The following is a 57671-nucleotide window of genomic DNA, read 5'->3' as shown; positions in this document are numbered from 1 at the left end:
ATTATGTGAAATATTTTGAAATGGCGCGATGTGCGTTTTTGGCGGAAATTCAGCATGATTACAATGTGATGCGTGAAACAGGTTTCGCCTATCCGATTGTGAAATTGGACGTGAAATACATCAAACCAGCCACATTTGGACAAAAAATCCGTGTGGAAATGGCAGTCGTGGAATTTGAAAGCTGCCTGAAAGTGAATTACACCATTACCGATGTGAAAACAGGCACAAAATTAACCAAAGCCAGCACCACGCAAGTCGCCGTCCGCATTGACAATGGCAAAATGCAATTTCAAACGCCTGATGTTTTTCAGGCAGCCATTCGCCAATTTGCAGGATTTAACGCGATTTAATTCATCAGTCAATTATAGTTGATGCAATTATTTTTTAAGACAAGGCGACAACGCCCGCCGTGTACGAATAGTACATAAGGGTGTTAGCAACGCAGTATTAAAAGATAAGTGCATTAATGCAGCGCAATTTTGCGTTCAATGGAAAGAATAATTATATGTTTTATAAAACAATTTTAACTTCTGCATTGGCAATCGCAGCCGCGCCCACTTGGGCTTTGACCGCCGCCGAATTGACCGCGCAACTGCAACAACCCAACACCGTGCAAGGGCAATTTGTGCAACAGCGTTACATGAAATTGCTGCCGAAACCCATGCAAACATCAGGGCAATTTGCGCTGAAAAAACAAGTAGGTCTGTTTTGGCAAGTGCAAAAACCGCTAGATTTGCAACTGCGCGTCCGTTCGCAAGGCATTTCGCAATGGGACAAAAACGCGAAAACGTGGCGCAACAGCAGCCAAAGCGGACAAGCAGCGCAAGTAAAATTGTTTATGGCGGTACTCGGCGGCGACACGACTGAATTGAGCAAACAATTTGATTTGCGCGTTTCAGGCAGCCTGAATAATTGGACGCTGACGCTGCAACCCAAAACCGCTATTATGAAACAAGTTTTTGAAAACATTAGCATTCAAGGCGATAAATTGGTGCGCCAAGTGGAATTGCGCGAAAAGCAGGGCGACAGAACCGTGATGAAATTTATAGATGCTAAAATCAATCAACCCTTATCCAACGAAGCAGAAAGCGCATTGAAATAATGAATTGGCCCAATTCTTTACTCCAAGATACCGCATCGGCAAAACCGCCCATTTGGCATGAATCTATCGCCACGTTGGCAGCGCAGTTCAAAGCGCAGCAAATTCAATCGGTTGCGCTGTGGTTTGAACAAGGTTCGGTGTGGGAATGGGCTTTGCTGGCGGCGTGGCAAGCTGGGGCAGATGTGCTGCTGTTACCCAATCAAAACAATGCAGCAATCGCGTGGGCAAAACAGGCTGACGTATTGCTGTCCGATGTCGTTATGCCACATCAACAAAATTGGTTGCTTGCCGATAAATTGGCGCAAAAGCAGCCTGCACCTTTGATTCAAGCTATCAAAAAGTGCAGGCTGCTTGGCCATGAAAAACTGTTCTTGCAGACTTCGGGTTCAACAGGCGAGCCAAAAATCATCGCCAAAACCGCCGCGCAAATGTGTGCCGAAGCCGATGCCATTGCCGACACGTTTCCTGCATCTTGGCGCGGTGCGCAGGTGCTGACCAGCGTATCGCCCCAACATATGTATGGCTTAACTTTTCGCGTGTTTGCGGCGTTGCGACTAAATTGGCAAGTGCAAGACGACACCTGCATCTATCCCGAAGACTTCATCGCCCAAACCAAGCAACCGTGTTTGTGGCTAACCAGCCCTGCGGTTTTGACTCATTTTCACGATAAGCGCGATTGGCAAACATGGGCGAGCCGTGTGCAAGGCATTATTAGCGCAGGCGGTTTGTTGCCCGATGCGACGATGCAACTGTTCCAACAGCAGGCGCAACTTGCCATTACCAATGTGTATGGCAGCACCGAAACAGGCGTGATTGCCCACCAAAACCACACCTCGCATCATCAACTTTTCCTCAATGTGCAAGCGCGGTTAAACAGTGAACAGCAGTTGTGCATTCAATCGCCATGGACAAACGGCGAACAAACGCTTGCCGACACCGCCACCATTTCGGGCGATACGCTGCTGCTGCACGGTCGTAGTGACCGCATCATTAAGCTGGGCGACAAACGCATCGCGCTGCACCAAATTGAACACGCTTTATTGGCACACGATGCGGTTGCCGATGTGCATTGCGCGGTGCATAAAGGGCGCGTGGCAGCGTGGATTTCACTGTCGGCACAAGGCGTGGCGTGGTTGCGCCAAAACGGACGCGCTGCGTTGCTGGATATTTGGCGGACTTTTTTAATTGGCAAAATAGAAAAAGTTGCCCTGCCTCGTTTTTGGCGATTAACCGCGCAGCCTTTGCCCCGCAATGCCCAAGCCAAAATCCGCGCTGCCGATATGCAACAAGTGTTAGACCACCCGATTGTGCGCCCAGATTGGCAACTGGTGGCACAAACCGAATCCGAATGGCAATTTGCGGGCTGCATTCCTGTGGATTTACGCTATTTTCAAGGGCATTTTGCTACTTTTCCGCTGGTGGCTGGCGTGGTGCAACTGCAATGGGCAATGGAATTGGCAAGCCAGTTTGATTGGGGACGTGCGCCCGTTATCCAAATGGAAAACATCAAATATCAACAATTTATTCGCCCGAATGATGTCGTGAACCTGACTTTGCGCTGGGATAGCGATAAACACAAAATTCATTTCGCGCTATCGGTTGAGGGTAAAACGTGCGCATCAGGTCGTGCCGTGGTGCAGGCTGCTTTGTGATGTGGGATTTTTGTTTATGATGACTTTTTTTTCGCGTGTGTATGCTGTTTGTTGCGTGTTGATGGCGATTTGGTTGGGCGTACAATTTGCGCAACACACGCCGATTCAAACCCAATTAACCGCTCTGCTGCCGCAAGAACAAGTTAGCACGATTTTTCACGCGGCAGACCAATTTCAAGAGCAGCAATTAAATCAACAAATTATTTTGCTGGTGGGTGCAAACGATAGCGAAAAAGCATTTCAAGCCGCCAACGAAGTCGCCCAAACATGGCAAAACAGTGGCTATTTCGCAGGCATAGACGGCAAAATTGAACCCGATTTAACCCAACTGCAACAATCGGTGCGGCAACTGGGTGCGGCGATTTTACCTGCACCGCAAATCCAGCAGCTTTATGACAATCCGCAACAATATTTTGCCGAACGTGCCGAAGCGGCTGCCAATCCATTTGCAGGCAGCCTGCTTTCTTTGGAGCAAGACTGGCTGGGATTTTCGCGCTTTATATTAGAAAAACAAGGCAATAGCCAGCTTCGTTGGCACAGCGAACACGCCATGCTCTATACCGAAGCAGAAGGCAAAACATGGGTGTGGCTACGCGCTCGTTTGCCGCAAACCGCGCCCAATGTGGGTTTGTTGGACTTGTGGCGCAGTAGCAAAACGCAGGCACAAGCGCAGTCTTACACGCTGTTGGCAACAGGTGGCGCATTGTTCGCTGCCGATGCCAAGCAAAACGCCGAACGCGAAAGCAGCATCATGTCGGCAATCGGGCTTACGCTGACTTTTGCCTTGCTGCTGGCGGTGTTTCGCTCGTGGCGCGTGTTGTGGTTGGCGTTGCCGTTGGGCGTGGGCGTGTTGAGTGGCTTAACCGCTTCGTTGCTGGTGTTTGGCGAAATTCACGCGCTTACGTTGGTGGTTGGCACAAGTTTGGTAGGCGTGTTGGTAGATTTTCCGTTGCATTGGCTGGCTTCGTCTTTGTTTGCCAAGCAGCCTGCACTTGCATGGCACGGTGCGCTCACAATGCGCCGTTTGCTGCCCAGTTTTTGGATTAGCTTGCTGATTACGGTATTGGGCTATTTATTACTCTGGTTCACGCCTCTGCCTGTGTTGCGCCAAACTGCGATTTTCTCTGCTGCTGCCTTGCTTGGTGCGTTTGCCGCTACGGTTTTGTTTTTGCCGATTTTATTACGCGCTTATCAAGCCAAAACCACTTTGTTTTCGCATGGCATGACCGCGTTGGCAGGGGCAATTCAGTCGCATCGTTGGCAATACATTTTGGCGGCGATTTGGCTGACGTGTGCGGCAGGCGTAACCCAAACCCAATGGCAAGACGACATTCGTCAATGGGCAAGTATGCGCCCCGATTTGCTTGCCTATGCCCAACAAATCGCCCAAATCAGCGGCATGGGCGCAGGACAAACGGTGTTGATTACCGCCACTTCGCCCGATGATTTATTGCAACAAAGTCAGCAAGTAGAACACGCATTGCAGCAAGCCCATATTGCCCAAGTGCAATCGCTTAACCAATGGATTTTGCCTGTTGCAGAACAAAAACGGCTCAAACAACGGCTCGCCGAGCTTGCCAAGCAGCCTGCACTATTTGCGCCATTGGTGGACTTGGGCATACCTGCCGAAATAGTGCAGGCTGCTTTGAATCAAGCCGCGCAAACCCCAGTTCAACCGCTTGTCAGCAGTTTAAACGCACCACAAGCCGAAGCCTTTCGTTCGCTGTATTTGGGCGAAATAGATGGCAAATGGGTGGGCTTGGCACGATTATCCAGTGTACGCGGCAATGTGCAGGCTGCTTTGCCGCCCAGTGCAACTTTGTTAGACAAACGCATTCACTTAAACGAACAATTTACCGCCACACGCAATCAAGCTGCATGGCTCAAAATTGGCTCGTTTGTGTTGGCTTGGGGCGTGTTGTGTTGGCTATTTGGCGCACGACGCGGCAGCTTGATTTTAGCTGTTCCCTTGCTTGCTGTAGCTGGAACAGTGGGCATATTGGGTTGGCTGAACATGGCGATTGGTCTATTCCCAATGTTTGGTTTATTGCTGGCTTCGGCGATTGGCGTAGATTATGCCGTGTATGTACTCAACGCGCCCGAATCGTTATCTGCCCGATTGGCAGGCATCACACTTGCCGCCTTGACCACCGAAATTTCGTTCGCGCTATTGGCATGGAGCAGCACCCCAGCCGTTGCCGCATTTGGGATAAGTGTATCGGTGGGTGTGTTGCTGAATTGGTTGGGTGGTGTATGTTTGCTGCGCGTGTATAGTGGATTCCATTCAAATTAGGACAAGGCGACAACGACCGCCGTGTGCAAGTAGCACATAAGTGCGTTGGCAACGCGGTACTAGTTTGAATGGAATTGACTATAAAACAATAAAATTCGTAGGGTTGATACACATAGACGACCGCCAGCCAAAATCGTATGATAATTTGAAATAGGCAAACCACTTGCATAAAAAGGACATCTCATGAAAACAGAACAAACCGACATCGCCATTATTGGCGCAGGCCCATCGGGCGCAGTTGCCGCCGCTTTGCTACACAAACAAGGCTTGCGTGTGCGCGTGGTAGAAAAACAGCACTTTCCACGTTTTGTGATTGGCGAAAGCCTATTGCCACATTGCATGGAATTTATTGAAGAAGCAGGATTTTTACCCGCCGTGCAAGCCGAATCATCGTTCCAATTCAAAAACGGCGCAGCATTCACATGGGGCAATCGCTACACCGAAATTGACTTCACCGACAAATTCACCGCAGGACATGGCACAACCTTCCAAGTGCGCCGTGCCGTGTTTGACCAAATCTTAATCAACGAAGCCACCAAACAAGGCGTGGACGTGCGATTTGGCGAAACCGTAACCGCATTCAATCCCGACACGTCCGAATTGACTATTGAAACCGAAAAAGGCGAAACCTATGTTTTACAAAGCCAATTTGTATTGGACGCAAGCGGCTATGGACGCGTATTGCCGCGTTTGTTGGACTTGGAAACGCCATCGCACTTACCCATGCGCGAAGCCCATTTCACCCACATTGACGACAACATTTCCGCGCCCGATTTTGACCGCAACAAAATTTTGATTTCCACTCACCCGACTCATCGCGATGTGTGGCTGTGGCTGATTCCATTTGGCGACAATCGCTGCTCCATTGGCGTAGTGGGCTTGCCAGAACGCTTTGCTGGCTTGGGCGATTCCGAGCAAATTTTGAAAACTTTTGCGCTACAAGTCCCCATGTTGGCACGCATTTTGGCAAACGCAAATTGGGACAACGAATTTCCATTCCGTCAAATCAAAGGCTATTCAGCAAACGTTAAAGTCTTGTATAGCAAGCATTTCGCGCTATTGGGCAACGCTGCCGAATTTCTTGACCCCGTGTTCTCATCGGGCGTAACCATTGCCATGCACTCGGCAAAATTAGCCGCTGATTTGTTGATTAAACAACACCAAGGACAAAGCGTAGATTGGCAAAGCGAATTTGCCGAACCGCTGATGATTGGCGTGAACGCTTTCCGCACCTATGTAAATGGCTGGTACGATTACAGCTTCCAAGACGTGATTTATGCCGACAACCGCTCACCCGACATCACACGCATGATTAGCGCGATTTTGGCTGGCTATGCTTGGGATACCAACAATCCGTATGTAGAAAAATCTGACCGCCGTTTGAATGCACTGGCACAAACCGTTGGCGCGGCGCAATATCGTTAATTGAGAATTGAGTACAAAAAGCAGCCTGCACATTCTTTGCACAAAAAGTGCAGGCTGCTTTTATTGTTTTTATGCAAAAATTCATTCTATTACGCGGACACGAAGGTTCGGGCAAATCCACGTTCGCGCAACAAAAAATCGCCGAATTTCAGCGCGATTTTCCCAATGCCCACATTGTTCACATAGACAACGATTTAGTCTTAACCGATACCAACGGACACTATCATTTTGATTTTGAACGATTTGCCCAAGCACATCGCGACAATATGGCGCGCCAACAAGCTGCTTTGGAACAAGGACAGCGCGAACCCAATCGCCCCATGTTGATTATCAACGCCAATCCCAATCAAAAAAGCAAAACGTGTCAAACGCAAATCCAAGCAGCCTGCACCGCTGGTTTTGTGGTAGAAGTTTATCGTTTGCATAATTTTTTTGATAATATTCATGGCGTTAGTCAAGATGACGTGTTGCGCGGTTATGCTCGGCTGGACAACAATCCTGTACAAGGCGAAATTCATGTGCCTGCAATCCGCCCGATGTCGCCCGAACAAGGTGCAAGATTGGCGAATTTGCGATAAAGTGCAGGCTGCTTTTTGTTGAAAGGAAAACCATGTTAGCCAAACGAATCATTCCCTGTTTAGACGTTGACAACGGTCGCGTGGTCAAAGGCGTGAACTTCTTGGGTTTGCGCGATGCAGGTAATCCTGTTGATGTCGCCAAACGCTACAACGACGAAGGCGCAGACGAAATCACGTTTTTGGACATCACCGCCAGCAGCGACAACCGCGACACGATTTTGCACGTGATTGAAGAAGTCGCCAGCCAAGTGTTTATTCCGCTCACGGTGGGCGGTGGCGTACGCAGCGTGGCGGACATTCGCCGTTTGTTGAATGCAGGCGCGGACAAAGTCAGCATCAACATCGCTGCCGTTACCAACCCTGATTTGGTCAGCGAAGCCAGCGCGTTTTTTGGTTCGCAAGCGATTGTGGTGGCGATTGATGCCAAAGCCATTAACGCCGACAACACGCTCTGGGACGTGTTCACCCACGGCGGTCGCAAAGACACAGGTTTGGACGCGGTGGCGTAGGCGCGCGAAATGCAACAACGTGGCGCAGGCGAAATTTTGCTGACCAGCATGGACAGAGACGGCACAAAAATTGGCTTTAACCTGCCTTTAACTCGGGCGATTTCCGATGCGGTGGATATTCCCGTTATCGCATCGGGTGGCGTGGGCAATGTGCAGCATTTGGTGGACGGCGTATTGCAGGGCAAAGCCGATGCGGTGCTGGCGGCGAGCATTTTCCATTTTGGCGAAGTCAGCATTCGTGAAGCGAAATTGGCGATGCAAGTGGCTGGGATTGAAGTGCGTTTGTGATATAAAAAGCAGCTCGAACTTTGAATCAACCAAAAGTGCAGGCTGCTTTTTTTTGCCTAAATCACAAAAAATGCTTGGTTAAAATCAGTAAAGATAATACAATACCCATTCCTTTTTTTATCACAAAATAACAATAATGGAGTGTTTATGACAACCGCCAAAGGACAATTATTGCAAGACCCTTTCTTGAACGCTTTACGCAAGGAACACGTCCCTGTTTCTATCTACTTGGTAAACGGCATTAAATTGCAAGGACAAGTGGAATCGTTTGACCAATACGTTGTGTTGCTGCGTAATACATCGGTAACGCAAATGGTGTACAAACACGCGATTTCTACCATTGTGCCAGCACGAGCGGTTAGCCTGCAACAAGACGGCAAACCTGTTATGACACGCACTTTGCAACAAGTGGAAACGATTGCACCAACCGAAGCGGAATAATTTCTCACAAATCAAAACCCCTTAATCAGCACGATTAAGGGGTTTTGATTATGGTTTAAGCAGTCTGCACAATCTGTAACGGCACGTCCGACAAAGCCGACCACAAAGCGTGTGTATGCGCCACATGACCGCCCTGCTCTGTACAAACCAAAGCAGCCTGCACCACATCATCTTCGGTGTAGCCATTCAATCGCAAGAAGTTTAGCGCGTTTTGCAAAGGCGGTAATGTGGGGTTGTATGCTGCGTTTTCTGCATAGCCGCCTGCAAAAATCTCGCCGTTTGAGCATTGCAACGCCACGCCTGCATAAGCATGTGAATAAGGCGCGTGGCTGCAATTTGCCGCGTCCAAAGCAGCCTGCACCAATGGCGTGGCAGTGTCATCAACAGACAAAGTTAAACCTTGATTTTGTTTATCCAACAAACGCTCTGGAATATCTAAATCTTTGGGGCTGAAACTGTCGGGCAAGTAATCGTGCAGGCGATTGTCGCGACTGTGTGGCAAGTGAATCAACAAGTTTTCCGCGCCACGCAATTCGTTCAAAAATTGGCGACAATGTCCGCATGGCGTGTAGTTAACCACAATGTGCGCGATTTGGGTTGCACCACGCGCCCAAGCATGTGAAATCGCGCTTTGTTCGGCGTGAACCGTTTGCGCCATTGCCGCGCCAGCACATTCTTGATTCGCACCCAAATAAAAATTACCGTCCACATCAATCGCGATGGCACCAACCTTAAATTGCGATACAGGCACAACCGCACATTCGGCTGCTTGTGACAATAAAGATAGCGCAAAATCAATTATATCCGCCGCATTGCTTTGTTTGGCTAATTCTGCCACTTGGGCAGATGTGTAAAATGTTTGCATATCTGATTATCCTTAGGGGTATAATGGTCGTTAACACGGAATTTTGCTTATTTTAACTCAATTTTTCAGGAGAAAGAACCATGTCATTCATTAATAGTTTATTAGGTATGGCAGCATTGATTGCCATTGCCATTGCGCTTTCTAAACATCGCAAAGCGATTAAGCTGCGAACGGTTGTAACCGCTTTTGCGATTCAATTTTGTTTGGGTGCATTCATCTTGTATGTTGATGCGGGACGTGCATTGTTGCAAAAATTGTCCGATGGCGTGCAACTGGTTTTGAATTACGGTAACAAGGGTTCGGCATTTTTATTTGGCGGATTGGTTGATGGCAAAATGTTTGAATTATTTGGCGGTGGCGGTTTCGTATTTGCATTCCGTGTATTGCCGATGATTATTTTCTTTTCTGCCTTGATTTCGGTGCTGTATTACGTTGGCGTGATGGGCTGGGTGGTACGCATTTTGGGCGGTGCATTGCAAAAAGCATTGGGTACATCTCGCGCAGAATCCATGTCTGCTGCTGCCAATATTTTTGTGGGACAAACCGAAGCCCCATTGGTGGTTAAACCGTTTATTAGCAAAATGACTACGTCTGAATTGTTTGCTGTAATGACAGGCGGTTTGGCGAGTATTGCAGGTTCGGTATTGGGTGGCTATGCACAAATGGGCGTACCTTTACCTTATTTGATTGCCGCATCGTTTATGGCAGCCCCAGGCGGTTTACTGTTTGCCAAATTGATCATTCCAGAAACCCAAACCCCACAAGATAACCCAAATGTAAAACTGAGCTTCACGGCAGAAGGCGAAACACCGCCAACCAACGTGATTGACGCAGCCGCAGCAGGCGCATCAACAGGTTTACAAATTGCCTTGAACGTGGGTGCGATGTTGGTGGCTTTTGTGGGCATTATCGCCTTGCTGAACGGCATGGTGGGTGGCATTGGTAGCATTTTTGGCGTAGAAAATTTATCGTTGGAACAAATCTTGGGTTGGTTGTTTGCCCCATTGGCTTGGTTAATTGGCGCACCTTGGGCAGATGCACAAGCAGCAGGTTCGTTCATCGGACAAAAACTGGTTGTCAATGAATTCGTTGCCTACACCAATTTTATTGAATATACCAAAGATGCAACACACGCAGCATTGTCTGCCAAAACCCAAGCGATTGTTTCTTTTGCATTGTGCGGTTTTGCCAATTTTAGTTCGATTGCAATTTTGGTAGGTGGCTTGTCAATTATGGCACCGAACCGCCGTGGCGACATTGCACGTTTGGGCATTTATGCGCTGATTGCAGGCACGTTATCTAACTTGATGAGTGCGACTATTGCAGGCTTATTTATCGGCTTAATTGGCGGTATGTAATCATCACTCAAAAGCAGCCTGCACTGTAAAAATGCAGGCTGCTTTAATTTTACTTTTTAGGAGAAAGTATTATGCTAACCAATCAACAAATTATTGGCTTAATTGATTTAACCACTTTGAACGACACCGACACCCACGAAATCGTGGCGGTGTTGTGCGATAAAGCGCAAACAGCGCAAGGCAATGTGGCAGCGGTGTGCGTGTATCCACAATTTGTCACAACGGCAAAAAACAAATTGCCAGCTAGCATCGGTTTGGCAACCGTAGTCAATTTCCCAAGTGGTGCGGAAGACGAAAGCCAAGTATTAGCGCAAACTCGCCAAGCCATTGCCGATGGCGCAAACGAAATTGACTTGGTGTTCCCATACCACGAATTTCAAGCAGGCAACACGGCATACGCGCAATCTTTGACCGAGCAAGTGGCGCAAATCTGCCGCGACAATCAAGCCAAATTGAAAGTGATTTTGGAAACAGGCGTATTGTCTGCCGATGAAATCCACGGTGCAGCCAAAATCGCGATTGCAGCAGGCGCAGACTTTTTGAAAACATCAACAGGCAAAATCAGCGTGGGCGCAACACCAGAAGCAGCAGCGATTTTGTTGGCGGAAATCAAAGCCAGTGGCAAACCAGTTGGCATTAAATTGTCAGGCGGCGTGCGTGAATTAGCAGCAGCACAAGGCTATGTACAACAAGGTATTGATGCGTTTGGCGAAAGCTGGGTTAAAGCAGAAAACTTCCGTATTGGCGCATCGGGTTTATTGGATACGCTGTTGAAATAAGGTAAACAAATATAGTGGATTAAATTTAGATTAGGACAAGGCGACAACGACTGCCGTGTACAACCTAGTACATAAGGGAGTTGGCAACGCTGTACTAATCTAAATTTATAGTGAAATGAAATCGCAATAGGACGGTGTTGCCAACGCCCTTATGTATTATTCATACACGGCGGACGTTATCGCCTTGTCCTATTTTTATTTCATTTCACTATAATTCACTATAAAAAAGCAGCCTGCACTTTGTTGGTAAAGTGCAGGCTGCTTTTTTGTGTGTTTATTACAAACTACCGTAAGAATGCAATCCCGTCAAAAACATATTCACGCCCACAAAGGCAAACGCGGTAATGAACAAGCCAATAACTGCCCACCATGCCAGCACTTTGCCGCGCCAGCCAGCCACCAAGCGCATGTGCAGCCAAATCGCATAATTAAGCCACACAATAAACGCCCACGTTTCTTTTGGGTCCCAGCTCCAATATCTGCCCCACGCATCGGCTGCCCACAACGCGCCTAAAATCGTGGCAATGGTAAAAAACAAAAATCCGACCGCAATCGCTTTGTACATCGCTTCTTCGATTTGCGCTGCATCGGGGAAGAATTTGCTGCCACGCAACGCCAGCAGTTCTGCAAAACCAAATGCCGCTGCCATGCAAAACGCGCCATAGCCAATAAAGTTGGCTGGAACGTGAATTTTCATCCACCAAGATTGCAACGCAGGAATCAGTGGTTGAATTTCGTGTGCGCCGCGTTCCATGCTATACCACAAAGTAAACGCCACCAAGCCGCACATCAGCGTGTACACAAACACGCCCAGTTTTTGCATGGCGAATTTGCGTTCATAATACAAATACATCAAACCTGTAATCACCATAAACAAAATAAATACTTCATACAGATTCGACACAGGAATATGTCCAGCATCGGGGCGCAACAAATAGCTTTCGTGCCAGCGCACCAGCAAGCCGACAAAACCTGCAAACGCCGCTGCCCAAGCCAAACCCGATGCCATGCCCAATAAAGTGTTTGGGTTGGACGAATGTGCAGGCTGCTTTTTCTCGTTTTTCCATGCCACCAGCGTTCCCAGCGCATATGACACAAATGCCAGCACGGTCAAAGCTGCTTGCCACATAATTGCCGATTGGCTGCTCAATAAATAGTGCAATAAAAATTTGCCGCCCTGTTCTTTGGCGTTGTTGATGTCGCCTGCATACAAGCCAACCGCCATATACCCAACCAGCACACTGCCCAAAATAAACCAGCGCATCGGCTTGAAAAACCAGTCCAAACCTATGGCAATGGCGGCACTCGTCCACAAAATAGCGGTTTCATACACGTCCATGTGGTGCGGCATTTTGATGTGTACCAAAACGGCAATCGTCATCATGGCGGCGGCAAACAGCCAGTCTGCCAGCGATAAATTTTTGATAAAGGATTTTTCGCGCAACAAATCATGCTGCGGTAAACGTGAATTATCGGAGGTGTTGGTTTGCGTTGTTGTGTGTTCACTCATTGGATTATCTTCACATAAAAATATGGCGCGATTTTAACTCAAATTGAAAATTTAGGGTTGTAGGCAACATAAATATTCCGCGTAAAAAAGCCATCAAAAACACTGAATTTTTGATGACTTTTTTCTGTTTGATTGAATTGTGCGGCTCAAAAAAGCAGCCTGCACATTGTTTACGAACGCTCGCACAAATCGTTTGCCAGCGTTTCCAAATCCGCCAAACGCTGTGGAAATTCCTTGTTCAAATCGCGTTCGTTGCGGCTGGACGACATCGCAAAACGCATTTTGTTGGATTCAAACAGCAGCCAAGCGCGTTTTTCTCGGACGTAAAACATAAACACCACGCCCAACACCAAAAACAGCGAACCCAAGTAAACCAAAGTCGCGCCTGGCGATTTGGTCATTTGCAAGCCCGACATATTCACTTGTTTGAACGTTTCGAGCTGCAACAAAATCGGCGAATTAAATCGAGTCAAAGCCGTGTAGCCGTCCAAGCTGTTCAAAATAAATTGGTTACGCGCATCGCCTGCTGCCATCATCGGCAAACCTGCATCGGTCAATGCCTGCTCCAACGCGATATTCATTGCACCATACAAAATCTGATACATGAACTCGCCTGTTTTTTGCTGTTCCGCTTCGGGAACAGTCTGCTTAATATGCTCGTTAATCGCAATGTAGCCACCTTCGGCAAATTGGCGCAACAAGTTTTCTACTGCCAATTTAAATTGCGGACGCATCGCTTCGTTTATGCCCAAAATGGCTTTTTCAACCACTTGGGCGCGTTTTTCGGGCTGCAACAAGGTATCGCGCAATGCCATAAAACTGTCGATTTTGCCTTTTTCATCGGCAGGAATCATCAGCCAACGATACGGGTCATTCACATTCGAACGCTCACCTGTGGCAAAAAACAACGCACCTTCGCGCTGCAACGGCAGCATATAGCTCACATATTCGTGCGCCTGCCCTGCACTATCGCGCAATTTATAGGTAATGGTTGGCCCAACATTTTGGAAACGTTTTTCCTGATTCACGCTGCGAATATCGTGAAGTTTATTGTCGGATTGCTTGTCGTTGTCGTGCAAATTTTCCACATTGAACACGCGCAACTCACCAAATTCCAATTGATACGTGCCTGATTTACCCAAATCCAACGGAAATTGACGTTGCGACACGGCTTTTAAATCCGCAGGTTTGCCCACGCCACGCAAATTCCAGCTTTTTAGCCCAATATCCGAACCGCCATCGCCATAACTAGACTGATAAATGGTCACGCCATTGATGGTTAAAGGGTGGTTCACGCGAATGGTTTTTTCGATGCGCTCGCCTGTTTTTTTGTCGGTTACAACAATATCGCTGGCGAAATCTTTGGGCATGCCTGTGTTATAAAAATTAATGTGGAATTTTTTTAATTCCAGCGTAAACGGTAATTTTTGCAGCAATAAGCCCTTGTTGGCATTCAAAAAAGTTTGGTCGATGGTTTGACCTTCAATCACTTCGGCATTGCCACGATACGACAAATTGTGTTCGCTCAACGTGCTTTCGGGTTTGAAATCACGCGCAAAAACGCTGTTGGTGTCTGGCACAAGCTGCCCTGTGAGCATGCCCAGTTTGAGTAACAAATTGCTGTCAATCAATCCGCCCAAACAAATCACAATCAACGCAACGTGGGCAAAAATATAACCCCATTTGTTCATTACGCCTTTTTTGGCTGCCAAAATCACGCTGCCGTCTTCGCGTTGTTCCAACTTGGTTTTAAACCCTTGAATTTCTAGATATTTTTTGGCGATTTCAGGTTGCAGGCTGCTTGATAATTCTGCTGTGTGCTTCATGTGCGCCAGCGATTTGGCGGTCGCGTTCAGGCGAAACGATTTCATGTCGCGCAGATATTGCGGTGTGTTGCGCCACACGCACAAGCCTGTGCTCAACACCAAAAAAATCATAATCAGCACAAACCACGATGACGCATACACATCATACAAGCCCAAAAAACCGAAAATTTCTGCCCAAAATGGCCCAAATTGCACCACATAATTTTGTGCAGACTGGTTTTGTTGTACCACCGTGCCAATAATGGACGCAATCGCCAAAATGGTCAGCAACGCCACCGCAAAACGCATCGAGCTAATAAAAGCAAACCACGGACGGCGAATAAAAGGAATTTTTTGTGAAGGATTGGGTTTGGTTTGAGACATAACTTTTAACTACATAAATATAAGCAGCCTGCAAAAAAAATGTGCAGGCTGCTTGTTTAGATTAATGACGACATTTTGCACAAATGCCTGTTAGCACCACATGTTCTTCGTTCATGGCAAAACCTGCTTGTTGAGCCGCTTCGCGTAAAGCCTGCCATTCGCGATTGAGACTTTGCTCATCAACCGAGCCGCATTCGGTGCAAACCAAAATAAAGCTACTTTGATGCTGGGCATGGTCGGCATCGCAATGTCCACCGCATTCGTGCCGCGCGTGGCTGCACAACACATAGCCATTGACCGCAGGAATTTTGTGCAACACGCCCTGCTCTGCCCAAAAGTCCAAAGCACGATACGCTGTTGGCGGTGCAACCACACTGCTGCTTTCGCGCTGCATTTGCGCCAAAATCGTGTATGCCTTAATCACGCCATCTAGCTGCAACACCATGTCCAAAACTTGCTCGCGCAATGGGGTGACCTGTGCGCCAGCACGGCGACATTGCATCAAAATATTGTCTTTTACGCTACTCATGTTTACCCTGTTCGCTAAAAAGTGCAGGCTGCTTTATTGGTGATTTTTGATAAACGAAACACCAGCCAATTGCGAAGTCATTACCGCACGCGCCACCGCTTCCAAAGCCTGTGGTCGCACAAAATTACGGCGATATGCCAACACCACGCGGCGGTTCGGTGCAGGCTGCTCGAATGGCACAATCGAAAACAGCATGTGGTCGTTGTCGGTAATCGCGGTGGACGGCAACACGCTAATGCCCAATCCGCTTGCCACCATGTGACGAATCGTGTTCAACGAACTGCCCTGCAAAGTATTGACCAAACCTGCAATGCGTTGTTTGGCAGCCAACTCGGTACACGAACCCAAAACTTGGTCGCGCATACAATTGCCTTCGGTTAGCAGCAACACATCTTCTTCTACCAAATCTGCCGTGGATACCGAATCCAATTCTTCAAAGCGATGCCCTTTTGGCACAATCACAAAAAAGGCTTCATCATACAGCGGAATCGTCTCGATACCTGTTTCCACATAAGGTTCAGCCACCACAATCGCGTCCAATTCGCCTCGTTTGAGCGATTCGGTGAGCAGGGCGGTGTGATTTTCTTCCAAAAACAAGGGCATTTTCGGCGCGATTTGACGCATCGACAAAATCAATTTGGGCAATAAATACGGCGCAACCGTAAAAATCAAGCCCAATTTAAACGAGCCTTCCAATTGATTTTGTTCCGCATTGGCTAAATGCCGAATGATTTCGGTTTCTTCCAACACCCGTCTGGCTTGCAACACAATGCGTTCGCCCGATGCCGTTGTCAGCACCTCGTTGCTGCTGCGGTCAAACAACGGCAAGCCCAATTCTTCTTCCAGCTTTTTAATCGCAATCGACAAAGTTGGCTGACTCACATGACAACGCTGCGCTGCACGTCCAAAGTGCTTTTCCTGTGCCACAGCCACAATATAGCGCAACTCTGTCAAAGTCATGCTGCTGCTTCCTTATTTTCGACTTCGATTGCAGGCTGCTCTTTGTTTTCTGGCAAGGTAATGTTCAAGGCAAGCATATCCACGCCGTCTTGTTTTTCATGCGAAATATTGATGTCTTGCAACTCAATTTTCACATATTTAGACAACACTTCCAGCAGCTCTCTTTGCAAGGTTGGCAAATAATCGGGCGTTGCATTTTCCGCATCGCGATTGGCACGCTCTTGTGCAATGATGATTTGCAAGCGGTCACGCGCCACCGAAGCCGTTTTAGGCTTTTTGCCCAACAGTCTGTCCAATAAAGACATGGCTTACCCTCCAAACAATTTTTGGAAGAAACCTTTTTTCTCGGCTTCCAAGAAACGAATTTCGCGGTTTTCGCCCAACAAACGCGCCACCACGTCTTGATACGCCTGCGCCGCAATCGCATCGGTTTGATGAATCACAGGCGAGCCAGAGTTAGACGCTTGCAACACGTTTTGCGATTCAGGAATCACACCAATCAAAGGAATGCGCAAAATGTCTTGAATATCTTGTACCGACAGCATTTCGCCTTTTTCCACACGTTCAGGCGAATAGCGCGTAATCAACAAATGCTCTTTGACGCTTTGACCCATTTCCGCTTTCAAAGACTTGCTTTGCAAAATGCCCAAAATGCGGTCAGAGTCGCGCACGCTAGACACTTCTGGGTTGGTGGTAACAATCGCTTCATCAGCAAAATACAACGCCATCAACGCGCCTGTTTCAATGCCAGCTGGCGAATCGCACACAATAAAATCAAAGCCCATTTCGCTCAAACCATTCAACACCTGTCCTACGCCTTCTTTGGTTAAAGCGTCTTTATCGCGCGTTTGCGATGCAGGCAAAATAAACAATTTGTCGCAATGTTTGTCTTTGATTAAGGCTTGATTCAAGCTCGCTTCGTTTTGAATCACGTTTACCAAGTCATACACCACGCGGCGTTCGCAACCCATAATCAAATCCAAGTTACGCAAACCCACGTCAAAGTCAATCACACACGTTTTCAAACCGCGCAACGCCAAACCCGTTGCAATGCTGGCAGAAGTCGTGGTTTTGCCCACACCACCTTTGCCCGAAGTTACTACCAAAATTTTTGCCATTTTGTACCCTTGTTCCTTTTAAATTAAAAAATCACGCAAACCGCCCAAAAGCAGCCTGCACCTTTTGTTGATACCTTATTTCGCTACAATCGCCGCCACCGATAAACGGTCATCGTCTTGCAGCTCAATTTTCACCGCCTGTTTATGCAAATGGTCGGGCAAATCCTGTTCAAACACCCGATAAATACCCGCAATAGACACCAATTCCGCCTGCATAGACTGCATAAAAATTCTTACCGATTTATCGCCCGACTCGCCCGCCAACGCACGTCCACGCATCGGCGCGTACACATGAATATTGCCGTCTGCAATAATTTCCGCCCCCTCGCTAACCATGCCCAGCACAATCAAATCCGCCTGCTTGGCATACACTTGCTGCCCCGTGCGAACAGGCGTGGTTACCACTACGGTTGGTCGTGCCGTTAATTCCAATTCGGGCGCAGGTTCAGGTTCGGCTTCATTGTTTTGGGCGACTTCGTTTTCTGTATTTTCTAAATCCGAAGCAGCCTGCACATTTTCCGTATCCGCTTCGTTTTCGTTTTCGGTTGATGTTGTATCCTGCGCTGCATCGTTTGCTTCATTGTCTGCATGACTCAAATCGCCCGATGCAGGCTGCTTTTCCGCCTGATGCACAAAACACAAACCAGCCGTTTTCGCCTTATCCGCCCAATCGCCCGATGCGTGTCGCAACGCCACCACGCGCAAACCCTGTTTGGCAAACAAAGCCAAAACCGCCACCAAATCCAAATTTTCCCAATCGCCGTTACCCAAATCCAACACAAAAGGCAAAGCCGCCAACGACTGATATTTTTCCTGTTTTTGCTGCAAATATTGCTCAATTTGCGTCAAATCATCACTTTGCAAGCATAAAGAAAACGCCTCCAAACGAGACGATTTCACTTCAAACACACGTTCCATGTTGTACGATTGTTTTATTCAATTAAACGCGCGATTTTACCCTTGTTTGGCTATTTATTCAACTGAGCAGCAAGATCAAGATATAGTGGATTAAATTTAGATTAGGACAAGGCGACAACGACCGCCGTGTACAGCTAGTACATAAGGGAGTTGGCAACGCTGTACTAATCTAAATTTAATTCACTATAAACATTGAATTTTATAAACAAAGACTTTACAATGCGCATTCCCTTTTTAACCACCCTAACGAGAAGATAATATAATGAAAAAAACCCTGTTAAGCACATTAGTGTTGATGACATTAGCCGCTTGTGGCGGTCAAGACAAAACCGCGCAAACGCCTGCCACTCCTACTGCTGGCTCAAGTGTCGCATCAGGCGCAACGGTAACTACCGACTTGCCACAAACCGATACGCTCAACATCTACAACTGGTCAAACTATGTTGATGAAAGCACGGTAGAAGACTTCAAAAACGCCAACAACCTAAACTTGACCTACGACCTGTATGAAAACAACGAAACCCTAGAAGCCAAAATGCTCACGGGTAAATCTGGCTACGACTTGGGTGTTCCAGGTATTGCGTTCTTGCCACGCCAAATTCAGGCGGGTGCTTATCAGAAAATCAATCGCGATTTGATTCCTAACTACAAAAACATTGACCCAGCTTTGTTAAAATTGCTGGAACAAGCTGACCCAGGTAATCAATACGCCGTGCCATACTTCTCTGGCGCAAACACTTTGGCAATTACCGCCAAAGGCAAAGAAATTTTGGGCGGACAACTGCCCGAAAACGGTTGGGACTTGTTGTTCAAACCTGAATACACCAATAAATTAAAAGCCTGCGGCATCGCCTTATGGGACACGCCTAGCGAAATGTTCCCAATCGTGTTGAACTACATTGGCAAAGACCCGCGCGGCACAAGCGCGGCGGATATTGACGCAGCAGCAGCCGTGTTGCAAGCGATTCGCCCAGACATCAAACGTTTTAGCGCATCTTACATTGACGAATTGGCTCGCGGCGACATCTGCTTGGTAGCGGGCAATGGCGGCGATTTGAACATGGCAAAAGCCCGTTCGGAAGAAGTCAAAAACAATGTAGGCATCGAAGTCTTAACGCCAAAAGGCATGGGCTTCTGGGTAGAATCTTGGGTGATTCCTGCCGATGCGAAAAACGTTTTAAACGCGCATAAATACATCAACTACACGCTAGACCCTGAAATTGCAGCGAAAAACGGTGCTGCGGTTACATTCGCGCCAGCCAGCTTGCCTGCTCGCGAAAAAATGGACGCTGCGTTGGTGGCAACTCGCTCTATTTTCCCAACGGCTGATGACATGGCAAACGGTTTCGTAATGCCGCAAATGTCAGACGAAGCGAAAAAACAAACCACAACTTTGTGGCAAAAATTGAAAGTCGGTAATTAAGTCGGCATAACGCAAAGCAGCCTGCACTTTTTGAGATTTCAAAGTGCAGGCTGCTTTTTGCTGATATTTTTAGCGCGAAATCGGTTATAATTGTAGCCATTTTTCCAACCATTTTTATTCCATAAAATGACACAAAAAATCCAATCCGTAAAAGGCATGAACGACCTTTTACCCGTAGAACAAAAAGATTTCAAACTCACCGCCGCTTACTGGCAAGCCTTTGAAAATCAAATTCAAAAATGGACGCGCAAATTTGGTTACAGCCAAATCCGCACGCCGATTGTGGAGCAAACAGGCTTATTCGTGCGCTCAATCGGCGAAGAAACAGACGTAATCGGCAAAGAAATGTACACGTTTTCCGACAGCAACGACACATTGAGCTTGACCTTACGTCCCGAAGGCACGGCAAGCTGTTTACGCGCCGTGGTGGAACACAATCTGCTGCACGATGCACCGCGCAAATTGTGGTACATGGGCGCAATGTTCCGCCGCGAACGTCCACAAAAAGGACGTTACCGCCAATTTCATCAAGTCGGCATTGAAGCATTGGGTTTTGCGGATGCGGACATTGACGCGGAAATCATCGCGATGTGTGCCGATTTGTGGCGCGAATTGGGCATTTTGGAACATCTCACGTTGGAATTGAACAGCTTGGGCAACCGCGAAGAACGCGCCGCGCATCGTGCTGCTTTGGTTGAATATTTTTCGCAATACACGGATAAATTGAGCGATGAAGAGAAAGTTCGTTTAGAGAAAAATCCGTTGCGTTTACTAGACACGAAAAATCCTGATTTGCAAGAAATTTGTAACAATGCACCGCGTTTGGTTGATTTTTTGGGCGAAGATTCACAAAAACATTATCAAACGGTTAAATCGTTGTTGGATGGTTTGGGTATTCAATACGTTGAAAATCCGCGTTTGGTGCGTGGTTTGGATTATTACAATCAGACGGTTTTTGAGTGGACAACGGACAAATTGGGCGCACAGGCAACGGTTTGCGGTGGTGGTCGTTACGATGGTTTGATTGAAGAATTGGGCGGCAAACCTGCGGCTTCTATCGGTTTTGCGATGGGGATTGAGCGTTTGTTGCTGTTGGTGCGCGATTATGGCAGCCTGCAAGTGTCTGACGCACCTGATGTTTTTGTGATGCAGCAAGGCGATGGCGCGACTTTGGCGGCGATGAAATTGGCACAAAATTTACGCGAAAATGGTTTCAATGTGGCGCAATTTTCAGGCAGCACGAAATTGAAAAATCAGTTTAAACGTGCTGACCAATCGGGTGCACGTTTTGGCTTGATTATCGCGGAAAGCGAAGCCGCAGAAAATACGGTAACAATCAAAGATTTGCGTGGCGAAAATGGTCAAATTACTGTGCCAGCCGCGCAGATGATTTCACAGATTAAAGAATGGAGCAAATAATGTCTTCACATCACGAAGAATTACAAGAAATTGAAAATGTTAAACATTATTGGAAAAATGGCGGTAAATGGGTCGTGGCGGCTTTGGTGGCGGCGGCTTTGGGCTATTTGGGTAATGTGATTTATCAGGGGCAGGTTCGCAGCAGCAATGAATCGGCTGCCGCGCAAGCGAGCCAAGTGAAAGGTGATGTGGTGAAATTGGCGGCGTTGCAAAAGGATTACGCAAACAGCACGGCAACGGCGGCGGCGACTTTGGAAACGGCTAAATTTTTGTTTGATAGCGGTAAATTGGACGAAGCGGCGGCGGCGTATCGTTGGGTGTTGGACAATCAGAAAACACCTTTGTTCCAAGCGCAAGCGGCGCAAAATTTGGCTAATGTGTTGTTGCAGCAGAAGAAATTTGATGATGCGTTGGCGGTGTTGAATACGCCTGTTGATGACAGTTTCACGCCGATGTTGAATGAGACGAAAGGCGATGTGTTGGCAGCGCAAGGCAAAACGAAGGAAGCGGCGGACGCTTATAAGTTGGCGTTGGACAAGCTGCCTGAAAATTCGCCAAGCCGTGAATTGGTGCAGTTGAAGGCTGGGCAGTTGTAAGGTTTTCAGGCAGCCTGAACGTTTGGGCTGCCTGAAAAAATAAATATTATGATAATTGCATTATATATTCTTTTATTATTATTTATATTTATGACAATATCTTTTGTCTTTTTAGGTATTGCTAGTTTAAAAGAATTTACTCACATTCCAAATGAAAAAATTGCAGTATTACTGCTTATTTTTATTTTATTTATTGGGCAAATTTTATGCTTATTTTCAAATATTAAATTTGAAATGAAGAAAGAAATATCTCTAACCGTACAAATTATATTATCAGTATTGCTTTATATAAATAGTCTTGCTATTTTATTAAATTTTAAGAATTACTGGAAATATGAAAAGAAAAAATACCATTCATTTAATGAATATATTTGTATCTTTGGTATTATGCAAATTGGTTTAGCAATGACGATTGCTTCCCGTGGAGAGAAAAATATACTTTTCTTGGCATTGTTTTCAAATACTATTGCATTTGTATTCCCAGCGTTAGCATTACACATTTTAGGTAAAAATTCTAAATTTAAATATCGTAGATTGAAATAATCATTTCAGGCAGCCTGAAAAAGTGTGCAGGCTGCCTGAAAATATGTAAACACACTTATTTTTATTAACCGTAGTATGTGCAATTTGCACCTGCTCGCTGCCTGAAAATTGTAGGTCAGGCTGGTAGCCCGACAAATCGCGATAAATTGCCAATGTCGGGCAAGCCTGCCCGACCTACTTTTCAGGCAGCCTGAAACAGAAAGACTAAAACATGAAACCCACAATCGCCCTAGTCGGCAGACCCAATGTAGGAAAATCTACCTTATTCAACCGCTTAACCAAAACCAAAGACGCGCTTGTTCACGATTTACCAGGCTTGACACGCGACCGCCATTACGGACATGCCAAAGTCGGCAGCAAACCGTATCTTGTTGTGGATACAGGCGGTTTTGAGCCAGTTGTGGATAGTGGCATTTTGCATGAAATGGCAAAACAAACGCTGCAAGCCGTTGATGAAGCGGACGCGGTGATTTTTTTGGTAGATGCGCGTACTGGCTTGACGCCGCAGGATAAAATCATCGCCGACCGTTTGCGCCAATCGCCGCGCCCTGTGTTTTTGGCGGTGAATAAAGGCGAAGGCGGTAACCGTCCTGTTTTGGCGGCGGAATTTTACGAATTGGCATTGGGCGAGCCGTATGTGATTTCGGGGGCGCATGGCGACGGCGTGTACTATCTGATTGAAGATGTGCTGGAAAATTTCCCTGATGCGAGTGATGAAGAGCCTGAAAACAAACACCCTGTTTTTGCTGTGATTGGTCGTCCGAATGTCGGCAAATCCACGCTGGTCAATGCGATTTTGGGCGAAGAGCGCGTGATTGCGTTTGATATGGCTGGCACGACGCGCGACAGTATTCACATTGATTTTGAACGCGATAATAAGCCGTTTACGATTATTGATACGGCTGGTGTGCGCCGTCGTGGTAAGGTTGATGAAGCGGTAGAAAAATTCTCTGTAATCAAAGCAATGCAAGCGGTGGAAGCGGCGAATGTGGCTGTTTTGGTGTTGGACGCGCAACAGGATATTGCCGACCAAGACGCGACGATTGCGGGTTTTGCATTGGAAGCTGGGCGTGCGCTCGTGATTGCCGTGAACAAATGGGACGGCATTTCCGATGAACGCCGCGAGCAAGTAAAACGCGATATCGCACGGAAATTGTATTTCCTTGATTTTGCGAAACTTCATTTTATTTCTGCGTTGAAAGAAAAGGGTATTGACGGTTTGTTTGACAGTATTCAGGCTGCCTATAATGCGGCGTTTATCAAAATGCCAACGCCGAAAATCACGCGCGTATTGCAAAGTGCAGTGGAACGCCAACAGCCGCCACGCGCTGGTTTGGTGCGCCCGAAAATGCGTTACGCGCACCAAGGCGGCAGCAATCCGCCTGTGATTGTGATTCACGGCAATTCCTTGCACGCGATTGGCGACAGCTACACGCGCTATCTGACGCAGACGTTCCGTAAGGCGTTTAATTTGCAGGGTACGCCGTTGCGGATTCAATATAATGTGTCGGAAAATCCGTATGATGAAGTGGCGGAACAAACGAAGAATAAACCGTTGCGCCGTGTGTCGTTGAGTAATCGGATTGCAAAACGTGAAAATCGGAAAGATGAAAAAGCGCGGAATAATGGCGGTAAAACAAAAAAACGCCAAGTGAGCGCGAAGAAGTCACATAGTAAATAATCAAAAGCAGCCTGCACTTTTTATCAAACAAAAAGTGCAGGCTGCTTTTTATATGGCTTACTGTTCCGCCATTTGCAACGCCTGTTGAATATCCACCGCCACAATCCGCGAAACGCCTTTTTCTTGCATGGTTACGCCAATCAGTTGCTCCGCCATTTCCATAGTTAAACGATTATGCGAAATGTATAAAAATTGCGTTTGCGCCGACATTTCCTTAACTAAATTGCAAAAACGACTGGTGTTGGCATCATCCAATGGCGCATCAACCTCGTCCAACAAACAAAACGGTGCAGGATTCAAACTAAACAGCGCAAATACCAAACTCATTGCCGTCAAAGCCTTTTCGCCACCACTCAACAAATGAATGGTTGAATTTTTCTTACCAGGTGGACGCGCCATAATAGACACGCCAGCCGTGAGCAAATCATCGTCCGACATTTTCAAACTGGCTTCGCCGCCGCCAAACAGCGTAGGGAAAAAGGTTTGCACCTTTTCATTGACCGCATCAAAAGTTTCTTTGAAGCGCGTTTTAGTTTCGCTGTCAATTTGCGCAATCGCTTCTTCCAGCAAATCAATCGCTGCCTGAACATCGCTGCTTTGGCTGCGGTAATACTCATCACGCTCACGCGCTTCTGCCAATTCCTGCAACGCTGCCAAATTGACCGCGCCCAATGATTGAATGGTCTGCGAAGTTTTGGCAATGTCCTGCGACAGATGATGGGCAGACGGCGCATTTTTTGCCGCCGTTTCCAATTCCGCCAAATCCGCGCCGCGTTCATGTAAATTTTCGTGATAGCGTTTCGCGTTGAGCAATGCTTCTTGCTGTTGCAGCAAAGTATTTTGCGCGGCTGCCTGAAATTGTGGCAACTGCGCCGACAAAGTTTGCTGTTGAGCATACAATTCACGCCCCAATGCTTGCGTTTCCGCTAAACGATTTTGCGCCGCTTTCATTTGGTCTTGCAGCGCGAAATCGTGTTCGCTTAATGTATTTAATTGAATACGTTGCGAATTATCAGGGTTTTCGTCCGCTTCGTCTTGCAACACCAATTCCGTTTGACGTTCCTGCCAATCCAATTTCTGCTGCTCCAACGTCTGAATTTGTTGGCGCAAATTATCCAAACGCTGCTGCTGTTTGTGCAACGCAATTTCCGCCAAACCGTACTGACGATTGGCTTCCAACAACCCTAATTGCGCTTGTTTCAACAAAGTTTGTTGCTGTTGATGGCTGCCTGAAAGCGTTTGATGTTGCAATTCCAATTCATGCGCCGACACCGCCAGCGTTTCAATATCATCGTGCAAACTGTCGCGATTTTGCGCTAATTGGCGGTTATCTTCCGCGATTTGTTGCAATTCACGCGCAATGTGTTCGCGGCGCAACTGCCCTTGATTGGTACGCGCAAACAATTCATTCGCCTTACTTTGCGCTTTCTGAACCTGCGCCGCTAATTGACGATTTTGCGCTTGCACATCACGGTAATAATGTTCAAGCGATTGATTTTCTTCGTAACATTGGTCTAACAGCGTTTGCGCGGCGGCTAATTTTGGCGCGAGTTCCGCCAATTCATTCGCCAAATCATCGTGGCGGCTTTTGTGTTCAATCAGTTGCAGGCTGCTTGACGGCTCAAACAGCACCACGCCAAATTTATCTACAATATGACCTTCGGGCGTGAGCCAAATTTGATGATTTTGCAATTCGCCCTGCTGCGACACCGCGTAAGCCAAATTCGGCGCACACAATACACCGTCCAACCAAAACGCTACGGCTGCCTGAAAATCTTTATGTGTGATTTGAATTTGGTTAATCAATGCTTGCGCTGGCTGAGTTTTCTTGTGCAGGCTGCCTGAATGCGAAATCCACGCTGCCGAACCTTGCGGCAAATCGTTAGCTAAATCATTGTTTTCAGGCAGCAAACGCGATTGTAAACGCTGCGCCAACACCACGCTCAAAGCGTGTTGCCAAGCGGCTGGCGCAACAAGGTGCTGCCACAACACAGGCGCATCGGCAAAATGGGTTTGCCCCCAAAAATCATGTGTAGGTTGATTTTGCAACAATTCCGCCAATGCCCCAAATTGCGCTTGTGCTGTCAAATGTTGCTGAAATAATTGATTAAATTGCGTTTCGGCTGCCTGAAAGCGCGTTTTGGCTTGATTCAGATTATTTTCACTTTCCGCCAAACGCATTTCGCTTTCATCATATTGATTTTGCAATAATTCTGCTTGTTCCTGCACTGCCAACAATTCCGTATCAGGCGGCAAATTCAAAGCAGCCTGCTCATCATTCAGACGCGCCAAACGCGCCGTATTGTTGCTCAATGTGCTGCTGGTGTGTTGCAGTTGCTGTTGTTTCAACGCCAATTCACGTTTAATACGGTTAAATTCATCTTGTTGATTTTGATACGCAAATTGCGTTTCTTGTTGCGATTGTTCCAATTCAGGCAGCCGCGTTTCGTGTTCCGCCACCGCCATTGCCAATTCACTCAACGCCACTTGTTTATCCGCAATATCGCCTTCCAAAATATCGCATTCACTACGGATAATAATTTGTTCTTGTTGAATTTTGTGTAATTGAACTTGTGCTGCTGCCTTATCGCGTTCTATGCGTTGCTGTTGCGATTGTCGGGCGCGTAATTGTTCTTCCAAACGCGCAATTTGTTCGCGCAACAAAGCGTGTTCTTGGTTCAACGCATGATGATGTTGTTGCTGCTCTTGCTCGGTTTGGCGCAACGCATTCAATTTTTCATTTAATTCAATATTTTGCTCTTGTGCTTGTTCTTGTTGATATTTTGCCGCGTAATGCGCTTCGCTCAATTTATCCGCGTCCGCCAAAGCCGTTTGCCATTGCACAAAATCCAAAATATTTTGCAAGCGCGTTAATTTTTCTTGTAGTTGCTGATAATTTTCCGCCGTACCTGCTTGTTTTTCCAGCTTTTCAACTTGTCGCGCCAATTCGGTTTGCAAATCTGCCAAGCGTTGCAAATGTTCGCGCGTGTCTTTTAAGCGCGTTTCCGTTTCGCGGCGGCGTTCTTTGTATTTGGATACGCCTGCCGCTTCTTCAATGTAGGCGCGTAATTCTTCGGGACGCGCTTCAATAATTCGCGAAATCATGCCTTGTTCAATCACGGCATAACCACGCGCACCCACACCCGTTCCCAAAAATAAATCGGTAATGTCGCGGCGGCGCACCGCTTGATTGTTGATGAAATACGAAGAATCACCCTGACGAGTGAGCTGGCGTTTAATGGACACTTCCGCATACTGCCCCCACGCGCCTTGCAAACTGTGGTCGCTGTTGTCAAACACCAATTCTACAGACGCACGCGGTGCAGGACGGCGCGTAGCAGCACCGTTGAAAATCACGTCTTGCATACTTTCGCCGCGTAGCTGTTTTGCCGACGCTTCGCCCAATACCCAACGCACCGCGTCAATGACATTGGATTTGCCGCAGCCGTTTGGGCCAATCACGGCAACCAGTTGTCCTGGTACGTGAATGGTGGTGGGGTCGGTGAACGATTTGAAACCTGCTAATTTGATTTGGGTTAAACGCATAAGTAGAACGGCAATAAAAGGAAAAGCGCGGATTATAGCAAAAAGCAGCCTGCACATTCTGTTTACCCAATGTGCAGGTTGCTTTTTTTCAATTCAAAACATTCGCCAGCGCAATCCGTGCTTTCAAGCCCCAATAGCTCGCCAAACCTGTGGTACTGTGAACCACTTTGCCATTGCGAATGAGCACGATTGTGGGCGTTACTTTAATTCCCCATGCTTGCGATAATTCACCATGCTCATCGTTAATCGTGTCAAACGCCAAGTGATTTTGCTGCAAATAATCGCTCACATTGTGCAGGCTGCCTGAACGCAACGCTACACCCAACACAGGCACACCATCAGCGTGTAAATCGTTGATTACAGGCGACGTGTGTTTGCAAATCCCACACCAGCTTCCCCAAAAATACAGCACCAAAGTTTGATTGTCGCTGGATTTCGCCAATGTGGATTGCGTTTGTTGTAGCGTGGTAAATGGCGCGTTGGCTGCGTTCATGGGCGCGGACGGTTTGCGCCAATAATCTATCGCCACGCTGATAATCAGCAGCATAAATAGCGTTTGCGCGATTTGTTTTGCCCAGTAAATCAATTTTGTCTTCATGTGTTTGTTGCGTGAAAAAAGGCGGATTGTAGCAAAAATGTTGTAAGCAGCCTGCACGATTGGTTTTGCGTTACAATAAAAACCATTGTGCAGGCTGCTTTGCCACTTTTTTGCTGATTCAGAAAGGTCAATCCCATGAAAAAAATCGTCATTGCCCCCGATTCGTTTAAAGAAAACCTATCCGCCTTGCAAGTGGCGCAATGTATTGAAAACGGCTTCAAAACAGCCTTCCCCAACGCCGAATACATCAAAATTCCCGTTGCTGATGGCGGCGAAGGCATGGTGGACACATTGTTGGAAGCATCGCACGGTACAAAAATCACGCAAAGCGTTACCAGCGCAACAGGCGAACCGATTGCCGCTTTTTGGGGTTTATCAGGCGACAACCACACCGCAATGATAGAAGTTGCCGCCGCTTGCGGTTTGGCAGACGTATCGCCCGAACAACGCAATCCCAGCATTACCACGACTTTGGGCGTGGGCGAATTGATTGTGTCGGCATGGGACAAAGGTGTGCGCCATTTTATTATTGGCTTGGGTGGTAGCGCGACCAACGATGGCGGTGCAGGCATGTTGCAAGCCTTGGGCGCAAGATTTCTGGATAAAAACGGCAACGAATTGCCACGCGGCGGTTTAGCATTGGCGCAACTGGATAGAATTGACATCGCCCAGTTGGATACGCGCATTGCTCAAAGTCGTTTTGATGTGGCGTGCGATGTCAATAATCCGCTAACAGGCGAACACGGTGCAGCACACGTTTTCGCACCGCAAAAAGGCGCAACGCCCGAACAAGTGGCGCAACTAGACGCGGCATTAAAGCATTTTGCTGATATTGTGCGCCGTGATTTAAACGTGGAAATAGACAATATTGCGGGCGCAGGCGCGGCTGGCGGTTTGGGCGCGGCGTTTGCAGGCTTTTTAAATGGACATTTGCAAAGCGGCATCAAAATGATTACCGATTGGTTGCGTTTTGCCGATGCCATTCAAGGTGCGGACTTGGTTATCACAGGCGAAGGGCGTATTGACGACCAAAGCATCAAAGGCAAAGTGCCCGTTGGCGTGGCACAAATTGCCAAACAACACAACATTCCTGTTATCGCGATTGCAGGCAGTTTGGGCAAAAACGTAGAAGTGGTACACGATTATGGCATTGATGCCGTGTTCAGCGTGTTGCCCAAATGCTGCGATTTGCGCGAAGCTTTATCGATGGCAGAAGCCAATGTAACGCAAACAGCGCGAAATGTGGCAGCAGTTTTGGCGATTTCTGTTAGCCTGAATTTAAAAATCCGCTAAAATCCCCTTTTTTCAACTGTACAAAGCAGCCTGCACATGAACACACTCGCATTAGCCAAACAATTATTAGCCGAACAATCCATCACACCCGATGATAAAAATTGCCAAACCATTCTCGCCGACCGCCTACGCGCCATCGGCTTCACGATTGAAGAAATGCACTTTGGCGAAACCAAAAATTTCTACGCACGTTTGGGCGACACCACGCCTGTGCTGTGTTTCGCAGGGCATACCGATGTCGTGCCAACAGGCGACGTGAGCAAATGGACGTTTGACCCATTCACGCCCACCGAACACGACGGCAAACTCTACGCGCGTGGCGCAGCCGACATGAAAACCGCGATTGCGTGTTTTATTACCGCGTGTGAGCGTTTTGTTGCCGCCAATCCCGATTTTTCAGGCAGCCTAGCCTTGTTAATCACGTCAGACGAAGAAGGCGACGCGCACGATGGCACAACCAAAGTCGTTGATAAATTAAAAGAACGCGGCGAAATGTTGGATTATTGCATTGTTGGCGAACCCACTGCCGTCAATCAATTAGGCGACACGCTGAAAAACGGCAGACGCGGCTCGCTTTCAGGCAGCCTGACCGTGCAAGGCAAACAAGGACACATCGCCTACCCACATTTGGCAAACAATCCCATTCACGCCGCCGCGCCAGCATTAGCCGAACTTGCCGCAACCGAATGGGACAAAGGCAACGCCTATTTTCCAGCCACTAGCTTTCAAATTTCCAACATCAACGGTGGCACAGGCGCAACCAACGTAATCCCAGCCACCGTAAACGTGAAATTCAACTTCCGTTTTTCCACCGAACAAACGGAAAGCAGCCTGAAAAATCGCGTATACGAAATTTTAGATAAACACGACTTAACCTATGATTTAGCGTGGAGTTTGTCGGGCAATCCATTTTTGACCGAAGCAGGAAAATTAACTGAAATCGCCCAAGCAGCCTGCACCGAAATTTGTGGCGTAACGCCTGAATTGTCCACGACTGGCGGCACTTCGGACGGACGTTTCATTAAAGCGATTGCGCGTGAATTGATTGAACTGGGTTTTGTGAATGCGACCATTCATCAAATTGATGAACATATTGAATTGGCGGACATTGATAAATTGTCTGCCGTGTATGAAAAAATGATGATTTCATTGGTTAAATAATAGCAAAGCAGTCTGCACTTTTAAATCAAACAAAAGTGCAGGCTGCTTTTATATTTGCGGATTTGCCTACCACAACCACGCACAAACTTTACGCCCCTCGCTACGCAAAAGCATATAAGTCCGACACGCCGCCGCCGTGGTCATGCATTCCAGCCCAACACCCAACGAAGCAGCCTGCGCCACCAGTTTGGGCGACACAAATCGCTGCTTTTCGCCTGTGCCAATCAGCAAAACATTTGCGCCTTGCTCAAAAGCAGCCTGCACATCGTTTAGCGTGATTTCTTGCTCGGTTTGGTATGCTACTGGGCAAACTTCATCGCCCAAATAAACAGGAAATTCATAGATTTTTCCTGAAATTTCAATTTGTTGTGAATTGTGTGCGTCAATGGTTAGCCCTGTGCTGAGGCGCATTTCTTCAAAATTCATTGGGATTCCTTATTATTTAAAGATGCAAAAATAGGCAAAATCGGGTAATATCTCGCGCATTTTTTAACTGTTTTATTTTACTCTTGTTCAGGAAAAATTATGCAAGCAATTAACATCGGATTATTGGGATTAGGCACAGTGGGCGGTGGCGTGGCGCAAGTATTGCGCGACAATGCTGCCGAAATTTCGCGCCGTTTGGGTCGTGAAGTGAAACTGTCTGCCGTATGCGATTTGAACGCGCAACGTGCAGCAGAACTCGCCCCACAAGCCGCATTCGTGCCAAGCCCATTGGAATTGGTGCAGCGCGATGATGTGGATATTGTGGTGGAATTATTTGGCGGCACAGGCATTGCCAAAGATGTGGTGTTAAAAGCGATTGAAAACGGCAAACACATTGTTACAGCAAACAAAAAATTGCTGGCTGAATACGGCAACGAAATTTTTGCGTTGGCAGAACAAAAAAATGTGATGGTGCAATTTGAAGCGGCGGTGGCTGGCGGTATTCCCATTATCAAAGCCTTGCGCGAAGGTTTGGCAGCCAACCAAATCAAATCTATTGCAGGCATTATCAACGGCACAAGCAATTTTATTTTGACCGAAATGCGCGAAAAAGGCAGCGCGTTTGCCGATGTGTTGGCAGAAGCGCAACGCTTGGGCTATGCCGAAGCCGACCCGACTTTTGATATTAAAGGACACGACGCTGGACACAAAATCACGATTATGTCGGCATTGGCGTTTGGTACGCCTGTGAACTTTGGCGCATGCTATTTGGAAGGCATCAGTAAATTAGACAGCCGCGATATTAAATACGCCGAAGAATTGGGCTATCGCGTGAAATTATTGGGCATTACACGCAAAACCGAAAAAGGCATTGAATTGCGCGTACACCCGACTTTAATCCCAGAAAGCCGTTTGTTGGCGAATGTAAATGGCGTGATGAATGCAGTTCGCGTCAATGCCGATATGGTAGGCGAGACTTTGTATTACGGCGCAGGTGCAGGCGCGTTGCCAACAGCCAGCGCGGTAGTAGCCGATTTGATTGATATTTCGCGCTTGATTACGGCAGACACCGAAAACCGCGTACCACATTTGGCGTTCCAACCAAGCCAAGTGGTTGAGCAAACCTTCGTGCCAATGGACGAAATCAGCAGCAGCTACTATTTGCGCGTGCAAGTGGCGGACAAAGCAGGCGTGTTGGGTGCGATTGCTAGCTTGTTGGCAAAAGAAAATGTGTCGATTGAAGCCTTGATTCAAAAAGCGGTTTTGGACAACAACCAAGCGGAAATCGTGATTTTGACGCACAACACCATTGAGAAAAACGTGAAAGCGGCGATTAAAGCAATTGAAGCGCAAGACACGGTTTCGTCGCCCGTTACTTTAATCCGCATGGAAACCCTAAATGGCTGATTTGGAGCAAGACAAAAAGCAGCCTGCACCTGAAATCCAGCCAGAAAGTGCAGGCTGCTTGGTAGATGAAGCCGAAGCGCAGCGAATAGCCCTATCAGCAAAAAAACGCAAAACGCTGATTAACTGGATGCGCGTGATTGCGCTGATGTTTGCAGGCTTTTTCTTTTTGAGCCAATGCGCGATGAGCAAAGAACAGGCGATTGCCAAAATTGTGGAAAGCTGCATACAAAACGTGCCAGCCGCACCTAAATGGCAGGCAGATTTGCAACAACGCGGCTTGCAAGACAGCGATGGACGCTTGGTGGCGGAATATTGCGTATGCGTGTGGAAAGAGCCGTTACAGCGTTTGGGTGTGAAGCAAATTCAATCGTTTGCCAAAATTAGCTCGGAAGAACGCTTAAAATTGCTGGGTGGCGCAGATGCGTTTACGGCGCGAGACCAGCAATGTGTGGCGAATTTGAAAAATAATTAACGTGAAATGCCGCTTGCAAACCGAGTGGCATTTTTTATAGTGAAGTGAAATCGCAATGGTACGGCGTTGATAACGCTCTTATGTACGATTTGTACACGGCGAGCGTTATCGCCTTGTCCCATTTTTATTTCACTTCACTATATTTGGGATATCAATTAACATGAAAACCGAAAAATCACTCCGCGCCCGAGCGATGGAAATGATGTCGCGCCGTGAAATGAGCCAAGCCGAATTACGCGCTAAATTGTTGCCCCACGCCAACGATAGCGATGAATTGGACGCGGTGTTGGCAGAATTTGCGAAAAACAACTGGCAATCGGACGAGCGATTTGCAGAAGCGTTTGTTCGCAGCAAAAGCAGTAAACACGGCGCAGGACGTTTGCGCCAAGAATTGCGACAACGCGGCGTATCGGCAGAATTGATTCAGCAATATTTGCCCGACCGCGAAACAGAATTGGATAACGCAATAGAAGTCGCCCGCAAAAAATTCAAGCAGCCTGCACAAAATCGGCAGGAATGGGACAAGCAAATGCGTTTTATGTTGTATCGCGGTTTTGCAATGGCAACGGCGCAGGCTGCTTTGAAACGCGCTTGGGCAGACGATGAAGAATAAAAGCAGCCTGCACATTTTGTGGTGTTTATGTGCAGGCTGCTTTGAATATTATATCAGTTAAATGCAAGTAAAAATCATTAGTTTAACATATTGATATTAATCAATAAAAATAAAATTCCCATCAAAAAATGATTGAATAACCTTGTGCAAGGTTCTATCATAATCTCAATGAATTTCGGCATAGAAATATGCGGAATGTTGGTAGCGTTGTTATTGGAATTTAAATTTTCTTAAAGGTGAATACGATGGATTTGAAATTATGGATTGAGCAATATAATGCGGGCAAAGATGTTCCGCTAAATTTAACAACGGCTCAACAGGATTTGCATGGTTTGTATTTATTGGAAGCAATTGCAGCGCACGAGGCTTGGATTGAGAAATTGGAAAGTACGTTGCGTGGTAAAAACCCCGAAGAATACGACCCAGCCGTTGTGGGAGTAGACCATTTGTGTAAATTGGGCAAGTGGCTGTATGGCGATGGTTTGTTTTTGGATAAATATCCAGAATACGAAGTAGTTAAAAATGCTCATGCGCGTTTTCATCAATGTGCTGGCGACATTTTGCAAAATCATCGAAAAGGCTATTTAATGGAAGCGATTAGTGCGCTGCGCCATGAGTTAATTGATTTGTCGAAAGAAGTTAAAGTGGCATTAGTTAGTTTGTTGGATAAAGTCCAAACAAATTAAGCTGTGTGCGTGCATAATTGGATAAAGCTGCCTGAATAATATTAGGCAGCTTTTTACTTGATATATAGTTGATTAAAATTGCAATGATACTGCGTTGCCAACTCCCTTATGTACTAGGTGTACACGGCGGTCGTTGTCGCCTTGTCCTAATCTAAATTTAATCCACTATATTTTAATCAACAGTCCAAATAGTGTATCAAAAAGCAGCCTGCACTTTATTATCCGCATTCCACTTGAAAAACAAGCAGCCTGCACTTATTTAGCCATTCACACTATTTTTTACATTAAGAGAATCTGCAATCATGGCACGAAAAAAATCAACCACAGCTCAATTCCCTACCCTGCCTCTGCGCGACATGGTGGTGTACCCAGGAATGGTGTTGCCGCTCTTTGTGGGTAGACCCAAATCGGTGGCTGCGCTCAATGTCGCTATGGAGCAAAACGAACAGGTCTTTTTGTTGGCGCAACAAAACGGCAGCGAAGAAGAACCCAGCCCCAACGATTTGCACGAAGTCGGCACAGTTGCCAATATTTTGCAAGTACTAAAATTGCCCGATGGCACGGTTAAATTGCTGGTAGAAGGCTCAGAACGCGCCGCCGCCGTGCAAATTAGCGACACAGGCGAATATTTGGTTGCCACGGTAGAAATGTTAAGCGACACCAACGAACAAGCACCCAATGTGGAAGCCTTGCGCCGTACTTTGCTGAATCAGTTTGACCAATACGTCAAAGCCAACAAAAAAATCCCCAACGAAGTAGTAGCAAGCATTCACGAAATTGAAAACAACGGTCGCCTAACCGACACTGTGTCAGCGCATTTGCAACTGAAATTAGAGCAACGTCAAAAATTATTGGCTTTGGCTGATGTCGTTGAGCGCATGGAATTTTTGTTGGCGCAAATTGAAGGCGAGTTGGAAATCTCACAACTGGAAAAACGCATCCGCGGCAAAGTTAAACGCCAAATGGACAAAAACCAGCGCGATTACTATTTAAACGAGCAAATCAAAGTCATTCAAAAAGAATTGGGCGAAGAAGAAGATAGCCGCGATTTTGAAAAATTGGCGCAACAAATCCAAGAGGCTGGCATGAGCAAAGAAGCCGAAGAAAAAGCCATGTCGGAATTGCGTAAATTGAAAATGATGCCGCCGATGTCGTCTGAAAGCACGGTTGTTCGCAATTATATTGAAACGCTGATTGAATTGCCGTGGAAGAAAAAAACGCGTGTCAGCAAAGATTTAGCCAAAGCCGATTTGGTATTGAACGAAGACCACTACGGCTTGGAAAAAGTTAAAGAACGCATTTTGGAATATTTGGCAGTTCAAAAACGCACCGATAAATTGAAAGGTCCGATTTTGTGCTTGGTTGGCCCACCGGGCGTGGGTAAAACTTCGTTGGGCGAATCCATCGCCAAAGCCACAGGGCGCAAATATGTTCGCATGGCGTTGGGCGGCGTGAAAGATGAAAGCGAAATTCGCGGACATCGCCGTACTTACATTGGCTCAATGCCGGGCAAAATCATGCAAAGCATGACGAAAGTGGGCGTGAAAAATCCATTGTTCTTGTTAGACGAAATTGACAAATTGGGCAACGATTTCCGTGGCGACCCTGCGGCCGCATTATTGGAAGTGCTTGACCCTGAACAAAATAGCGCGTTTGCCGACCATTTTGTTGAAGTGGATTTTGATTTGAGCGATGTGATGTTTATTGCTACATCAAACAGTTTCAATATTCCACCTGCGCTACTCGACCGCATGGAAATTATCCGCCTGTCTGGTTACACGGAAGACGAAAAAATCAACATTGCCATGCAATACCTTGTGCCAAAACAAATGAAACGCAATGGTGTAAAAGACAGCGAATTGGCGATTGATGAAACGGCGGTACGCGATATTGTGCGCTATTACACGCGAGAAGCGGGCGTGCGTTCATTAGACCGTGAAATTGCAAAAATTTGTCGTAAAGCCGTGATTAAAAATGAACTTTCAGACAGCCTGAAAGCCAAAAAGCCGAAAGTTTTGCGTGTAGATGAAAAAAATTTGGGCGAATTTTTAGGCGTGCGTCGTTTCGATTATGGCGTAACGGCTGGCGAAAATCGCATTGGTCAAGTAACGGGTTTGGCGTGGACGGAAGTCGGCGGCGAATTGCTGACGATTGAAGCGGTTGCATTGAAAGGCAAAGGCGCGATTGTTCGCACGGGTAAATTGGGCGATGTGATGCAGGAATCCATTTCAGCAGCGTGGTCGGTGGTGCGTTCTCGTGCGGAAAGTTTGGGGATTGCGCCCGATTTCTACGAGAAAAACGATATGCACGTTCACGTTCCCGAAGGCGCGACTCCGAAAGACGGTCCAAGTGCAGGTATTGCGATGACATTGGCAATGGTTTCTGCTTTGACCAATATTCCTGTTCGCGCTGATGTGGCGATGACTGGCGAAATCACGTTGCGCGGCGAAGTATTGCCGATTGGCGGATTGAAAGAGAAACTGTTGGCGGCGTTGCGCGGCGGCATCAAACACGTTCTGATTCCAAAAGACAATGTGAAGGATTTGGAAGAAATTCCGCAAAACGTGAAAGACGGTTTGGAAATTCACGCGGTGCAATGGATTGATGAAGTGTTTGTGCTGGGATTGGAAAAGCAGCCTGCACCTTATGTTGCCGATGAAATCTTGCCCGAAAATGCGATTAAAGTGCAGGCTGCTTCTAAAAAGTCACGCACGCCACGCCAGCATTAACGTGTTGCAATAATGCGAATAAGCAGGGAGTTTGGTGTAAAAAAATCTCTTTTCGATGTTTTACGCTTGACATAGCAACAACTCACTTGCTATAAATCTGCCATAGATTGATATGGCTGCAAATGCCCGATTATCGGGCGTTTGCTGATATTGAACCCTTATCCCCCCCTTTTTTGAGAGGCAAAATTATGAATAAATCTGAATTGATTGATGCGATTGCAACAGAATCTGGTTTGACCAAAACCGATGCAAGCAAAGCATTGGACGCATTTACCGAAGTGGTTAAAAACACCTTGAAAACTGGCGATTCAATCACATTGGTAGGCTTTGGTACATTCAAAGTGGCTGACCGTGCAGAACGTCAAGGCTTGAATCCAAAAACCAAAGAAGCGATTACTATCCCTGCTGCGCGTGTGCCTAAATTCACACCAGGTAAAGCGTTGAAAGATGTTTTGGTTGCAGAACAACCTGCTGCTAAAAAGAAAAAATAAGCAGTTAAACTAAAAAAGCAGCCTGCACATTTGATTTGAATGTGCAGGCTGCTTTTTTATCCATTTAAAGTTCTTGATACTGCTACGGCTACAAACATCGCTTGCAGTATGAATGCCAACCAAAAACCAATATGTAATTGAGTTGCGCTAAAACACGCGGCATCTTGTTTATTCAACCAACTGCGGTGTAGCCAAAAAATGTCCATAATAAACGCGGTAAACGTCCACCACAGCCATGGTGTGCCATACAATTCCAGCAAGGCAGGCGATAAAAATGGCGTGAGCGCATTGGGGTGCCACCACCATACCAAAAACACACATAAGACAAATGCCAAGTGCATGACCAAACTTGCCAATGCCAGCAGGGTTAAAAACGCGCCTGTTTGCCCTTGATAGAGTGGCGTTTGGCGGTGTTCATCGGGCAGCTTGCGAACCGAATTCAGCCAAAAAAAGATGCTGCCAACAAACACATAAAAATGCGCTAAATAAAGATTGGCGGTGTGGGTAATGCCCAATACGCGCGGTAAAAATTGTGCCGAAAACAAGCCTAGCGCAAGCCAAATCGCCACGCTAAACCACAGCCATTGCAGCGCACCGTGCCGTATCGCGTGAAAAGCAAACGCCAGCACCAACACGCCAATCAGCCATATATTCCAATCCATTTTGTTCCTATACAAATTTGCAGGCTGCTTTTTTACGAGTGTTCGTAGTAAAAGCAGCCTGCACTTGTTCAAGTTGATTTAAACCGCAATTTCACCTGTAAATACTGTAACCGCAGGGCCTGTCATCATCACATCGCCGCCGTCTTGCCAGCTAATGTACAAATCGCCACCAGGTAGGCTCACGCGGATTGGCTCGCCTGCTGTCAGCAAGCTCAAACGCACGCCCGACACCACCGCTGCACACGCGCCCGTGCCACAAGCTTGGGTTTCGCCCGAACCGCGTTCAAACACACGCAATTTAATGTGTTGTGCGTCCACAATTTGCATAAAGCCCACATTTACACGCGCAGGAAAGCGAGCGTGATTTTGCAATGCGTTGCCCCAATTTTCCACAGGCGCGGTTGCCACATCGCCCACCAACATCACGGCATGGGGGTTACCCATGCTCACCAGCGACATTTCCGCGCTGTCTATACCATTGACCACAATAAAGGTTTTGTCATCAGCTTTTTCGCCAGAACGCAACACAAACGGCACGTCATCGGGCGCAAAACGCGGCTGACCCATGTTTACGGTTACCAAACCATCATCGTTTAAACGCGGTTTGATGATGCCACGCGCAGTTTCCACCACAATTTCGGGTTTGTCGGTTAAACCTTGCTCGGTAACAAATTTGACGAAGCAACGTGCACCATTGCCACATTGTTCTACTTCGCCGCCGTCTGCGTTGAAAATGCGATAGCGAAAATCTACGTCATCGCTTTGCGCTTTTTCTACCACGAGCAACTGGTCAAAGCCAATGCCTGTGTAGCGGTTTGCCCATTGCGCGATTTGTTCGGCGCGTGGTTCAAAAGTTTGGTTGATGGCATCAATCACCATAAAATCGTTGCCCAAACCATGCATTTTGCTGAATTTTAAGTTTGTCATTGCGATTCCTTTCTATGCGATTGCAGGCTGCTTTGAGTAGAAAAGCAGCCTGCACTTTAAATCATACCAATTAACGCGGACGACCGCGGAATTTGGGCTGATGTTTTGCCATTTCTTGATTGGCGGCTTGCTTACTGACGCGCTCGCTCAATCGTTTTTCGGCTTCCACCACCGAGCATTTCATCGCTTGGCTGGCAATATACAAGGCATCTTTACGCGCTTGTCCGCCTGTAAAATACATACGGCGCAAATCGGCTGGGTGAATTTTGCCGTTTTTCAAGTCAATATTAAACTTGGCGGCGTGTTCCACCAGCTTTTTCTGTTTCCAATACACCGTGCCTGTTGCGCCACCGACAATCGCGGCAACCAGCACAATGCCAATAATGATAGACAGCCACCACGACGCGCCAAATAAATAGGCAATAAAACCAATCACGGTTGCCATGATAACCCAAATCAAAACCATACGTTGTTTATCCATTTGTTTTCCTTATTGTATTACTGAAACATAAATCAAAAAAATTAGTGCGCCAATGTCATGACCAAGTGCCGAAAACTCGCCCATGCATCGCCCGATTCCGCGCCTTTGATTTGGCGGTCAATTTTCGCGCATTCTTGTAAACTGTTGATGAGCTGGGCAACCGATAATCGTGCAGCGGCTTTGGGCATGAGTGTTTGCTTGTCGCCCCACAAACGCAATTCGTTACGAACTTGCTGCGCGGTTTTGCCTTGTTTAAGCGCGGCAGACAAGCGGATTACCGTTCTGATGTCTTCCGCAACTGACCACAATGCCAACACGGGTTCATCGCCTTCTGCTTCCAAACCTTCGAGCAGGCGCACCACGCGTTTAGTGTCGCCGCCCAGCCATGCAGACGATAAATCAAACACATCAAATCGCGCCACGTTGGCAATAGCAGCCTGCACATCGTCCAAGCTCAACACATGACCTTGTGCATACAGCAAACCCAGTTTTTCTATTTCTTGCTTGGCGGCGAGCAGGTTTCCTTCTACGCGTTCGGTAAACAGTTGCAGCGCATCGGCATCAATATCCAAACCTTGCGCGGCTAGGCGTTCGCGTATCCATGCTGGTAAGGAGTTGCCGACAATCGGCTTGGCTTCTAGCACCATGCCATTTTTTGCCAACGCGGTAAACCATTTGGATTGAGTTTGCATTTTGTCTAGCTTGGGCAACACCAGTAACACCACCGTGTCGGCTGGCAACTGTTGCGCCAACTGCTGCAAGGCATCGCCGCCTTGTTTGCCTACTTTGCCGTTTGGGATATGAATTTCCAGCAGTTTTTGACTAGCAAACAAACTGACGCTGTTGGCTTCGGCGAGCAAAGGTTGCCAATCAAAGTTGGCTGAATCTACCGTATAGACTTCGCGGTTGAGATATTGCTGCTGTTTGGCGGCAGCGCGAATAGCATCAACGGCTTCCAAGCGCAACAATTCTTCTTCGCCGTGGATTAGGTATAAAGGCGATAAAGGACGTTGCAGGCTGCTTTCTAGCATTTTCCAGCTTAATTCTGCCATGTTTATTCTTTCGGCAAAAAGCCCAATCGGCGCACGATTTGCGATGCGGCATCGGTACGAATATCGCGCCACAAAGCCAATTCTTCGCTTTCCTTGCCCAAGACTTCGCTGTCGCTGTATGTCATGTTGCGGCTAACGGTTACGGTCATCGGCTCGCCCCACGCTTTGCCGTTGCGATAGGCTTGTGCCACCACGTGCAGCGAGTACAAATATTCGTTCAATTTGGCGGCGCGGGTAATGGTGGCGATGTCGCGTTTACTGTCCACGCTCAACACGTGCACTTCCGCGCTGGCTTGTGGATTGACGCTGGCAGCGGCGCGTTGTAATTCTGCCTGCAATTCGGCTTGAATGCCACCGCCTTGTACGCGCCATTCTTTAACCACCAAGGCATTTTGTGGCAACGTGCCTTTTAGGTGGAAACCGCAAGCTGCCAGCAACAAAGTCGCGCCCATTGCCATAATTTTGCTTTTCATATTGATGCTCATCAGCCGATAAAAATAAGCATCGCATTATAGCTGCACAGTTAAGAAAAGTAAAAAATTGCGCTACAATATTGTTCTTTTTTAGATGCAGGCTGCTTTGCTATGTCCAAACCCAATTATCCGATTACTGCTGCGATTCGTTTTCTTCGCGCTCACAACATCGCGTTTGAACCGCATTTGTATGATTATGTAGAACACGGTGGCACGGCGCATTCGGCGCAATCGCTCCATGTGCCAGAACACGCTATCATTAAAACCATTATTTTAATCAACGAGAAAAAACAAGGCTTAATCTGCCTAATGCATGGCGACAAGCAAATTTCTACGCGCAACTTGGCACGCGAATTGGGCATGAAACACATCGAGCCAGCCCAACCCGAACAAGCAAATAAATGGTCAGGTTACTTGGTGGGCGGCACATCGCCATTTGGCTGCAAAACACCGCTGCCTGTGTATGCCCAACGCAGTATTTTGGATTTGCCACGCATTTACATCAACGGCGGCAAACGCGGTTTTTTAGTGGCAATTACGCCACAAGATTTGCAATCGTTGTCGCCTGTGTGGGTGGACGTGGTTGCCGAATAAATCAAGGAAATGATGATGTTGAAGACTTTTTATGTTGGATTGATGTTTTTGGCGGCTAGCAGCGCGTTCGCACAAAAGCAGCCTGCACCTTCTGCCAACGATGCGATTTACGCCCAAGCCGTTGCCGCTTATCAACGCGAAGACTTTGCCACGGTACACAAATTATTATTGCCGCTTGCCGAACAGGGAGACGCGACCGCACAGCACAATTTAGCAGTATTGTATCAAGACGGTTTAGGCACAAAAGCCGACATCGCCCAAGCCTTGATGTGGTATGAAAAAGCGGCGGCACAAGGCAATGCCGAAGCGCAATTTATGGCGGGTTTGCTGCACAGCGACCAGCAACAATACGAACGCGCCGTGTATTGGTACACGCTGGCGGCAAAGCAAGGACACGCCGAAGCGCAAAATAATTTGGCAGCGCGTTACGCCACAGGCACGGGCGTGGAGCGCAATATTGACACAGCGATTGAATGGTATCGCCAAGCAGCCGAACAGGGGCATGAAAGCGCGGCGCATACTATGCAGCAGCTTAAAGCGGAATTTGACAGGAATAAATAAAGCAGCCTGCACTTTTTTGCGCTACAATTCGCCATTTTGATTATATAGAGAACACACATCATGCCAAAAATAACCATTCTGCCCCACGCAGAACTCTGCCCCGAAGGCAAAATCATTGAAGCCGCGCCACAAGGCGAAACCATTTGCGATGTTTTATTGCAACACGATATTGACATCGACCACGCTTGCGAAAAATCGTGCGCTTGCACCACTTGCCATGTAATTGTGCGACAAGGCTACGACAGCTTGGTTGAACCAACCGAATTGGAAGAAGATTTGCTAGACCAAGCATGGGGCTTGGAAGCTGAATCGCGTTTGAGCTGTCAAGCGGTGGTGGCAGACGAAGATTTGATTGTGGAAATTCCGAAATACACCATTAACCATGCGCGTGAGCATTGATTGATTAAAAAAACGTAAAAAGCAGCCTGCACTTTGTTGATTTAAAGTGCAGGCTGCTTTTTTGTTTACATCAATTACTGAACCACAATCTTCGGAAACTTACCACTAAAATCGCGCCCTTTATCGGCAATCGTCAGCGCAATATCCAATGCGGCTTGCTGATAAATTGCTGCAATTGTATCGTGCTGCTCGTGCAGGCTGCCTGCTTGTCCAGCGTCCATTGCCACGCGAATCGGCAGCGACAAAGGCAGTTGTCCCAACAATGGCACGTTCAATTTGCTTGCCAAATCTTTGCCGCCTTCCGTGCCAAAAATCGGCTCGTGAAAACCGCAGTTGCTGCACACATGAAGCGACATATTTTCCAGCACGCCCATAATCGGGATATTGACTTTTTGGAACATATCAACCGCTTTTCGCGCGTCAATCAGGGCGATGTCTTGCGGCGTGGTCACCACAACCGCGCCTGTTACAGGAATTTTTTGCGACAACGTGAGCTGAATGTCGCCCGTGCCAGGCGGTAAGTCCACAAACAAATAATCCACATCGTCCCACTCGCTTTGGAATAAGAGCTGCTGCAAGGCTTGCGACACCATCGGGCCGCGCCACACAACGGCTTGGTCTGGGTCAATCAAAAAGCCGATAGACATCACTTGAATGTCGTCTGCATTGCGAACAGGGATAAATTTTCCGTTTTCTTGTTTGGGCTGCTGGCTAGGTACGCCCAGCATAGTCGGCTGGCTCGGGCCGTATAAATCGGCATCTAGCACGCCCACTCGTGCGCCCATTTTTGCCATTGCCGTTGCCAAATTGGCGGTGGTGGTGGATTTGCCCACGCCGCCTTTGCCTGATGCCACGGCGATGATGTTTTTCACGCCTTTCATCGTGGCGATACCAGCCTGCACTTTGTGCGCGACAATGTTTTGGCGAATGTTTAGCTCCACACTTTTGCCTGTGGCGGCGGCGATTTGTTGTTGCAATTCCTGCGCCAAATGTTGCGCTGGGAAGCCAAACGACAGCGTAATGTACAGGCTGCTTTCACGCTCTTGTACCGATACCAACGCTTTTTCGCTACCAATCGTGCGCGTGGTGTGCGGAATCACAAAATGGTTAATGAGCTGTTCGTGCATGATGTTTTCCTTTTGTGTGATGTGAAATGCGTGCAGGATAAAGTTATCTGCTTTGTGCAGCAAGCACAAAAAACCTTGTTATTTTTGTTGATTTGGACGATTAAAACGCCACACACCTTTTTCGTTTACAAAATAATCCACTTGAATATCGTGCGATTCGGTGGGCAACTGCGCGACTTGTTGGCAAGCAAAACCAGCCGCAATCAAGTGCGGACGGCGACTGCACGCGGCAATCGTGTAATCATAATAACCGCCGCCCTGCCCCAAGCGCGTGCCGTGTTGGTCTATGCCGACAATCGGGATAACCATGCTGTGCAACCAATTCGCGCGAATTTTGTCGCCCACAAATTGCGGAACGTGCAGGCTGCTTTTGCCGCGTTTGCGTTCGGCGCGTTGATTGGTTTGGGGATACGGCGTAAACCACAAACGCAAACTGTGCGGTTCAATATACGGCAAATACACTTTTGCGCCGCGTTTTTGTGCGCTGCGAACCCAATCGTCCAAACGCAATTCGCTGCCCATTGCCCAATACACGGCAATGCGTTTGCCACGCAGCGCAAAGCGTTTGAGCTGGCGATTGCAGGCTGCTTGGGCGCGCTGGCGTTCGGCTGGCGGAATTTTTTGCCGCGTTTGACGCAGTTGTCGGCGCAGCGTGCGTTTGTCGGTGGCAATCATCAAGCGCGTCCTGTGCTGCCAAAGCCGCCTTCGCCGCGTTCGCTAGCAACGAAGTCGTCCACTAATTCAAAAGCAGCCTGCACCACTGGCACGATAACCATTTGCGCGATGCGTTCAAACGGCTCAATCGTGAACGGATTGCTGCTTCTGTTCCACACCGATACCATCAATTCGCCTTGGTAGTCTGAATCAATCAAACCAACCAAGTTGCCCAACACGATGCCGTGCTTGTGTCCCAAGCCAGAGCGTGGCAACAATATGGCGGCTAAATTCGAGTCATTCAAATAAATGGCGATGCCTGTTGGAATTAGCACCGTTTCGCCTGCTTGCACGATTTTGGGCGCGTCCAAACAAGCGCGTAAATCCAAGCCTGCGCTGCCTGTGGTGGCGTATTCGGGCAACTGGGCGGCGATTTCGTGGCGCACGATTTTAAGTTGTACTTTGGGACGATTGTTCATGATATAAGTCCTTTAAAATCAAACAGGAAAAGGGAATGGATTGCTTGGTGCAGGCTGCTTGGACGTTTTTTCGCGCCACATAAAATAATCGCGCAACGGCGGTGGCGGTGGGTTGATGCAATGAGCGCAAAATGCCGCGCTGTCTTCGTCATCGTCCCAGTCATCGCCCAAATGTCCTGCGTTAGGGTCAAAGCGGTTTTGCTGGATAACGGCTTGCACCAAGGCTTGTTCTTGCATGGGGTCAAACTCAAATTGCTGCAAAATGTCGCACAACAAAGCGTGTTCGGGCGCGGAAAACGATTGGGCAAAACGGGCAATCGTGTCGCGATAATCGGGCATGGTTATTTTGTGGGATAGCAATTGGTGGAGCATAACAAAAGCAGCCTGCAATTTAAAAACGCGCATCATACCGCATTTTGCATGGCTGCTATACGATTTTCGCATCACAGCAGCCTGCATTTTTATAGTACAATCGCCTGCAATTTTTTTGTTAAACCCCATTCAACACCATACAGAGAGTTACTCATGGACGAACATTTAAAAGAAGCGGCATTGCATTTTCACGAATTCCCAATGCCAGGCAAAATCCAAGTTGCACCAACCAAACCTTTGGCAACGCAATACGATTTGTCGTTGGCGTATTCGCCAGGTGTGGCTGCACCGTGCATGGAAATTCATGCCGACCCACTTAAATCATACAAATACACCGCGCGTGGCAATTTGGTTGCGGTGATTTCCAACGGCACAGCAGTTTTGGGTTTGGGCAACATTGGCCCAGAGGCCAGCAAACCTGTGATGGAAGGCAAAGGCGTATTGTTCAAAAAATTCGCCGACATTGATGTGTTTGATATCGAAGTAAACGAAACCGACCCCGATAAATTGGTGGACATCATCGCATCGCTAGAACCGACTTTTGGCGGCATTAACTTGGAAGACATCAAAGCCCCAGAGTGCTTCTATATCGAGAAAAAATTGCGCGAACGCTGCAAAATCCCCGTGTTCCATGACGACCAACACGGCACGGCAATCATTACCGCTGCCGCTGTATTGAACGGCTTGCGCTTTATTGGCAAAGACATTGCCGATGTAAAATTGGTGTGTTCAGGTGCAGGTGCAGCAGCGATTGCTTGCTTGGACTTGCTAGTGGCATTGGGCATGAAACGCGAAAACATGACCGTTTGCGACTCCAAAGGCGTGATTTATCAAACACGCGAAGACCGCGACCGCATGGACGAAAGCAAAGTACGCTATGCGATTGCCGACAACGGTCAGCGCGTGTTGGGCGATGCGGTGGCTGGCAAAGATATTTTCTTGGGCTTGTCTAGCGCAAATGTGTTGAAACCCGAAATGTTGCAACAAATGAACGACAAGCCGTTGGTGTTTGCTTTGGCGAACCCGCAACCCGAAATCTGGCCACCAGAAGCCAAAGCCGCACGTCCTGATGTGATTATTGGCACAGGTCGTTCCGACTTCCCGAACCAAGTCAACAATGTATTGTGCTTCCCATTCATTTTCCGTGGCGCGTTGGACGTGGGTGCAACCACGATTAACGAAGAAATGAAATTGGCAACGGTTCGTGCGATTGCAGACTTGGCATTGGCAGAATCCAATGACGTGGTGGCAGGCGCATACGGTGGCGAAGAATTGAAATTTGGAGCGGAATATTTGATTCCAAAACCATTTGACCCACGTTTGATTGCCAAAATCGCACCCGCAGTCGCGCAGGCTGCTATGGATTCTGGCGTGGCAACGCGCCCGATTACCAACATGGAAGCGTATGTTGAAAAACTCAATCAACAAATCTACAAAACCAATTTGTTTATGCGCCCTGTGTTTGCCCAAGCGAAAAAAGACATCAAGCGCATTGTGTTGGCAGAAGGCGAAGACGAGCGCATTTTGCACGCCGCGCAACAAATCGTATCGCAAAAATTGGCGTATCCTGTGTTGATTGGTCGCCGCGATGTGATTGAGCAACGCTTGGAAGCGCAAGGTTTAACCATTCAAGCAGGCAAAGATTTTGATTTGATTGATTTGGTGGACAATCCGTATTACGAAGAATGCTGGAAAACGTATTACGATTTGCAAAAACGCAAAGGCGTTACCGAAGAAATGGCACGTCGCCGCATGATGGCAAACCAAACTTTGATTGGTGCGACTATGGTTCGCTTGGGTCATGCCGATGGTATGGTGGCTGGCGCAGTGGGTCGTTTCCGCGACCACTTCAAAGTGTATGAAGACGTGATTGGCTACAACAATCCTGAAAACAATGCGTTTGCGATGAATGCGTTGATTTCCAACAAAGGCAATTTCTTTATCGCCGACACTTATGTGATTCACGACCCGACCGCCGAACAACTGGCGCAAGGCACGTTGATGTGCGCGCGTGAAATCAAGCGTTTTGGTATTCAGCCAAAAGTGGCGTTGGTGTCTAATTCTAACTACGGCTCGCACGTAGACAAAGACGCAACCAAAATGCAAGTTACCTTGCAGCTAATCCGCGAACTTGACCCAGAATTGGAAATTGACGGCGAAATGCAAGCTGACGTGGCGTTGGACGAAAAACTGCGCAAGCAAATCTTCCCCGAAACCACTTTGACAGGCACGGCGAATTTGTTGGTGATGCCAAACGTGGAAGCGGCGAACATCAGCTACAATTTAATGCGCGTGAATGCAACCAATGGCATTACAGTTGGTCCAATCTTAATGGGCTTGAACAAACCTGTTCACATGGTGACGTCGATTTCTACCGTGCGCCGTATTGTGAATATGGTGGCGATTGCGGCGGTGGACGCGCAGTCTAAATAAGCGGTAAACCCAAAGTGCAGGCTGCTTTGGATTATTTAAAAGCAACCTGCACATATTACAAATGTTGTTTTTCTTTTAACCTATCGCATAAGGAGTTTTAATATGCACAATCAAATGGATAATTTCACTACCCAATCGGTTGGACAATCACAACAAGAAGTCTTGCTGCAAAAAACCTATGGCTTGCTGGCGTGGTCGTTTTTGCCTACCGCAGCAGGCGCATTTTTGAGCATGGCGGTTAATCTGCTTACTATGTTGGGCAACCAATGGATTATGATTGGCATGATGTTTGCCTTTTTCTATGGCATGTGTTTTTTAATTGAAAAAAACCGCTACAACCAAACAGGCGTGGTATTGCTGATGGTGTTCACTTTTGGCATGGGTGTGTTGCTGGGCCCGTTGTTGACATACAGCGGTATGTTTGCCAATGGCGCGAAATTGGTGGGTGTTGCCGCTGCCATGACCGCAGGCATTTTCTTTACCATGTCGGCTTTGGCGCGTCATGGTAACTTCAATACCAATGCGCTGGGTCGCTTTTTGGCAATGGGTGGCATTGTGTTGATGATTGCCGTGGTGGCAAATCTGTTCTTGCAAATGCCTGTGTTGTCGCTGACGATTTCTGGCGTGTTTGTGGTGTTTAGCTCGTTAATGATTATGTGGCAAATCCGCAATGTATTGGAAGGCGGCGAAGACAGTCACATTAGCGCGGCTTTGACGATTTACATTTCGCTGTACAATTTGTTTACTAGCTTGTTGCGTTTGTTGTTGTCATTCGCTGGCGAAGACTAAATCGCTCAAACAAAGCAGCCTGCACTCGGTTTGATGTGCAGGCTGCTTTTTTTGTGTTATTTTTGTCATCACGACATTATTGGGAGAACCGCCATGTCCGCCACAATCCCCCAAGATTTGCTACTTTGTGAACAACAATGGGCGCAAAAAATCGGCACACAACATCGCGCAGAACGCATCTTGCTAACAGGCGAATCGCATCGTTGCGCCAATTGGCAATTTCAAGCAGCCTGCACGCTTGTGCAAGCCACGCAAGCCCCTGCCGATGTATTAGCCGAACCCAATAGCTTGCCGTGGCGCGAAGCCAGTTTTGACCGCATCATCTCGTTGCACAGCCACACCAGCACCGCCGATTTGGCGTATTGGCTGCAACAATGTTGGCAAGTGGTTGCGCCACAAGGTTCGTTGTTTCTGTTTGGTTGCTGTCCGCATTTTATGTGGCACAAAAAGCAGCCTGCACCCGACAACGCCAATGTGCAGGCTGCTTTGGACGTGCAACGCATCGCCCAAAATATTGGCTGGAATTGTGTTGCCGAATGTTATTTCCATTGCTTGCCTGTGCTGTCGTGGCGATACGATTTGTTTTCGTGGGCGTGGTATGAACACGAAAATCGCATTGCCAGCCCGATTGCTGCGGCTTATGGCTTTCACTTGACCAAACAAACGGTGCAGCGCCCCAATCAAGAGTATGCGGAACAATGGGACGGAGAAATGCCGTATGCGGTTGCCAAACAGATTGCGGATTGAAAAAGCAGCCTGCACTTTTATTCCCTCCCCTTTGTCAAAACAGTCAATTTGCGTTAAGATAGCCTCGTTTTTGCTAACTATTTTTAACGCAACATTGTCCCAACACAAGGAACCACTATGTTCAATTTTGCCCAAATTCAAACCAACCCCTTGCGCCAAGCCATCACCGCTGCTTATCGCCGCGATGAAGTTGAAGCCGTTACCGATATGATTACACGCGCCAATGTGTCCGATGCCGAAAAACAAGCGGCATACCAGTTAGCGCGTTCGCTTGTGTCCAAAGTGCGCGCCGACCGCAGCAAAGCCAGCGGCGTAGATGCGCTCATGCAAGAATTTACGCTGTCTAGCGAAGAAGGCGTGGCGTTGATGTGTCTTGCCGAAGCCCTGCTCCGTATTCCCGACAACGAAACGCGCAACAAGCTGATTCAAGACAAATTATCGGACGGCGACTGGAAAAGCCATTTGGGGCGCAGTCCGTCTATGTTTGTGAACGCGGCGGCTTGGGGCTTGTTGATTACAGGCAAGCTGACCCAAACCGCGCCCAACGAAGAAGCCTTGTCGGGCAGTTTAAGTCGCTTGCTGGGCAAAGGCGGTGCGCCCTTGATTCGTGCTGGTGTCGATGCCGCCATGCGTATGCTGGGCAAACAATTTGTAACAGGTCAAACCATTGAAGAAGCGTTGGCAAACGGCAAAGAGCGCGAAAAAATCGGCTATCGTTTTTCGTTTGATATGCTGGGCGAAGCGGCAATGACCGAAGCGGACGCGCAACGCTATTATCAAGATTATGTCAACGCCATTCACGCGATTGGCAAAGACGCGAACAACGCAGGCATTTATGACGGCAACGGCATTTCGGTTAAGCTGTCTGCCATTCATCCGCGTTATGCGCGCGCCCAACACGAGCGTGTGATGACCGAATTGTTGCCGCGTTTGAAACAGCTCTTTTTGTTGGCAAAGCAATACAACATCGGCTTGAACATTGACGCGGAAGAAGCCAACCGATTGGAATTGTCGTTGGATTTAATGGAAGCTTTGGTGTCCGACCCCGATTTGGCGGGCTATCACGGCATTGGCTTTGTGGTTCAGGCGTATCAAAAACGCTGTCCGTTTGTGATTGATTATTTGGTGGACTTGGCGCGTAGAAACAAGCAAAAATTGATGATTCGCTTGGTAAAAGGCGCGTATTGGGACAGCGAAATCAAATGGGCGCAGGTGGACGGCTTGGACGACTATCCTGTTTACACGCGCAAAGTGCATACCGATGTGAGCTATTTGGCGTGTGCGCGTAAACTGTTGGACGCGCAAGACGCGGTGTATCCGCAGTTCGCCACGCACAATGCCTACACACTGGCGATGATTTATCAATTTGGCGCAAACAAAGAATGGGAGCATCAATGCTTGCACGGCATGGGCGAAACGCTGTACGACCAAGTGGTTGGCGCACAAAATCTGGGTCGCCGTGTGCGCGTGTATGCGCCTGTTGGCACGCACGAAACCTTGTTGGCATACTTGGTTCGCAGGCTGCTTGAAAATGGCGCGAACTCATCGTTTGTGAATCAAATTGTAGACGAAAACATCAGCATTGACAGCTTGTTGCAATGTCCGATTGACGCGGCGCAAAAAACAGGCGGCAAACCGAATGCGGTGTTGCCATTGCCACGCGATTTGTATGGCGAGAGTCGTGCCAATTCGCAAGGCTGGGATTTGTCTAACGAAAATGTGTTGAATGAATTGCAGGCTGCTTTGAATGTTGCCGCCGCGCAAAACTGGCAAGCGCAATCGTTAAGCCCAAGCAGCCTGCAACATCAAGCCGAACAAGCGGTTTTGAATCCAGCCAATCACGATGATGTGGTGGGCAAAGTGGCGTTTGTGCCTGCAACCGAAGTCGGTAAAATCATCGCAACGGCACAACAAGCGCAAACCGACTGGGCAAGCAAGCAGCCTGCACAACGCGCTGCGATTTTGCGTCAAATTGCCGATTTATACGAACAACACACGCCCGAATTGATGATGTTGGCGGTGCGTGAAGCAGGCAAAACGCTCAACAACGCGATTGCCGAAGTGCGCGAAGCAGTGGATTTTTGCCGTTATTATGCCGATGAATGCGAAAGCACTTGCGCCGAACGCGCCGCCATTGGCACGGTGGTGGCGATTAGCCCATGGAACTTCCCATTGGCGATTTTTACAGGCGAAGTGGTGGCAGCGTTGGCGGTGGGCAACACAGTCGTTGCCAAACCAGCCGAGCAAACCAGTTTAATCGCCTATCGCGCTGTGCAGTTGATGCACCAAGCAGGCGTGCCACAAAACGTGTTGCAACTTGTGTTGGGCGCAGGTAATGTGGGCGCGGCTTTAACGCAACACAGCGATATTGCAGGCGTGATTTTTACAGGCTCAACCGAAGTAGCGCGTTTAATCAACCAAACGCTGGCGGCGCGTAATGATTTGCCTGTGTTGATTGCAGAAACAGGCGGACAAAACGCGATGATTGTGGACAGTACCGCGCTTGCCGAACAAGTGTGCGCCGATGTACTCAATTCCGCATTTGACAGCGCAGGTCAGCGTTGTTCGGCATTGCGGATTTTGTGCGTACAAGAAGACGTTGCCGACCACATGGTTAGCATGATTAAAGGCGCAATGGACGAATTGCGCGTGGGCAATCCGCTGGAATTGCACACCGACATCGGGCCTGTGATTGATGCCGAAGCGCAGGCTGCTTTGCAAGCGCACATTGACAAAATGAAAGGTGTGGCAAAACGCTATCACGAAGCGAAGCAGCCTGCACAATCAGGCAACGCCACCTTTATTACGCCGATTTTGTTTGAGTTGGACAACCTAGACCAACTGCAACGCGAAGTGTTTGGGCCTGTGCTACACGTTGTGCGCTATCATGCCAACGAATTGGGCGATTTAATCAAACAAATCAATAACAAAGGCTACGCGCTGACACACGGCATTCACAGCCGCATTGGGCGCACGGTGGAATTTGTGCAAGAAAACATTGAGGCAGGCAATGTGTATGTGAACCGCAATATTGTTGGCGCGGTGGTGGGCGTACAGCCATTTGGCGGACATGGTTTGTCTGGCACAGGCCCGAAAGCAGGCGGTTCGTTCTATCTGCAAAAACTCAGTCGCGGCAAAGCGTGGACGTTGCCCAACGTGCAGCAAGCAGGTAAACCCGATGCAGGCTGCTTGAACACACTGGAAAACATGATTCAATCGCTGTCTATTTCACACGCCGAAAAAGTGAAACTGGGCGGTGTGTTGGGCGAATCGCGTATGCACACGCTCAACAACGCGACCGCGCTGCTCAAAAGCGTAACAGGCGAGCGCAACGAATTGACTTGGCGCGCGCCCAAACAGGTTTATGTGGAAGGCGGCACGCTCAAAAGCGCGTTGGAAGCCTTTGTTCGTATTGCCGCAACAGGCGCACAAGTGGTGGTAGCGCAATCGCACCCATTGAGCCAAATCGCCACGCTGGCAGGCTCGCTCATCAAAGTGAGTGCGTATCCCGAACAAGAGCCACACGTTACCCATTTGGTTGCCTTGGACGTACCCAGCGCCGCACTCAAAGCCGAGTTGGCGCAACGCAATAGCGCGATTATTCGCATCATTGACGCGAGCGCAGGCGTGGACGTGTTGCCTTTGTATGAAGAAATTTCGTGCAGCACCAACACAACCGCAGCAGGCGGCAATGCGAGCTTGATGGCGATGGCAGAAGCGTAGTTTTGAAATAAAAAGCAGCCTGCACTTTGTTGGTAAAGTGCAGGCTGCTTTGTTAAATATAGTGGATTAAATTTAGATTAGGACAAGGCGACAACGACCACCGTGTACACCTAGTACATAAGGGAGTTGGCAACGCTGTACTAATCTAAATTTAATCCACTATAAAGCAGAGTAAAGCAGACAAAGCATAAAAGACAGCATTAGTGTGCGATACAAATGTGCAGGCTGCTTTTTTATTGCTATAATCTGCACCGTTTTTTCCCCTTTAAAACTGTATAGAACAGGAAACAGCGATGGCTTTGATTGTACAAAAATATGGTGGCACATCAGTCGGTTCGGCTGAACGAATTAAAAATGTCGCCAATCGCGTGAAAAAAGCGCGTGATGAAGGACATGATGTGGTAGTGGTCGTGTCAGCAATGAGCGGCGAAACCAACCGTTTGGTGGCGTTGGCGCACGAAATGCAAGAGTTCCCAGACCCACGCGAATTAGACGTGGTGCTGGCGACTGGCGAGCAAGTAACCATCGGTTTGCTGGCAATGGCGTTGAAAAACATCGGCGTAGATGCAAAAAGCTATACAGGCTGGCAAGTAGCGGTAAAAACCGACACGGCGCACACCAAAGCGCGTATTGAAGACATTGACGGCGACAAAATGTTGGCGGATTTGAAAGCAGGTCGCGTCGTGATTGTGGCAGGCTTCCAAGGTATTAGCAGCAATGGCGATATTTCTACGCTGGGTCGTGGCGGTTCGGATACATCGGCAGTGGCATTGGCGGCGGCGTTAAAAGCGGACGAGTGCCAAATCTACACCGACGTGGACGGCGTTTACACCACTGACCCGCGCGTTGTTCCCGAAGCCAAACGCATGGACACGATTACATTTGAAGAAATGTTGGAATTGGCGAGCTTGGGCAGCAAAGTTTTACAAATCCGTTCGGTGGAATTTGCAGGCAAATACAAAGTTCGTTTGCGCGTATTAAGCAGCCTGCAAGAGGGCGGCGACGGCACATTAATCACTTTTGAGGAAGACCAAAACATGGAAAGAGCAGTTGTATCAGGCATCGCCTTTGACAAAAACCAAGCGCGTATCAATGTGCGTGGCGTACCCGACAAACCAGGCATTGCCTACCAAATCTTGGGCGCGGTTGCCGATGCGAACATTGACGTGGACATGATTATCCAAAATGTGGGTAGCGCGGACACAACCGACTTTTCGTTTACCGTACCACGCGGCGACTACAAGCCCACTTTGGAATTGCTGAACAATCTGAAAGACACGATTGGTGCAGCCGAAGTGAGTGGCGATGATACGGTGTGCAAAGTGTCTATCGTGGGCTTGGGTATGCGTTCACACGTTGGCGTAGCTTCGCAAATGTTCCGCGCACTGGCAGCCGACAGCATCAACATTCAGATGATTTCTACTTCTGAAATTAAAGTATCTGTTTTGATTGATGAAAAATACATGGAATTGGCGACTCGTGTGTTGCACAAGGAATTTGGTTTGGATAAATAATCCAAGTTGATAGAGAACACGTTTTAAGCGGTGTAGGCTGCTTGGAACGTGTTTTGCTTTATAACCGCGATATTCAATCAACAAATAATATGAAAATCTATACAAAAATCTGTGGTTTAACCCGAGCGCAAGACGCGATTGCCGCCGCGCAACTAGGCGTTGATGCGATTGGCTTGGTGTTTTTTGCAGGCAGCAAACGCGCGGTTTCGGTGACGCAGGCGCAGGAAATTGTGCGTGCGTTGCCGCCGTTTATGAGTGTGGTGGCGTTGTTTGTCAATGAATCTGCCGAGCAAATTCGGAAGATTTTGGCGCAAGTGCCGATTGATATTTTGCAATTTCATGGCGATGAGTCGCCCGAATTTTGCCGTCAATTTCATCGCCCCTATTTAAAAGCGGTGCGCGTGCAAAGTGTGGCGGATATTGAAGCAGCCTGCACCCAATTTGCCGATGCGCGTGCGGTGTTGTTTGATGCGTTTGTGGAAGGCGCGTATGGTGGGACGGGGCATACGTTTGATTGGGATTTGTTGCCCAAAGATTTGAATCAACATTGGATTTTATCGGGTGGCTTGACGGCGGACAACGTGGACATTGCCGTGCAGCAAACAGGTGCCATCGCGGTTGATGTGTCCAGCGGTGTGGAAAGTGCGGCTGGGGTTAAATCGCTGGAAAAGATGACGCGGTTTATGCAAAAAGTGCAGGCTGCTTTGTAAGCATCAAAAGCAGCCTGCACATTTCATCAAACCAATCAACGAATGCCTTTTGCCAGCAAATCTTGATAACCGCCGTAATTGGTTACATTGGTGTAGCCCATTTTACGCAATTCTTGCAACGCCACTTCAGCACGGCGACCGCTACGGCAATACAAATTCACAGGCGCGTTTTTGTTTGGCTCAACTTTGGCGATTTGCGCGGTAATCGCATCAACAGGAATGTTGTGCGCGCCTTGCAAATGCCCTTGCTGGAATTCTTCTGCCGTGCGGACATCAATCCAAATGCCTTTGGCGCGTGGCGTTTGCACGGTTTGGGTTGCGCTGTTCGGTTGTGCGGCTTGGCTTGCCACTGGGGCTACTAATGCGGCTGCCATCAACAAAGTGCTAACTAATTTTTTCACTATCAAAGTCCTTATAACAAATTATCTCTGTGTTTCAACGGCTTCAAGAGCGCGTAAGGCGTAAGTATACGCCGCCCCCGCGTTAAGTGAAATAGCCGTTGCCAATGCGCCTGCAATTTCGCTTTCGGTTGCGCCTGCTTTAATCGCTTTTTCGGCGTGAACGCTAATGCAGCTTTCGCAGCGCGTGGTAATCGCCACTGCAATCGCAATCAATTCGCGTGTTTTTTCATCCAAGGCTTCGGCAGCCGCAGCGGTTTCCAGCGAGCCATAGGCTTGCAACATTTTGGGGTGATTTTTGCCCAAGTTGCCAAATGATTTTTTAACGTGGGCGGTGTGTTCTTTCCAATCTTTGAACATGGTATTTTTCCTTTGTGTGATAAATAAAACGCGGATTATGTAATCCATAAAAACAAATTACGTTTGCTTTTATGGCGCGTATTATTGCAACTTTTTTTCAGGTATAATGCAATAATCGTATCAAAAAATGGTCAAAAATGGATATTTTAGACAAATGGCTCACGCTGGCGCAATGCTCGGGTAGCGTGAATATTGAATGCCGATTTCAGGGGCGTTGGCATGTGCAGCACCAGCCCAGCGAGCAGCAAATGCAGGCGGTAGCGCATATTGCCACGCAGGGTTCAGGCTATGTTTGGGTTGATGGCGAAACCGAAGCGCGTTATGTGCAAGCAGGCGATGTGCTGTTTTTTCCGCGAGCCACTGCGCATATTTTGAGCCACGATTCCAGTTGCCAAAACGATGGCGATGTGCCCGATTCACAAACAGACGGCGTGTTTTTGCTCAACCAAACGCAGTTTGACGGCAAAAGCAGCCTGCACTTATTTTGCGCGACTTTTGTCTATGACCAGCAAGCCGAAATCATGCAAAGTTTGCCCGATTGCTTGATGCTGTCTATGCCCGATGCGATTTTGCAGCCGATTGTGGCGTTACTGCAACACGAAGTCGCCCAAAAACAACTGGGTTCTATCACAACGGTGAACGCGCTATCGCAAGTGCTGTTGTTGGCGTTGTTGCGACAATATTTGCTGCAAAATGAAGCCGATGCGCCTGTGAGTGGCATCATCAATGCGTGGCGTGATAAGCGGTTACGTGCGGTGGTGCAAGCGGTAAGCCATGCGCCCGAACAAACGTGGTCGGTGGAAGACATGACGCAAATCGCACATGTGTCTCGCGCCCAGTTGATGCGTTTGTTCAAGGCGCAAATGCAAACCAGCCCGCACGCTTTTGTCAATATGATGCGCTTGCAAAAAGGGGCATATTTGTTGCGCCAAAGCCAAGATGCGGTGCTGTCGGTGGCGTTGGCGGTGGGGTTTCAATCGGAAACGCATTTTGGCAAGGCGTTTAAGAAACACTATGGTTGCACGCCTGGGCAATATCGTAAACAGGCGGTGGGCGCACTTTCCTAATTGATTTTGCAGGCTGCTTTTGATGACTTTTTTTACTGCTTTGGTTTTTGCGCTGGGTGTGACTTTGCCGAATATTTTGTTGCTGTGTTTGGGCAAGGTGTTACGCATCAAAAAAACGATTTCTCACGAATTTTGTAGTCAAGCATCGGCTTTGGTGTTTCAGTTTGGTTTGACTTTATTGTTGTTTATCAATTTGTTAGGCAAGCCGTTGGATTTTTCGCAACAAGGGTGATTGGTGGCGGCAGGCTTGCTGTGTACGTTTGCGCTATTTTTGCTTGCCGAATGGTTTGCGCGACGTTTTGTCCCCAATCTTGCCGATAAAGGCGTGTTTGTGCAGGGCGTGTTTCGCAGCAATTTGGGCATTGCAGGCTTGGCGTTGATACAAAATGCTTATGGCGACAACGTGAACCCCACCAATATAAATACCCAAGCAAGATAAACAGGATAAAACGGGACAATTCAAAACAAAGTGGGATTAAAAACTGCAACGCCATTTCACACAGTGAAACAAAAAAACAAAGCGGACAACATCGTCCGCTTTTCGCATTTTT

Annotated in this window: 56 protein-coding genes and 1 pseudogene (1 of these 57 running past the window's edge); 35 read left to right on the top strand and 22 right to left on the bottom strand. The window is 47.9% G+C overall.

Features of this window, described 5'->3' with window-relative positions:
* From BQ5809_RS00285 to hfq, 8 genes and pseudogenes are all read left to right on the top strand, one after another.
* Positions 1-350, top strand: the 3' portion of a protein-coding gene (locus BQ5809_RS00285) for an acyl-CoA thioesterase (protein ID WP_003786955.1). It extends 88 nt beyond the left edge of the window; 350 of the gene's 438 nt are visible here — the last part of the coding sequence; its start codon lies beyond the left edge, outside the window; the stop codon is at positions 348-350.
* A 155-nt stretch (positions 351-505) separates the two neighbouring features.
* On the top strand, positions 506-1102 hold the full coding sequence (locus BQ5809_RS00280; protein ID WP_032827723.1) for a LolA family protein: 597 nt from the start codon (positions 506-508) through the stop codon (positions 1100-1102).
* Positions 1102-2754 (top strand): ApeI family dehydratase, encoded by a 1653-nt coding sequence (locus BQ5809_RS00275; protein ID WP_003786961.1) that lies wholly within the window; start codon positions 1102-1104, stop codon positions 2752-2754. The genes BQ5809_RS00280 and BQ5809_RS00275 overlap by 1 nt, the downstream gene beginning before the upstream one ends.
* A gap of 16 nt (positions 2755-2770) precedes the next feature.
* Complete coding sequence (locus tag BQ5809_RS00270; RefSeq protein ID WP_080561231.1) at positions 2771-5047, top strand: MMPL family transporter; 2277 nt, start codon at positions 2771-2773, stop codon at positions 5045-5047.
* Between the two features lie 183 nt (positions 5048-5230).
* A complete protein-coding gene (locus tag BQ5809_RS00265) occupies positions 5231-6472 on the top strand; it encodes an NAD(P)/FAD-dependent oxidoreductase (protein WP_003786965.1) in 1242 nt (413 codons plus the stop codon).
* A gap of 71 nt (positions 6473-6543) precedes the next feature.
* A complete protein-coding gene (locus BQ5809_RS00260) occupies positions 6544-7050 on the top strand; it encodes a hypothetical protein (protein ID WP_174259092.1) in 507 nt (168 codons plus the stop codon).
* A 32-nt stretch (positions 7051-7082) separates the two neighbouring features.
* A pseudogene (gene hisF, locus BQ5809_RS00255) lies at positions 7083-7847 on the top strand (imidazole glycerol phosphate synthase subunit HisF).
* Between the two features lie 147 nt (positions 7848-7994).
* Complete coding sequence (gene hfq, locus BQ5809_RS00250; RefSeq protein ID WP_003786971.1) at positions 7995-8288, top strand: RNA chaperone Hfq; 294 nt, start codon at positions 7995-7997, stop codon at positions 8286-8288.
* A gap of 55 nt (positions 8289-8343) precedes the next feature.
* Here the strand turns inward: hfq and cdd are convergent, their stop codons facing one another.
* Positions 8344-9153, bottom strand: a complete 810-nt coding sequence (gene cdd, locus BQ5809_RS00245; RefSeq protein ID WP_003786974.1) for a cytidine deaminase — start codon at positions 9151-9153, stop codon at positions 8344-8346.
* 80 nt (positions 9154-9233) lie between these two features.
* Between cdd and BQ5809_RS00240 the strand changes: the two genes are divergently transcribed.
* Both BQ5809_RS00240 and deoC read left to right on the top strand, forming a co-directional pair.
* Entirely contained in the window at positions 9234-10511 is a 1278-nt protein-coding gene (locus BQ5809_RS00240; protein WP_003786976.1) for a NupC/NupG family nucleoside CNT transporter, read from the top strand.
* Positions 10512-10582: 71 nt separating this feature from the next.
* Positions 10583-11290: a deoxyribose-phosphate aldolase gene (gene deoC / locus BQ5809_RS00235; protein WP_003786978.1), complete on the top strand. Its 708-nt coding sequence runs from the start codon at positions 10583-10585 to the stop codon at positions 11288-11290.
* 277 nt (positions 11291-11567) lie between these two features.
* Here deoC and ccsB read toward each other — a convergent pair whose 3' ends face one another.
* From ccsB to minC, 7 genes are all read right to left on the bottom strand, one after another.
* A complete protein-coding gene (gene ccsB / locus BQ5809_RS00230; RefSeq protein WP_003786981.1) occupies positions 11568-12800 on the bottom strand; it encodes a c-type cytochrome biogenesis protein CcsB in 1233 nt (410 codons plus the stop codon).
* A gap of 170 nt (positions 12801-12970) precedes the next feature.
* Complete coding sequence (locus BQ5809_RS00225; protein WP_003786984.1) at positions 12971-14989, bottom strand: cytochrome c biogenesis protein ResB; 2019 nt, start codon at positions 14987-14989, stop codon at positions 12971-12973.
* 61 nt (positions 14990-15050) lie between these two features.
* Positions 15051-15518, bottom strand: coding sequence for a Fur family transcriptional regulator (locus BQ5809_RS00220; RefSeq protein WP_003786986.1), 468 nt, complete (start codon positions 15516-15518; stop codon positions 15051-15053).
* A 33-nt stretch (positions 15519-15551) separates the two neighbouring features.
* Complete coding sequence (locus BQ5809_RS00215; protein WP_003786988.1) at positions 15552-16478, bottom strand: LysR substrate-binding domain-containing protein; 927 nt, start codon at positions 16476-16478, stop codon at positions 15552-15554.
* On the bottom strand, positions 16475-16783 hold the full coding sequence (minE, locus tag BQ5809_RS00210) for a cell division topological specificity factor MinE (RefSeq protein ID WP_003786991.1): 309 nt from the start codon (positions 16781-16783) through the stop codon (positions 16475-16477). Before minE ends, BQ5809_RS00215 begins: the two co-directional genes overlap by 4 nt.
* A gap of 3 nt (positions 16784-16786) precedes the next feature.
* Complete coding sequence (minD, locus tag BQ5809_RS00205; RefSeq protein ID WP_003786993.1) at positions 16787-17596, bottom strand: septum site-determining protein MinD; 810 nt, start codon at positions 17594-17596, stop codon at positions 16787-16789.
* A 75-nt stretch (positions 17597-17671) separates the two neighbouring features.
* Entirely contained in the window at positions 17672-18514 is an 843-nt protein-coding gene (gene minC / locus BQ5809_RS00200) for a septum site-determining protein MinC (RefSeq protein ID WP_003786995.1), read from the bottom strand.
* 262 nt (positions 18515-18776) lie between these two features.
* Between minC and BQ5809_RS00195 the strand changes: the two genes are divergently transcribed.
* The 5 genes from BQ5809_RS00195 (at position 18777) to der (ending at position 24176) form a co-directional block, all read left to right on the top strand.
* On the top strand, positions 18777-19937 hold the full coding sequence (locus tag BQ5809_RS00195; protein ID WP_003786997.1) for a type 2 periplasmic-binding domain-containing protein: 1161 nt from the start codon (positions 18777-18779) through the stop codon (positions 19935-19937).
* 126 nt (positions 19938-20063) lie between these two features.
* Positions 20064-21356 carry a histidine--tRNA ligase gene (gene hisS, locus BQ5809_RS00190; RefSeq protein ID WP_003786999.1) on the top strand — a complete coding sequence of 431 codons (1293 nt, stop codon included), beginning with the start codon at positions 20064-20066 and terminating at the stop codon, positions 21354-21356.
* A complete protein-coding gene (locus BQ5809_RS00185; RefSeq protein WP_032827724.1) occupies positions 21356-21952 on the top strand; it encodes a YfgM family protein in 597 nt (198 codons plus the stop codon). The genes hisS and BQ5809_RS00185 overlap by 1 nt, the downstream gene beginning before the upstream one ends.
* Positions 21953-22000: 48 nt before the next feature.
* A complete protein-coding gene (locus BQ5809_RS00180) occupies positions 22001-22495 on the top strand; it encodes a hypothetical protein (protein WP_003787002.1) in 495 nt (164 codons plus the stop codon).
* Between the two features lie 211 nt (positions 22496-22706).
* The gene (gene der / locus BQ5809_RS00175; protein ID WP_003787006.1) at positions 22707-24176 is read left to right on the top strand and encodes a ribosome biogenesis GTPase Der; all 1470 of its coding nucleotides are present in this window, start codon (positions 22707-22709) and stop codon (positions 24174-24176) included.
* A gap of 57 nt (positions 24177-24233) precedes the next feature.
* Here der and smc read toward each other — a convergent pair whose 3' ends face one another.
* On the bottom strand, positions 24234-27722 hold the full coding sequence (smc, locus tag BQ5809_RS00170; protein ID WP_032827725.1) for a chromosome segregation protein SMC: 3489 nt from the start codon (positions 27720-27722) through the stop codon (positions 24234-24236).
* 88 nt (positions 27723-27810) lie between these two features.
* A complete protein-coding gene (locus BQ5809_RS00165) occupies positions 27811-28320 on the bottom strand; it encodes a protein disulfide oxidoreductase (protein ID WP_003787009.1) in 510 nt (169 codons plus the stop codon).
* A gap of 135 nt (positions 28321-28455) precedes the next feature.
* Between BQ5809_RS00165 and BQ5809_RS00160 the strand changes: the two genes are divergently transcribed.
* Together BQ5809_RS00160 and dapE are read left to right on the top strand one after the other, a co-directional pair.
* Positions 28456-29613, top strand: coding sequence for a glycerate kinase (locus BQ5809_RS00160; protein ID WP_003787013.1), 1158 nt, complete (start codon positions 28456-28458; stop codon positions 29611-29613).
* Between the two features lie 36 nt (positions 29614-29649).
* Entirely contained in the window at positions 29650-30774 is a 1125-nt protein-coding gene (gene dapE, locus BQ5809_RS00155; RefSeq protein WP_003787015.1) for a succinyl-diaminopimelate desuccinylase, read from the top strand.
* A gap of 66 nt (positions 30775-30840) precedes the next feature.
* Here dapE and BQ5809_RS00150 read toward each other — a convergent pair whose 3' ends face one another.
* A complete protein-coding gene (locus BQ5809_RS00150; RefSeq protein ID WP_003787016.1) occupies positions 30841-31200 on the bottom strand; it encodes an Mth938-like domain-containing protein in 360 nt (119 codons plus the stop codon).
* A 99-nt stretch (positions 31201-31299) separates the two neighbouring features.
* Here BQ5809_RS00150 and BQ5809_RS00145 point away from each other — a divergent pair, with 99 nt between their 5' ends.
* The 6 genes from BQ5809_RS00145 to BQ5809_RS00120 all read left to right on the top strand — a co-directional run bounded on the left by BQ5809_RS00145 (position 31300) and on the right by BQ5809_RS00120 (position 37598).
* Positions 31300-32607, top strand: a complete 1308-nt coding sequence (locus tag BQ5809_RS00145) for a homoserine dehydrogenase (RefSeq protein ID WP_003787017.1) — start codon at positions 31300-31302, stop codon at positions 32605-32607.
* Positions 32600-33079, top strand: coding sequence for a hypothetical protein (locus tag BQ5809_RS00140; RefSeq protein WP_003787019.1), 480 nt, complete (start codon positions 32600-32602; stop codon positions 33077-33079). The genes BQ5809_RS00145 and BQ5809_RS00140 overlap by 8 nt, the downstream gene beginning before the upstream one ends.
* Before the next feature lie 160 nt (positions 33080-33239).
* Positions 33240-33692, top strand: a complete 453-nt coding sequence (recX, locus tag BQ5809_RS00135) for a recombination regulator RecX (RefSeq protein WP_003787023.1) — start codon at positions 33240-33242, stop codon at positions 33690-33692.
* Positions 33693-33937: 245 nt separating this feature from the next.
* Positions 33938-34378 carry a CZB domain-containing protein gene (locus tag BQ5809_RS00130; protein WP_003787024.1) on the top strand — a complete coding sequence of 147 codons (441 nt, stop codon included), beginning with the start codon at positions 33938-33940 and terminating at the stop codon, positions 34376-34378.
* Positions 34379-34680: 302 nt separating this feature from the next.
* Positions 34681-37107: an endopeptidase La gene (gene lon / locus BQ5809_RS00125; RefSeq protein ID WP_003787025.1), complete on the top strand. Its 2427-nt coding sequence runs from the start codon at positions 34681-34683 to the stop codon at positions 37105-37107.
* Positions 37108-37229: 122 nt separating this feature from the next.
* On the top strand, positions 37230-37598 hold the full coding sequence (locus BQ5809_RS00120; protein WP_003787026.1) for an HU family DNA-binding protein: 369 nt from the start codon (positions 37230-37232) through the stop codon (positions 37596-37598).
* Between the two features lie 56 nt (positions 37599-37654).
* Here the strand turns inward: BQ5809_RS00120 and BQ5809_RS00115 are convergent, their stop codons facing one another.
* The 5 genes from BQ5809_RS00115 to BQ5809_RS00095 form a co-directional block, all read right to left on the bottom strand.
* Positions 37655-38260 (bottom strand): hypothetical protein, encoded by a 606-nt coding sequence (locus BQ5809_RS00115; RefSeq protein WP_003787028.1) that lies wholly within the window; start codon positions 38258-38260, stop codon positions 37655-37657.
* Between the two features lie 78 nt (positions 38261-38338).
* On the bottom strand, positions 38339-39187 hold the full coding sequence (gene dapF, locus BQ5809_RS00110; RefSeq protein WP_003787030.1) for a diaminopimelate epimerase: 849 nt from the start codon (positions 39185-39187) through the stop codon (positions 38339-38341).
* A gap of 70 nt (positions 39188-39257) precedes the next feature.
* A complete protein-coding gene (locus BQ5809_RS00105; protein ID WP_003787032.1) occupies positions 39258-39668 on the bottom strand; it encodes a magnesium transporter in 411 nt (136 codons plus the stop codon).
* A gap of 41 nt (positions 39669-39709) precedes the next feature.
* Positions 39710-40720 (bottom strand): DNA polymerase III subunit delta, encoded by a 1011-nt coding sequence (gene holA / locus BQ5809_RS00100; RefSeq protein WP_003787034.1) that lies wholly within the window; start codon positions 40718-40720, stop codon positions 39710-39712.
* A 2-nt stretch (positions 40721-40722) separates the two neighbouring features.
* Positions 40723-41193 (bottom strand): LPS-assembly lipoprotein LptE, encoded by a 471-nt coding sequence (locus BQ5809_RS00095; protein WP_111694443.1) that lies wholly within the window; start codon positions 41191-41193, stop codon positions 40723-40725.
* Positions 41194-41304: 111 nt separating this feature from the next.
* On the opposite strand from BQ5809_RS00095, the gene BQ5809_RS00090 reads away from it, so the two are divergent.
* From BQ5809_RS00090 to fdx, 3 genes are read left to right on the top strand one after another with little or no spacing between them, the layout of a single operon-like run.
* Positions 41305-41787, top strand: a complete 483-nt coding sequence (locus BQ5809_RS00090) for an aminoacyl-tRNA deacylase (RefSeq protein WP_003787038.1) — start codon at positions 41305-41307, stop codon at positions 41785-41787.
* A 15-nt stretch (positions 41788-41802) separates the two neighbouring features.
* Positions 41803-42348, top strand: coding sequence for a tetratricopeptide repeat protein (locus tag BQ5809_RS00085; protein WP_003787040.1), 546 nt, complete (start codon positions 41803-41805; stop codon positions 42346-42348).
* 60 nt (positions 42349-42408) lie between these two features.
* Positions 42409-42747, top strand: a complete 339-nt coding sequence (gene fdx / locus BQ5809_RS00080) for an ISC system 2Fe-2S type ferredoxin (protein WP_003787042.1) — start codon at positions 42409-42411, stop codon at positions 42745-42747.
* A gap of 74 nt (positions 42748-42821) precedes the next feature.
* Here fdx and apbC read toward each other — a convergent pair whose 3' ends face one another.
* The 4 genes from apbC to BQ5809_RS00060 all read right to left on the bottom strand — a co-directional run bounded on the left by apbC (position 42822) and on the right by BQ5809_RS00060 (position 45508).
* A complete protein-coding gene (gene apbC / locus BQ5809_RS00075; protein WP_032827727.1) occupies positions 42822-43874 on the bottom strand; it encodes an iron-sulfur cluster carrier protein ApbC in 1053 nt (350 codons plus the stop codon).
* A 78-nt stretch (positions 43875-43952) separates the two neighbouring features.
* Positions 43953-44549: a 5-formyltetrahydrofolate cyclo-ligase gene (locus tag BQ5809_RS00070; RefSeq protein WP_003787046.1), complete on the bottom strand. Its 597-nt coding sequence runs from the start codon at positions 44547-44549 to the stop codon at positions 43953-43955.
* Positions 44549-45007 carry a dUTP diphosphatase gene (dut, locus tag BQ5809_RS00065; RefSeq protein WP_003787047.1) on the bottom strand — a complete coding sequence of 153 codons (459 nt, stop codon included), beginning with the start codon at positions 45005-45007 and terminating at the stop codon, positions 44549-44551. Before dut ends, BQ5809_RS00070 begins: the two co-directional genes overlap by 1 nt.
* 18 nt (positions 45008-45025) lie before the next feature.
* Positions 45026-45508, bottom strand: coding sequence for a hypothetical protein (locus BQ5809_RS00060; protein ID WP_003787050.1), 483 nt, complete (start codon positions 45506-45508; stop codon positions 45026-45028).
* A gap of 24 nt (positions 45509-45532) precedes the next feature.
* Between BQ5809_RS00060 and BQ5809_RS00055 the strand changes: the two genes are divergently transcribed.
* The 6 genes from BQ5809_RS00055 (at position 45533) to BQ5809_RS00030 (ending at position 55295) form a co-directional block, all read left to right on the top strand.
* Positions 45533-47812, top strand: a complete 2280-nt coding sequence (locus tag BQ5809_RS00055) for an NADP-dependent malic enzyme (protein WP_003787053.1) — start codon at positions 45533-45535, stop codon at positions 47810-47812.
* Positions 47813-47914: 102 nt separating this feature from the next.
* On the top strand, positions 47915-48601 hold the full coding sequence (locus BQ5809_RS00050) for a Bax inhibitor-1 family protein (RefSeq protein WP_003787055.1): 687 nt from the start codon (positions 47915-47917) through the stop codon (positions 48599-48601).
* Positions 48602-48694: 93 nt separating this feature from the next.
* Positions 48695-49348 (top strand): methyltransferase domain-containing protein, encoded by a 654-nt coding sequence (locus BQ5809_RS00045; RefSeq protein ID WP_003787059.1) that lies wholly within the window; start codon positions 48695-48697, stop codon positions 49346-49348.
* Positions 49349-49465: 117 nt separating this feature from the next.
* Entirely contained in the window at positions 49466-53071 is a 3606-nt protein-coding gene (gene putA / locus BQ5809_RS00040) for a bifunctional proline dehydrogenase/L-glutamate gamma-semialdehyde dehydrogenase PutA (RefSeq protein ID WP_003787062.1), read from the top strand.
* A 293-nt stretch (positions 53072-53364) separates the two neighbouring features.
* Entirely contained in the window at positions 53365-54585 is a 1221-nt protein-coding gene (locus BQ5809_RS00035; RefSeq protein ID WP_003787063.1) for an aspartate kinase, read from the top strand.
* A gap of 89 nt (positions 54586-54674) precedes the next feature.
* Positions 54675-55295: a phosphoribosylanthranilate isomerase gene (locus BQ5809_RS00030; RefSeq protein ID WP_032827728.1), complete on the top strand. Its 621-nt coding sequence runs from the start codon at positions 54675-54677 to the stop codon at positions 55293-55295.
* Positions 55296-55330: 35 nt separating this feature from the next.
* On the opposite strand, the gene BQ5809_RS00025 is transcribed toward BQ5809_RS00030, so the two are convergent.
* Both BQ5809_RS00025 and BQ5809_RS00020 read right to left on the bottom strand, forming a co-directional pair.
* Positions 55331-55702 (bottom strand): rhodanese-like domain-containing protein, encoded by a 372-nt coding sequence (locus BQ5809_RS00025; RefSeq protein ID WP_197712484.1) that lies wholly within the window; start codon positions 55700-55702, stop codon positions 55331-55333.
* A 15-nt stretch (positions 55703-55717) separates the two neighbouring features.
* Entirely contained in the window at positions 55718-56053 is a 336-nt protein-coding gene (locus tag BQ5809_RS00020; protein ID WP_032827729.1) for a carboxymuconolactone decarboxylase family protein, read from the bottom strand.
* 137 nt (positions 56054-56190) lie between these two features.
* Between BQ5809_RS00020 and BQ5809_RS00015 the strand changes: the two genes are divergently transcribed.
* From BQ5809_RS00015 to BQ5809_RS00005, 3 genes are read left to right on the top strand one after another with little or no spacing between them, the layout of a single operon-like run.
* The gene (locus BQ5809_RS00015) at positions 56191-57120 is read left to right on the top strand and encodes an AraC family transcriptional regulator (RefSeq protein WP_003787070.1); all 930 of its coding nucleotides are present in this window, start codon (positions 56191-56193) and stop codon (positions 57118-57120) included.
* A 22-nt stretch (positions 57121-57142) separates the two neighbouring features.
* Positions 57143-57352: a hypothetical protein gene (locus tag BQ5809_RS00010; RefSeq protein WP_003787072.1), complete on the top strand. Its 210-nt coding sequence runs from the start codon at positions 57143-57145 to the stop codon at positions 57350-57352.
* 3 nt (positions 57353-57355) lie between these two features.
* Positions 57356-57559 carry a hypothetical protein gene (locus BQ5809_RS00005; protein WP_143452378.1) on the top strand — a complete coding sequence of 68 codons (204 nt, stop codon included), beginning with the start codon at positions 57356-57358 and terminating at the stop codon, positions 57557-57559.
* The last annotated feature ends 112 nt before the right edge of the window (positions 57560-57671 follow it).

The sequence above is a fragment of the Kingella kingae ATCC 23330 genome (assembly GCF_900111845.1).
GTDB lineage: Bacteria > Pseudomonadota > Gammaproteobacteria > Burkholderiales > Neisseriaceae > Kingella > Kingella kingae.
This window is presented reverse-complemented; position numbering and strand designations above follow the sequence as displayed.

Coding starts and splice junctions, on each gene's coding strand:
- BQ5809_RS00280 (WP_032827723.1), top strand. CDS start 506: ATGTTTTATAAAACAATTTTAACTTCTGCATTGGCAATCGCAGCCGCG.
- BQ5809_RS00275 (WP_003786961.1), top strand. CDS start 1,102: ATGAATTGGCCCAATTCTTTACTCCAAGATACCGCATCGGCAAAACCG.
- BQ5809_RS00270 (WP_080561231.1), top strand. CDS start 2,771: ATGATGACTTTTTTTTCGCGTGTGTATGCTGTTTGTTGCGTGTTGATG.
- BQ5809_RS00265 (WP_003786965.1), top strand. CDS start 5,231: ATGAAAACAGAACAAACCGACATCGCCATTATTGGCGCAGGCCCATCG.
- BQ5809_RS00260 (WP_174259092.1), top strand. CDS start 6,544: ATGCAAAAATTCATTCTATTACGCGGACACGAAGGTTCGGGCAAATCC.
- hfq (WP_003786971.1), top strand. CDS start 7,995: ATGACAACCGCCAAAGGACAATTATTGCAAGACCCTTTCTTGAACGCT.
- cdd (WP_003786974.1), bottom strand. CDS start 9,153: ATGCAAACATTTTACACATCTGCCCAAGTGGCAGAATTAGCCAAACAA.
- BQ5809_RS00240 (WP_003786976.1), top strand. CDS start 9,234: ATGTCATTCATTAATAGTTTATTAGGTATGGCAGCATTGATTGCCATT.
- deoC (WP_003786978.1), top strand. CDS start 10,583: ATGCTAACCAATCAACAAATTATTGGCTTAATTGATTTAACCACTTTG.
- ccsB (WP_003786981.1), bottom strand. CDS start 12,800: ATGAGTGAACACACAACAACGCAAACCAACACCTCCGATAATTCACGT.
- BQ5809_RS00225 (WP_003786984.1), bottom strand. CDS start 14,989: ATGTCTCAAACCAAACCCAATCCTTCACAAAAAATTCCTTTTATTCGC.
- BQ5809_RS00220 (WP_003786986.1), bottom strand. CDS start 15,518: ATGAGTAGCGTAAAAGACAATATTTTGATGCAATGTCGCCGTGCTGGC.
- BQ5809_RS00215 (WP_003786988.1), bottom strand. CDS start 16,478: ATGACTTTGACAGAGTTGCGCTATATTGTGGCTGTGGCACAGGAAAAG.
- minE (WP_003786991.1), bottom strand. CDS start 16,783: ATGTCTTTATTGGACAGACTGTTGGGCAAAAAGCCTAAAACGGCTTCG.
- minD (WP_003786993.1), bottom strand. CDS start 17,596: ATGGCAAAAATTTTGGTAGTAACTTCGGGCAAAGGTGGTGTGGGCAAA.
- minC (WP_003786995.1), bottom strand. CDS start 18,514: ATGGAACGTGTGTTTGAAGTGAAATCGTCTCGTTTGGAGGCGTTTTCT.
- BQ5809_RS00195 (WP_003786997.1), top strand. CDS start 18,777: ATGAAAAAAACCCTGTTAAGCACATTAGTGTTGATGACATTAGCCGCT.
- hisS (WP_003786999.1), top strand. CDS start 20,064: ATGACACAAAAAATCCAATCCGTAAAAGGCATGAACGACCTTTTACCC.
- BQ5809_RS00185 (WP_032827724.1), top strand. CDS start 21,356: ATGTCTTCACATCACGAAGAATTACAAGAAATTGAAAATGTTAAACAT.
- BQ5809_RS00180 (WP_003787002.1), top strand. CDS start 22,001: ATGATAATTGCATTATATATTCTTTTATTATTATTTATATTTATGACA.
- der (WP_003787006.1), top strand. CDS start 22,707: ATGAAACCCACAATCGCCCTAGTCGGCAGACCCAATGTAGGAAAATCT.
- smc (WP_032827725.1), bottom strand. CDS start 27,722: ATGCGTTTAACCCAAATCAAATTAGCAGGTTTCAAATCGTTCACCGAC.
- BQ5809_RS00165 (WP_003787009.1), bottom strand. CDS start 28,320: ATGAAGACAAAATTGATTTACTGGGCAAAACAAATCGCGCAAACGCTA.
- BQ5809_RS00160 (WP_003787013.1), top strand. CDS start 28,456: ATGAAAAAAATCGTCATTGCCCCCGATTCGTTTAAAGAAAACCTATCC.
- dapE (WP_003787015.1), top strand. CDS start 29,650: ATGAACACACTCGCATTAGCCAAACAATTATTAGCCGAACAATCCATC.
- BQ5809_RS00150 (WP_003787016.1), bottom strand. CDS start 31,200: ATGAATTTTGAAGAAATGCGCCTCAGCACAGGGCTAACCATTGACGCA.
- BQ5809_RS00145 (WP_003787017.1), top strand. CDS start 31,300: ATGCAAGCAATTAACATCGGATTATTGGGATTAGGCACAGTGGGCGGT.
- BQ5809_RS00140 (WP_003787019.1), top strand. CDS start 32,600: ATGGCTGATTTGGAGCAAGACAAAAAGCAGCCTGCACCTGAAATCCAG.
- recX (WP_003787023.1), top strand. CDS start 33,240: ATGAAAACCGAAAAATCACTCCGCGCCCGAGCGATGGAAATGATGTCG.
- BQ5809_RS00130 (WP_003787024.1), top strand. CDS start 33,938: ATGGATTTGAAATTATGGATTGAGCAATATAATGCGGGCAAAGATGTT.
- lon (WP_003787025.1), top strand. CDS start 34,681: ATGGCACGAAAAAAATCAACCACAGCTCAATTCCCTACCCTGCCTCTG.
- BQ5809_RS00120 (WP_003787026.1), top strand. CDS start 37,230: ATGCCCGATTATCGGGCGTTTGCTGATATTGAACCCTTATCCCCCCCT.
- BQ5809_RS00115 (WP_003787028.1), bottom strand. CDS start 38,260: ATGGATTGGAATATATGGCTGATTGGCGTGTTGGTGCTGGCGTTTGCT.
- dapF (WP_003787030.1), bottom strand. CDS start 39,187: ATGACAAACTTAAAATTCAGCAAAATGCATGGTTTGGGCAACGATTTT.
- BQ5809_RS00105 (WP_003787032.1), bottom strand. CDS start 39,668: ATGGATAAACAACGTATGGTTTTGATTTGGGTTATCATGGCAACCGTG.
- holA (WP_003787034.1), bottom strand. CDS start 40,720: ATGGCAGAATTAAGCTGGAAAATGCTAGAAAGCAGCCTGCAACGTCCT.
- BQ5809_RS00095 (WP_111694443.1), bottom strand. CDS start 41,193: ATGAAAAGCAAAATTATGGCAATGGGCGCGACTTTGTTGCTGGCAGCT.
- BQ5809_RS00090 (WP_003787038.1), top strand. CDS start 41,305: ATGTCCAAACCCAATTATCCGATTACTGCTGCGATTCGTTTTCTTCGC.
- BQ5809_RS00085 (WP_003787040.1), top strand. CDS start 41,803: ATGTTGAAGACTTTTTATGTTGGATTGATGTTTTTGGCGGCTAGCAGC.
- fdx (WP_003787042.1), top strand. CDS start 42,409: ATGCCAAAAATAACCATTCTGCCCCACGCAGAACTCTGCCCCGAAGGC.
- apbC (WP_032827727.1), bottom strand. CDS start 43,874: ATGCACGAACAGCTCATTAACCATTTTGTGATTCCGCACACCACGCGC.
- BQ5809_RS00070 (WP_003787046.1), bottom strand. CDS start 44,549: ATGATTGCCACCGACAAACGCACGCTGCGCCGACAACTGCGTCAAACG.
- dut (WP_003787047.1), bottom strand. CDS start 45,007: ATGAACAATCGTCCCAAAGTACAACTTAAAATCGTGCGCCACGAAATC.
- BQ5809_RS00060 (WP_003787050.1), bottom strand. CDS start 45,508: ATGGGGTTTAACAAAAAAATTGCAGGCGATTGTACTATAAAAATGCAG.
- BQ5809_RS00055 (WP_003787053.1), top strand. CDS start 45,533: ATGGACGAACATTTAAAAGAAGCGGCATTGCATTTTCACGAATTCCCA.
- BQ5809_RS00050 (WP_003787055.1), top strand. CDS start 47,915: ATGCACAATCAAATGGATAATTTCACTACCCAATCGGTTGGACAATCA.
- BQ5809_RS00045 (WP_003787059.1), top strand. CDS start 48,695: ATGTCCGCCACAATCCCCCAAGATTTGCTACTTTGTGAACAACAATGG.
- putA (WP_003787062.1), top strand. CDS start 49,466: ATGTTCAATTTTGCCCAAATTCAAACCAACCCCTTGCGCCAAGCCATC.
- BQ5809_RS00035 (WP_003787063.1), top strand. CDS start 53,365: ATGGCTTTGATTGTACAAAAATATGGTGGCACATCAGTCGGTTCGGCT.
- BQ5809_RS00030 (WP_032827728.1), top strand. CDS start 54,675: ATGAAAATCTATACAAAAATCTGTGGTTTAACCCGAGCGCAAGACGCG.
- BQ5809_RS00020 (WP_032827729.1), bottom strand. CDS start 56,053: ATGTTCAAAGATTGGAAAGAACACACCGCCCACGTTAAAAAATCATTT.
- BQ5809_RS00015 (WP_003787070.1), top strand. CDS start 56,191: ATGGATATTTTAGACAAATGGCTCACGCTGGCGCAATGCTCGGGTAGC.
- BQ5809_RS00010 (WP_003787072.1), top strand. CDS start 57,143: ATGACTTTTTTTACTGCTTTGGTTTTTGCGCTGGGTGTGACTTTGCCG.